Here is a 57,113-nt window from a genome sequence, read left to right on the forward strand (position 1 = left end):
ACGAACTCGCCGACCGCATCGCCGTCCTCAACGGCGGAAAGATCGTCGCCGAAGGCACCGCCGACCAGCTCAAACGACAGATCCCCGGCGGCCACATCCGGCTCCGCTTCACCGGCCCCGACGCCTACCGGGCCGCCGTCACGACCATCCAGGTCGCCACGCGCGACGACGAGGCCCTGGCCCTCCAGATCCCCAGCGGCGGCACCCAGCGCGAACTGCGGTCGATCCTCGACTGGCTGGACGCCGCCGGCATCGAGGCGGACGAACTCACCGTCCACACCCCGGACCTGGACGACGTCTTCTTCGCCCTCACCGGCTCCGGCCACGCCCCCGCCGCCGCCCCGACGACCCAGAACCAGGAGTCCGCCCGATGAGCGCCTTCTCCCTCGCCGCCCGCGACTCGTCCACGATGCTGCGGCGGAACCTCCTGCACGCCCGCCGCTACCCCTCCCTCACCCTCAACCTCCTCCTCACTCCGGTGATGATGCTGCTGCTCTTCGTCTACGTCTTCGGTGACGTGATGAGCGCCGGCATGGGCGGCGGCGCGGACCGTGCCGCTTACATCGCCTACGTGGTCCCCGGCATCCTGATGATGACCGTCGGCGGCACGGTCGTGGGGACGGCGGTCTCCGTCTCCAACGACATGACCGAGGGCATCATCGCCCGCTTCCGCACGATGGCCATCCACCGGCCGTCGATCCTGGTCGGACACGTCGTCGGCAGCGTCCTCCAGTGCGTGATGAGCGTGCTCCTCGTCGGGGCCGTCGCCGTGGCCATCGGCTTCCGCGCCACCGACGCCACCGCCCTCGAATGGCTCGCCGCCTTCGGCATGACGATCCTGATCGCCTTCGCCCTGACGTGGATCGCCGTCGGCATGGGCCTGATCTCCCCCAACGCCGAGGCCGCCTCCAACAACGCCCTCCCGCTGGTCGTCCTCCCCCTGATCTCCAGCGCGTTCGTCCCGATCGACTCGATGCCGGGCTGGTTCCGGCCCATCGCCGAGTACCAGCCCTTCACCCCCGCCATCGAGACGCTCCGCGGCCTCCTCCTCGGCACCGAGATCGGCAACAGCGCCTGGATCGCCCTCGCCTGGTGCGCCGGCCTCACCGTCCTCGGCTACGTCTGGTCGAAGTCCACCTTCGACCGCGGCGCCGAGTAGCCCTCCACCAGCACCTTCGCGCCCCCAGGGCGGCGTACCCCGACACCCGTCGGCGTACGCCGCCCCTTCGCGCGCCCTGACGTCACCCCGCGTCCGCGATCCGCGCCAGCAGCGCCTCGTACGCGGCCCGTCGGTCGGGGCGGGCACGGGCGGCGGCCCTCCGCAGCGGCGGCACCGCTTCCGGACCCGCGCGCAGCACGGCCGCCTCGGCGGTGCGCCGCACGGTCTCCCGGCCGTGGTCGAGCAGGGTGACGAAGGCGGGAACCGCCGCCCGCCGCCGTGCCTGCGACAGCACGCGGATCGCGCCGCGCACCACGTCGGGCTGGGCGTCGCCGAGCAGCACCTCGGTCAGCCGCAGATACGCGTCCCGGTCGAGCAGCGCCCGCGCGACCCGGTGCGCGTGGAGGCGTACGCCCGCCTCGCGGTGGGTCAGCAGTGCGCGCAACTCCCCTTCCAGCAAAACTGGTTCGGTCTCTCCCGGGCGCTCCGTCAGAGCGGCCAGGGCGCGACGCACCCGCCGGGGCTCCGGCGACCGCAGCAGGGCGACCAGCTCCCCGTACGCGAGGGAGGACGCGTCCGGTACGGGAGCGGGGGCGCGGGCGCGCAGTGCGCGGAGCGCCGCCGCCTGCCGCTCGGCGGCCTCCGGGCCGTACGGCGGTCCGTCGGCGAGGACGATCCCGGCCTCGGGGTGCCGTTCGGCCAGCCGCGCGAGGAGGGGCGTGGACCGGAGGCGACGGCCGGTGAGCAGGTGGAGCAGACCCTCCTCGCCCGCGACGACCCGGCCCTCCAGGTACGCCGCGAGGTCATCGGCGTTCAGCCCGCGCAGCGCCGTGTACGCGTCGGACCGCGCCGTCACCGGCCCGTGCTGCCACAGGTCGAGGAGGAGGGGCAGCAGGGGCGCGAGCCGCCGTTCGTCGCGGACCGCGGCGGCGAGCCCGGCGACCCGGTCGGGCCGGAGCCCCGGGTCGCGCAGGGCCTCGGGGTCCGCCTCCGTCAGGGCGCCCGCCAGGGCGGTGTACGCGGCGTGGGCCGCCGGCGCGTCGACCCGGCCGCGCAGGTACGCGGCCAGTACGGCGGCGCGCGGCGCCGGTTCGGGCCAGGCGAGGAGGGCACCGGCCGCGGCGTTCCGCCGCTTCGGGTCGGCGGAGGCCAGCAGCGCGTACAGCCGGTCCCGTCGCGCGGCGGAACGCGTCTCGTCCCCGTCCACGGGGAGCGCCGCCTCCACCGGCCCGGGCTCCGCCGGGTTCCAGGGCGGGGCGTCGAGCGGCTGAAGGTCCGTCATCCAGTCGACGAGCGCCGTCCGTACGTCCTCCGCCGCCCCGGCCCACGCCTCCACGAGGGCGGCGAGCAGCTCGCGCGACGCCGCCGGACGCGCCCGCTGCCGGTAGGCGGCCAGGGCTCGCGTGCTCCTCGCGGCGGCGGCGAGGCCGGCGTACCGGGCCGATCGGGCGACCTCTCCGGTCTCCACTCCGGTCTCCACTCCGAACGCCTCCCGCAGCACCCGCGCCCCCGCGGCCGAAGGCTCGGCGGCGCGGGCGGCGCAGGCGAGTTCGCGGTCCAGATCGGCGCGGACGACGACCGCGCCGGCGCGCCGGAGCAGCGGCAGCGCCGAACGCCGACCCGGTCGGCGCACGGGCAACGCCCTTACGGTCGTGAGGACTTCGCCACGGACGGCGAGGCGGTCCGCGACGGACTCCAGGAGGGCCAGAAGTCCGTCCCGCACCTCTCCCTCCGCCTCCGCGAGGCCGTGGAGGAGGACCGTGGCGTGACGGGCGATCGCCGTGCGCTCGTGGACCGGCCACGGAGCCGGGCAGACCTCCGTCGGCAACACGGCCAGGACGGCCCCGCGCGCCTCGGCCGTGGTGGCGGCGAGTTCCAGCCAGTCGGAGAGGTACGGGCGCGTCGCGCCGAGCCGTACCGCGCGCGGCCGGGACTCGGCGAGGCGCAGGGCGGCGGCCGGGTCCCAGCCCTCCTCCGCGAGGTGGCGCAGGTCGGCGTCGTCCTGATCCGGGTCCGGTGCGGTGGCGAGCCCGGCGAGCAGGCGGGTCCGGGCGGGCGCCTCGGTGGCGCGGGCGGCCGCCTCGGTGACCGTGGCGGTGAGGGTGTCGCCGAGGAGGGCGCGCAGGGCGTCGAGGAGGTGGGCGCGCAGACCGGGGTTGTCGTCGCGGGCCAGGCGGTCGAGGAGCGCGGGGACGGCCCGGGGCGTTCCCGCGGTGGCGAGGGCGCGGGCGGCGGTCTTGCGGACGTTCATGGTGGGGTGGGCGAGGCAGTCGGCGATCGCGTCCGACGCCCAGCGGGCCCCGGCGTCGCCGAGGGCGCTCAGGGTCTGGCGCACGGTCTGCGGATCACGGTCGGGGCCCGTGAGGGCGAGGAGCGTCGCCGACACGGCCGCGACGCCGTCGCCCGTGGTGTCACGGGCGAGGAGGGCGACGACGTGCTTGCGCACATGCCGGTCGGGGTGGCGCAGGAGGTGGTGGACGCGGCGCCGGACCGTCCGGTGCGGGGCCCGTGGAAGCTCGAGCAACACCCGCAGCAGGACCGCCTGTTCGCCCGGAGTGAGTCCGGGCCGGTCGAGCAGTCCGAGGACGACGTCCGTGACGAGCGCCGGGCCGGCCTCGTCCCGGGACACGTCCAGGAGGCACACCGGCCGGATCCGGCCGCGCTCCCGCATCCGGCGCCCGAGGGGAATCAGCGCGTTCACGGCCGCCTCCGGCACCACCGGCTCCGCCTCGGGCACGGGTCCCGTGCCGCCTGCCTCCCAGGCGGCGGCCGCCTCCCCGGCGATGCGGAGCAGCAGGTCGGCGAGGACGGGCAGGAGGCCGGGACCGGCGTGCGCGGCGAGGCGCTGGAGGGCGGCGACGGGGCGATCGGGGTCCAGGTGGGCGGCGAGGAGCGAGAGTTCGCGCTCGTCGGGCCCGCCGAGGCCGGCGGCCATCCGGGCGGGCAGCTCGGCCGCGTCGACGCGCGCGAGCAGCTCCCGCCGGACCCCGGCGTCGTCGTTCAGCAGCCAGACGAGTTCCAGGGCGCGCTTGCGATGACCGCCCAACGCCCGTTCGACATGGGCGGGTTCAGGGGTCGGAGCGCCATCCGGGGCGACCGCGCCGAGGCCGAGGCCCGCGCCCAGGACGCGTACCGTACGCGCGCCGCCCACGGCCTCCAGCGCGTCGAGCGCGTCGGCCGGGGCGTGCGGGAGGGCGTCGAGGACGGCGTCCTCGGTGCCGGGGTCGCGCAGGACGCGCAGGGCGCTCAGGAACGGCCCCGGCGCCTGCGCGAGCGGCAGCAGGCGCGCGATCTCCCCCGCGACGGGCAGGCCCCCGACCCCCTGCCCGTCAAGGGCGACGAGCAGGTCGAGCCGGCGCGGCCACGCCGGATCGTCCGGGGGCGCGTCGACGAGCAGGCGCAGCACCGCGTGCCGCGCGGTGAAGAGCACCGTCGCCACGGCCTCGGCCGGGACGGTGTGGTCGGCGAGCGCGAGGGCCAGCACGGCCGGCACGTCCGCGTCGGCGGCGAAGTGGCCGCGCCGGTGCATCGCCCGCAGGCACTCCACCGCCGGTCCGGCGAAGAGCAGCGGGTCCTCACCGGCCAGGTCCAGGACCGCGGTCACGTCCTCCCGCCGCGCCCGCTCCCCGTACAGCTCCAGCGCCCGCCTCCGCGTCCCCGGCGGCGTCCGGTCCGCGTCCGCGGCGACCCACCACAGCAGATCCCCGTGCCCATGAGCGGCGGCGACGGTGAGCACGGCCCCGACGACCGCCGGCGACACGGACCGCTCGGACGGCACGGACGACACCGACGGCACAGACCGCACGGACGGCATGAGCAGATCGGCCAGCCGGGCGCGCGGCAGCGGCTCGGACGCGGCCCAGGGCTCGGCGAGTTCGGCCGACGCGCCCCGCACCACGGCCTCGGCGGTCGAGTCCAGCAGTCCGCTCAGAATCTCGCGGACGAAGCCGGGCGCGAGCCCACCCGTCCGGAGCCCTTCCCGGGCCAGCCGCAGCGCCTCACCCTCCAGCACGGCGTCCCCGGCGCCCGCCAGTCCGCCGACGAGCTCCGCCACGCCGGCGGGCTCCGCCCCGCGCGTGTGCACGCCCCGGACCGCCTGGTACAGCGCCTCCCCGCGTTCCTCGTGCCCGAGCACCGCCGCGGGCTCCCGCACGAGTTCCGCCCGCAGCAGCGCCGCCCGTACGGACGGCGCGAGCACGTCGTCGGGCCACTGCCGCCACCCCGGCGGAACCGTGCCGGCGGCGGCCCGGGCGAGCGCCGCCTCCGGGCTCGCCGGGACGGGCTCCGGAGGCCGCGGGGGCTGCGGACGCGGGTCGGCCTGGGGGTTCGACGTGGGGCGCACCCAGGGATCGTACGGTCCGCAAATCCGGATGAGGGGACGGCGGCCGGTCTGGCACACTCACCCCCGCAGGCAGAAAGGCTCGAACGTGCACCCGAAGGACCAGGCCCCCGAGAGCGGCGAACCCGCCGACGACCAGGGGGCGTACGAGACGCACGTGACCCTGCGCTGCGCGACCCGGACCGAACGGGCCCGCCTGGAGGCGTGGGCGGCGCGCCGGGGCCTGAAGCTCACCACCATCGTGCTCGCCCGGGGCCGGACGCCCGTCCAGCCGATGCTCACCCTCCCCGACCGGACGGGCCACCCGGCGCTGGTGGCCGCGCTGCGGGCGGACGGCTTCGAGCCGGTGCGGGTCAAGGTGGAGACCGTGCCGTGGAGCACCGAGCCGGTGGGGCCGGGCGGCGGCTACCACGAGCACCACCTCAAGCTGGCGCTGCCGTCGCCGTACGACCGCGCCGCGCTCGAAGCGCTCGTCGTCCCCCACGGGGCCCATGTCTCCTGGAACGCCCGCCGGGCCCTGCCCGGCCCGGGGGGCCGCCACGAACGCTTCGTGACGCAGCGCCACCCCGGCCCGGCGCCCGAGGCGCTCCGCGCCTGCGACGCCCTGCTCGCGGACCTGCTCTCCGCCGGATACGACGTGGTCGGCGAGGAGCGCGAACGGGTCCTCCACGACAGCGGCCTCACGGTGGACGCGGGCTGGCTGGAACCCGACACCCCTGGAGAGAAGACATGAGCGGCGACGGCACGGCCTGGACGGATCCCATCCCGGACGGCCCCGGCACGGCCGGGGAACCGGCCGCCGAGTACCGGCGGCGCAACGGCGGGCACCCCGGCACGCTGACCGCCGGCGTCGGGGCGGCGGCCGTCCGGCACCGCGCCTTCGACCCCGCCCTGAAGCACTTCCGGGACGCCTTCCGTCCCACGGACGACGTCATCGAGGACCCGGAGCTGCGCGCCCGCTGGCAGGCGGCCCGCCGTTCCGCCCTGGACCTGGTGCTCGCGGCGGTCGCCGGCTCGGCGTGGGCGGACTCGCTGGTGCTGCGGGGCAGCATGCTGATGTCGGCGTGGTTCGGGGAGGCCGCCCGGCCGCCCAAGGACATCGACTTCGTCGTCGTCCCCGAGACGTGGCGCATCGAGGAGCCCCGCACCCGGGTCATGCTCGACGACATCGCCCGGTCCGCCGACCGGCTCGCCCGGGCGCTCGACCTGGACCTGGTGATCGACGACGCCGGCGCCGTGACCGAGTACATCTGGACGTACGAACGGGTCCCCGGCCACCGTCTCGTGCTGCCGTGGAGCGCGCCGGGCCTGCCCGGCGGGCAGGTCCAGCTCGACTTCGTCTTCCACGAGCGCCTGCCGGCCCCGCCGCGGCCGGCGGACGTCGCCGGGGTGCGCGTGCGGGCGGCGGACCGCGAACTGTCCCTGGCGTGGAAGCTGCTCTGGCTGAGCTGCGACATGTATCCGCAGGCCAAGGACCTGTACGACGCCGTCCTCCTCGCCGAGAGCTGCACCCTGCCCCTGCCGCTCCTGGAGACCGTCCTGAACGAGGCCGACGAATGGCCGCTGGGCGTCGGCGTGCCGCTCGACCTCGCCGTGTTCGAGCGGGCCGCCCGGGAGGTCGACTGGTCGGCCTTCCCCGACGACCACGGGGCCGCGGGGAACAACGGGAACGGCGCACACGGCACGACCGCTTCGGGCCCGTCCCTCCGGGAGGAGCTGGTGACCCGTCTGGTGACCGCGCTGGCCCCGACGTTCGCCTCCTGAACGGCCCCGGCCGGGCGCCGGAGGGGCGTTGTCAGACCCTCACGACACCATGGGTCCATGACCGCGATTCCCGCCGCTGAGGCGCACCTTGTCCTGTCCAGCTCCGCCGCCTACGAGGACGCGCTCGACCGGCTGCGCGCCGCGTCCGGCGCCTACTACGCGGGCGAGAACAGCCCGCTGGACGACGCCTCGTACGACGCGCTGCGCCTGGCCGTGCTGGCGTGGGAGGCGGCGCACCCGGGCGAGGCGCCCGGTTCGCCGACGGGGCTCGTCGCCGACGGGGCCGCCCCGGAGGGCGACGTCGCGCACACCACCCGGCTGCTGAGCCTGGACAACGTGTTCGGGCCCGAGCAGCTGGTCGCGTGGGACGCCTCGCTCCAGCGGCGGCTCGGGCGGCCGGCGGAGGGCGGGTTCACCGTCGAGCCGAAGCTGGACGGCGCGGCGATCGCCGCGCGGTACCGGGACGGCCGGCTGGTGCGGGTCGTCACGCGCGGCGACGGCACGCACGGCGAGGACGTCAGCCACGTGGTGGGCTCGGTCGTCGGGCTGCCCGAGCGGCTGGCGGAGCCGGTGACCTTCGAGGTGCGGGGCGAGGTCCTGTTCACGCACGAGCAGTTCGAGACGGCTCAGCGGGTCCGCGCGGCACACGGCGGCGCGCCGTTCGCGAACCCGCGGAACGCGGTCGCGGGGACCCTGCGGGCCAAGGACCGGCCGTACCGCCTGGAGATGTCGTTCTGGGCGTACGGCGCCGTGGACCTGGACGGCGGATCGTTTCTTCCGGTGGGGGCGACGCACGCCGAGACGCTGGCGGCGGTCGCCGCGGCCGGCGTCCGGACGACGGCGGACACGCCCGCCGGGCTGCGCGTGGTCGCCACCGTCGCCGAGGCGCAGGCCGGGGTGGAGGAGATCGGCGCGCTGCGCGCCGGGCTCCCCTTCGGCATCGACGGCGTCGTCGTGAAGGCGAACAGCGCGGCCGAGCAGGCCGAGGCGGGGCTCGGCAGCCGCTTCCCGTACTGGGCCATCGCGTACAAGCTGTCGGCGGTCGAGCGGCAGACGGTGCTGCGGGACGTCGTGTGGGAGGTGGGACGCACGGGCGTGCTCGCGCCGACCGCCGTCCTCGACCCGGTCGAGATCGACGGCTCCACGGTCTCCCGCGCCACCCTGCACAACCCCGCGGACATCGCCCGCCGCGACCTCCACCTCGGCGACACCGTGACCGTGTACAAGGCCGGCGACATCATCCCGCGCGTCCAGGCGCCCGTGGTCGAGCTGCGCCCCGAGGACGCGGTGCCGGTCCCGCTGCCGGCCGCGTGCCCGAACTGCGGCGGCGAGATCGACAAGAGCCAGGAGCGCTGGCGGTGCGCCAAGGGCGCCGGCTGCGCGCTCGCCCGGCTCGTCGAGTACGCGGCCGGGCGCGACGTCCTCGACATCGACGGCCTCGGCAGGACCTACGTCAAGGCACTGATCGACTCCGGCCTGGTCACCGACGTGGCCGACCTGTTCACCCTCACCGAGGAGCAGCTGACGGTCGCCTCCGGCAGCGCCCGGCGCGGCGCGAAGCTGGCCGAGCAGTTCGAGCTGGCCCGCAGCCGCCCGCTGAGCCGGGTCTTCTGCGCCCTCGGCATCCGGGGCACGGGCCGCCGCATGTCGCGGCGGTTCGCCGCCCACTTCGGCACGATGGAGGCGATCCGCGCCGCGAGCGCCGAGGACCTGCTGGCCGTGGAGGGCATCGGCCCGGAGAAGGCCCCGGTGGTCGTCGCCGAACTGGCGGCGCTCGCCCCCGTCGTCGACAAACTGATCGCGGCGGGCGTGAACATGACGGAGCCCCGGCAGCCCGGACGCCCGGCCGGAGAGGCCGCCGGCGAGACCGAAGCGGCCGGCGCGGACGGCGCGGACGGCTCCGCGCCCGCCGAGGGCCCGCTCACCGGCAGGACGGTCGTCGTCACCGGGAAGATGACCGGCCGGCTCGACGGCTTCGGCCGCTCGCAGATGAACGAGCTCATCGAACGGGCCGGCGGCCGGGCGGGCAGCGGCGTCAACGGAAAGACGAGCTACCTCGTCGCCGCCGCCTCCCCCACGGGCAAGCCGAGCTCGAAGGCGGTCGCCGCCGAGAAGCTCGGCGTCGAGGTCCTCACCCCGGAGGCCTTCGCCGACCTCGTCGCCGACTACCTCGTCTGACCGCCCATGGCTCCGGGAGGGAGCGGGCTACGCCGCTCCGCCGCCCTGCGCGGACGTGCGCCGGCGCGGCCGCCGCTCGCCACCCCGCGCCGCGGGCTTGGCGGGGGCGTCCGCCTTGGCGGCACCCGCCCCGCCGGAGCCCGTACGGCGAGCGGTTCCCCGCCCGCCGGCGACGGAGCCCCGTCCACCGGCCTTGGCACCACCGGCGCCGCCACGGGCACCCGCGCCCACACCGGCCTTCGCGTCACCGCCGCCACCGGTGCCACGGGTACCGCCGGTACCACGGGCGCCACCGTCCCCGCGGGCTCCGGCACCACCACCGGCGCCGGCGCCGGCTCCCCCGCCCCCGCCGCGGCGCCGCCGCGGCGGACGGGTGCCGGCCTCGCCCGCCGGCTTGCGAGCCGGACGGGAGGCCGCAGGGGCGGCCTGCTGGGGCACCTCGATGGTGACGGCGACACCGGACGGCTCACGGGCGCCGGTGAGGGTGGTCAGCTCCTCGTCGCTCGACTTCAGGCGGGTCGTGCGGGGCTGGATGCCCGCGTCCCGCATCAGCTTGGTGACCTCGTGCTTCTGCTCGGGCAGGACCAGCGTGACGACGCTGCCGGAGCCGCCGGCGCGGGCGGTGCGGCCGCCGCGGTGCAGGTAGTCCTTGTGGTCGCCCGGCGGGTCGACGTTCACGACCAGGTCGAGGTCGTCGACGTGGATGCCGCGCGCCGCGACGTTCGTCGCCACCAGCGCGGTGACCTGGCCGTTCTTGAACTGCTCCAGGGTCCGGTTGCGCTGCGGCTGGGTGCGGCCGCCGTGCAGCGCCGCCGCCCGGACGCCGACGGACAGCAGCCGCTTGGCGAGCCGGTCCGCCGACCGCTTGGTGTCGAGGAAGAGGATGACCCGGCCGTCACGGGCCGCGATGCGGGTGGTGACGGCCTTCTTGTCGGTGGCGTCCAGCACGTGGAGCACGTGGTGCTCCATCGTGGTGACCGCGCCCGCGGACGGGTCCACGGAGTGCACCACGGGGTCCGTCAGGAACCGCTTCACCAGCTGGTCGATGTTCCGGTCCAGGGTGGCGGAGAAGAGCATCCGCTGCCCGTCGTCCCGCACCTGCTTGATCAGCTTGGTGATCTGCGGCAGGAAGCCCATGTCGGTCATCTGGTCGGCCTCGTCCAGGACCGTGATGCGCACGTCGTCCAGGACGCAGTCGCCGCGCTCGACGAGGTCGTTGAGCCGGCCGGGGCTCGCCACGACCACCTCGACGCCGCGCCGCAGCGTGGCGGCCTGCTTGGTGATCGAGAGGCCGCCGACGATGGTGGCCATCCGGACGTTCACCGCGGTCGCGTACGGGGCCAGGGAGTCCGTCACCTGCTGGGCCAGCTCGCGGGTGGGCACCAGGACCAGCGCGAGCGGCGCCCGGGACTCGGCGCGCAGCCCGGCCGTGCGGGCCAGCAGCGCGAGCCCGAAGGCGAGGGTCTTGCCGGAGCCGGTCCGCCCCCGCGCCAGCACGTCACGGCCGGCGAGCGAGTCGGGCAGGGTGGCGCCCTGGATCGGGAAGGGCGTGGTCACGCCCTGTGCGGTGAGGGTCGCGAGCAGTCCCGCCGGCATGTCCAGTGCGGCGAAGTCGTCCACGGCGGGGAGGGCGGGCGTCGCGCTCTCCGGCATGCGGAACTCGCCGCCCGAGGCCGAGGACGGAGCCGAGGAGGGAACCGAGACGGGAGAGGAGCCTCGCTTGCTCGACTTCCGGGGCCTGCGGGACATAAACGTTCTGCCTTTCTTCGAACAGCACAAACCGGGGTCCGCACCACGAAGGTGCGGACCCCGGCGGGCGACGGACGGACGTCCGGCGATCAGGCGGGGACGATGTTCTCCGCCTGGGGGCCCTTCTGGCCCTGCGTGACGTCGAACGTGACGCGCTGGCCTTCCTGGAGCTCACGGAAGCCGGAGGCGTTGATGTTCGAGTAGTGGGCGAACACGTCCGGACCGCCGCCGTCCTGCTCGATGAAGCCGAAGCCCTTTTCCGCGTTGAACCACTTCACGGTTCCCTGTGCCATGACCTTCTCCTTCTGTAGGCAGAGGCCCCATCCGGAGATGCCGGTAAAACGAATAATGCGCCTGCGGAAAAGCATTCCGGTCAGGCGCACATAGGTTCATGGGTACCACAACTGCAACAAGCCCACCGTAGCACGATCCGGCTGGCAAGGCCGGAGGGGGCGCGCGGCGTGTCACCGCGCGCCCCCTCCGGCTTCTTCCGCCGTCGCGGCTCAGGCGGTGACGGCCGCCAGCAGGTTCGCCACGATCATCAGGACGACCCCGAGCCGGTGCACGGCGAAGCCGGTACGGCGGGCCCTCATGATGTCGCCGGACCGGAAGCCGAGCAGGTACTGGCGCAGCCGCAGCAGCGAGGCCGGCAGCATCACCAGGACGAACCACCAGGGGGCGACGCCCACGAGGCTCGCGACGGCGATCGTCAGGAACTCGGCGAGGGAGAGGGCGCCGATGAACCGGGCGTTCCCGCGCTCCGAGGCCAGGGCGGCGACGGTGGGCCTGCCCACCGCGCGGTCGCCGTCCACGTCGTTGGTGTTCGAGTAGACGCCGAACATCAGCGGGCCGAAGCCGAAGAGCACGGCCTGGACGAGGAGGAAGCCGGTGGCCTGCCCGGTGACCATGCCGTACGGGAGAATCACCAGGGCGAAGCCGAGGGCGACCAGGTAGAGCTCCTGGAAGCCGTGGTAGCTGAGCTTGACCCCGTACGAGTACTGGAGCGTCACCACCCACAGCACGACGAGCCCGATCGTGGTCCAGGCCGGGCGGTGCGGGGCGAGGACGGCGGTCACCCCGAACAGCAGGGCGGCCAGGACGGCGCTCGCCCAGGCGAAGCGCAGCGCCTCGGGCACCGTGAGCGCCCCCGCCACCAGCGGCTTGCGCCGGACGTTGCGCAGCGGGTGGTCGGGGCCGTAGTTGGTGATGTCGCTGCCGTCGCGGAAGCCCGTGACGTCGTCGAAGGCGGTCATCGCCATGAGCAGGAAGACCTGCCCGACGAGGAAGACGCCGAAGAGCGCGGCCGTCCGCCCGGTGAGCGCGCCGGCGGGCAGCAGGACGGCGGAGAGGGCGATGAAGGTGCCCAGGTAGTAGTCGTAGACGTCCAGCTTGCCGAGCCGCGCGTAGGTCCGGAGCCTGCTGTCGGCGGCGGGGGCGGCGGCCGGGCCGTCGGGGGCGGCGGTGTCGGGCGCGGTGGTCGTCGTGAGCGTGGAGTCTGTCATGTCGCCTCGGAGCGTGGGGTGGAGAGGGGGGTACGGGCGGGGCGGCGGCCCTGCACGGAGTAGAGGACGCCGGTCGCGGCGGCGAACCCCGGGTCGCGCATCAGCGCGCCGAGCCGGTCCAGCTCGGCGGGGGTGAAGCCCGCGTCGAGGAGCCGGGGCGCGAGATGGGCGAGGTGGTGGAGCTGGAGGCCGAGCGCGGGCGTGCCGGGGGCGCGCACCAGGACGTGCGGCCGGATGCGCAGGCCGGTGAGGCCCGCCTCGCGCAGCGCGGCGGGTGCCCGGCGGCCCCAGGTGGGGTCGCCGCCCGCCGCGCGCATCAGGTCGGTCCTGGCCGTGGTGAAGCGCTCGTAGAGCCGGGCGTCCTCCGGGGAGGGCGCGAGGAGGCACGGTTCGTGTCCGGCGTCGAACTCGTCGACCTGGAGGAGTCCGCCGGGCCGGAGCGCGCGGACCAGCCGGGCCAGGACGGCCTGTCGTTCGGGCAGGTGCTGGAGGACGAGGCGGGCGACGACGAGGTCGTACGCCTCCTCGGGGAGCGGGTCGGTGACGACGTCGTGGCCGAGGACGGTCAGTCCGGGTGCCGGTGCGATCCGGCCCGGTTTGATGTCGGTGGCGGTGACGGTGCCGCCGGGCGTGACCAGCCGGAGCAGGGCGTACGAGACGCTGCCGGCGCCCGCCCCGATCTCCAGGCAGTCCATGCCGGGCGTCACCCCGGCCTCCCGGAGGTGGCCGAGGGTGAGCGGGTCGAGGGCGCCTTCGAGGGAGGCGTGGTGGCGGGCGCTGTGCGGGCTGTCGTTGTCGAAGACGTAGCCGCCGGGCGCGGGGGGCGGGGGCGCGGTCATGTCCAGCGGCCGGTGCCGCAGGTCTCGGCGCTGCCGGTGAGCTGTTCGAGGAGGACGGCGCGGCGGACCTTCCCGGTGGCGGTGCGCGGGACCTCGTCCCAGGCGACGACGGCGGGTTCGGCGAGCGGCGGGAGGCCGTCCGCGGCGCGCTTCCAGCTCGCGGGGTCGAGGGCGCCGTCCTCGGTGACGACGACGGGCAGCGGTGCGGCGCCGCCGGTCCGGGCGAGGACGACGCACTCCAGGGCCTCGGGAAGCAGGTCCTCCAGCATGTCCTCGGCCTGGAGGCAGCTGAAGCCGGGGAGGTGGTCGACCTCGCGGTCGAGGAGCCGGACGCTGCCGTCGCGGGCGATCGTCCCGATGTCGCCGGTGTTCCACCAGTCGCCGTGCGCCTTGGCCGCCCAGCGCTCCGACTCGCCGGGGTAGTCGGGGGCGAGGGCCTTGGTGCGGCACAGGATGAGCCCGGGGGTGCCGGCGGGCACGGGGAGGAAGGTGTCGGGGTCGACGGCCTTGAGGCGGGTCTTCAGGGGGACGGGGCGCCCGAGGTCGCGCGCGGTCGTCGCGGTGCCGTCGGCGGCCCGGGCGACGGAGCGGCGGGTGTGGAAGGCGAAGGTCAGCGGCCCGGTCTCGCTCTGTCCCCAGCCCTGCATCCACAGCGGCCGGCGCCGGGTGCTGGCCTGGAGGTAGGAGCGGATGACGGGCGGGTGCACGGCGTCGTAGGTGCTGATGTAGGTGCGGACGTCCCGGAAGGGCTGGTCCAGGCGGCGGGTGAGCGGGCGGAGCCGTACGTAGTGGGAGGGCAGCGCCTCGACGACGGTCGGCGGGTGGGCGCGCAGCAGCAGGTCGGCGGTGTCGGGCAGGCCCCGGGAGTCGAGGGAGATGTGCCGGGGTCCGCGGACGGGGGCGACGGCGGTCCAGCAGATGGTGCGGCCGTGGGCGTAGGAGCTGGCGTTGAAGAGGCTGTCGTCCCGGCGCAGGCCGATGCGGGGCGTCGGCAGGGTCTCGAAGCGGGCGAGGTGGTGGATGAGGGTGCGGGTGGTGTGGGCGACGAGCTTCGGTACGCCGGTGGTGCCGCTGGTGTGGACGACGACCAGGGGGGCGTCGTCGTCGCGGGGGTGCGGTCCGGGGTCGGTCGCGCCGGCGAGCTCGTCGAGGTGGACGGTGCCGTCGGGGAGGGCGTCGCGGGGGCCGACGACGACGGTGGTGCGGGCGGTTCCCGCGAGGTCGACGGCGGGGTCGCGGCGCAGGACGTCGGCGTCGGTGACGAGGACGGTGGGGGCGCAGCGGTCCAGGAGGACCCGCAGGACCCCGGGCGCGAGCCGGTCGGAGAGCTTCACGGGGACGGCGCCGACGCGGACGGCGGCGCAGGCGATCAGGTCGTAGTCCCAGTGGTTGGCCTTGACGATGGCGACGCGGTCGCCGGGGCCGGCTCCGGCGGCGGCGAGGGCGCCGGCGGTCTCCCGGACGAGCAGGGCGAGTTCCGGGACGGTCCATTCGGTGGCGCCGTTGCCGGTGGGCGAGGGGGCCAGGTCGAAGGGGCGGTCGAGGTGGATGCGGGTGGGGGTGCCGGCGTCGGCGAGTTCGTCGAAGAGGGTGCCGAGGTCGTGCGGGGTCATGCGGCGGTCTCCTGCCGGGTGGTACGGCCCCGGTGCGGGGCGAGGTGGGCGAGGACGCGGGCGGCGGCGAGGGCGCCGGAGCGGGCGGCGCCCTCGCTGGAGGGCCGGGCGGCGACCCAGTCGCCGGCGTACTCGACGGCGCGGGCCGGGCGGCGCAGGAAGGCGGCGCGGACGGCGAGGGCGCGGGGGGTGAGTTCGGGCATGGCCTCGGGCCAGTGGTGGACGTGGGTCGCGGTGAGGGCGGCGCCGAGGCCGGGGACGTACCGTTCGGCGGCGGCGGTGAGCCGGCGGGCGGCTTCGTCCTCGGTGGCCCCGGCGAGTTCGGGGATGTGACGCGGCGAGGCGAGCAGGCTGATGAGACCGGCGCCGGCGGGGGCCCGGTCGGCGCATTTGAGGTGGTCGGCGATGACGCAGGAGAGGAGGGGCTCCTCGACGGCGGGGGTGAGCAGGGCGTAGCCGCCGCCGCGCGGGGCGAGGGGCCGGTCGAGGGCGCAGCTGACCTTGAACATGGGCCGGAAGGTGGAGGCGGCGACGTATCCGGCGTCGGCCGGGTGGGGGCCGCCGGTGAGCCTGACGGCGACCGGGGCGGGCACGGCGAGGACGACGGCGCGGGCGGTGAGGGTGGTGCCGTCGACGGTGAGCCGGGCGTGGTCGCCGTGGTCGGTGACCTCGTCGACCCGGTGGCCGTAGCGGGTGGTGAGTCCGGCGGCGAGGCGGGTGGCGAGGAGGTCCATGCCGCCCCGGTAGGTGCGCCAGGCGGAGACGGGTCCGACGGCGAGGAGCAGTCCGACGAGGGGTGCGGCGGCGCTGCGTCCGGCGTCCCAGCCGAAGAAGGCGGCGGAGAGCGGCTGGAGCAGGTGGTCGTGGAGGTCGGGGTGGTAGGCGCGGGCGGCGTCGGCGATGGTGTCGGAGCCGAGCGGGGTGGTCTCGGGGTGGTCGTGGTCGATCTCGGCGCGGCGGCGTCCGCTCCAGGAGAGGAAGCGGGCCAGGGAGGGCCGGGCGCCGGGCACGAGGCCGGCACCGGTGAGGACGGCCCGGGGTTCGCCGACGCCGTTGTGGGGCCGGCCGCCGCGCCACACGGCCATGGGGCGGCCGATGCGGGGCACGTCGTCGGGGGTGAGTCCGGCGCGGCGGATCAGCTGCCAGGTGGCGCGGTAGCCCTGGGCGGAGATCTGTTCGGCCCCGGTGTCGATGAGGTAGCCGTCGCGGCGGACGCTGCGCATCCGGCCGCCGGGGGCGTCGGCGGCCTCGAAGACGCACACCTCGTGGCCGTTGCGGCGCAGTTCGTGGGCGGCGGCGAGTCCGGCGAGTCCGGAGCCGATGACGGCGATGTCGAGGTCAGGGGTCATGCGGGGCTACTCCGTGCGGGGCGGGGGCGGGGGACGCGGCCCGTCCGGGGCCGTGCGGTCACCGGCGGGCGCGCGGGACGTGGGCGCGGACGGCGTCGGTGACGCGTTCGACCTGGGCGTCGGTGAGCCGGTGGTGGACGGGCAGGGAGAGGTGCCGGCGGGCGGCGTCGCGGGCGTGCGGCAGGCCGGGGCCCGGCTGGGCGGCGGCGACGGGGGCGAAGGCGGTCTGTTCGGGGAGGGTCCTCGGGTAGTAGACGTGGGTGTCGACGCCGGCGGCGGAGAGGTGGTCGCGCAGGGCGTCCCGGTCGTCGGCGAGCAGGGTGTAGACGTAGTAGCAGCGGCCGTCGGTGCCGGGCGGCGGGGTGGTGATGCCGGGCAGTCCCGCGAGGTGTTCGGTGTAGTGGGCGGCGATGCGGGCGCGGCGCTCCAGGCGGGCGTCGAGGCCGGCGAGCCGGTGGAGCTGGAAGGCGGCCTGGATCTCGTCGAAGCGGCTGTTGACGCCGATCTGGTGGTGGAGGAAGCGGTTGACCCCGTCCTGGCCGTGGTTGCGGAGCATGCGGACGGCGCGGCCGGTCTCCTCGTCGCGGGTGACGACGGCGCCGCCCTCGCCGGGCATGCCGAAGGACTTGACCTGGACGAAGGAGTAGAGCCCGGCGTCGCCCCAGAGTCCGGCGGGGGTGCCGTCGAGGACGGCGCCCTGGGCGACGGCGGAGTCCTCGACGAGCCGCAGGCCGTGCTCGGCGGCGAGGGCGGTGAAGCGGGGCATGTCGGCCATGACGGAGAACATGTGGGCCGGCAGCAGGGCCTTGGTCCGTGCGGTGACGCGGGTCTCGGCGTCGGCGGGGTCGAGGGTGAGGGTGACGGGGTCGATGTCGCCGAAGACGGGGACGGCGCCGGTGTGGAGGACGGCGGCGGCGAGCGGGGCGCAGCCGAAGGCGGGGACGACGACCTCGTCGCCGGCGCCGATGCCGAGGGCGGTGAGGATCAGCTGGAGGGCGGAGGTGCCGCTGGAGCAGGCGACGACGTCGGCGGCGCCGAGCCGCTCGCGCAGGGCGTCCTCGAAGCGGCGGGTGCGGTCGCCGAGGATGAACTTCTGGTCGGCGCCGGTGCCGATCTCGTACAGGAGCCGCAGCAGGGTGTCGCGGTCCTCGTGGAACAGGTCGGGCGGGAAGAAGGGGACGCGGTCGCCGGGGGCGGCGGTCGGCTCGGTGGCCCGGTCGCTGGTGGTGGTCATGCGGGCACCTTCCCGGTGTGGAACGCGCGGACGGCGGCGCAGACCCGGTCCACCTCGTCCTCGGTGAGATCGGCGTGGAGGGGCAGGGCGACGGCGGCGCGGGAGGCGGCCTCGGCGACGGGGAAGTCACCGGGCCGGTGGCCGAGTTCGGCGAAGCAGGGCTGGAGGTGGAGCGGGCGCGGGTAGTACGTCTCGGTGCCGATGCCCTGGTCCTGGAGGTGGTCGACGAGCGCGTCGCGGCGTTCGGTCTCGATCAGGTAGACGTAGAAGACCTCGTCGGGGGCGCCGGTGACGGCGGGCAGCCGGGTGATGCCGGGCGTGCCGCGCAGGCCTTCGTCGTAGCGGCGGGCGAGGGCGGCGCGGTGGCGGACGTCCTCGTCGAGGACGGTGAGCTTGGCGAGCAGGACGGCGGCCTGGAGGTCGTCCATCTTGCTGTTGTGGCCGATGTGCACGGTCTCGTTGGAGATGCCGGGGAAGTGGGCGAGGGTGCGTCCGGTGCGGCCGTGGTGGCGGAGGGCGGCGACGTGTTCGGCGAGCTCCGGGTCGTCGGTGAGGACGGCGCCGGCGTCGCCGAGCGCGCCGAGCGTCTTGCTGGGGAAGAAGGAGAGCACGCCGCCGCGTCCGTGCAGCCCGGCGTGGACGCCGTCCTGCCGCATGCCGATGCCTTCGGCGCTGTCCTCCAGGAGCGTGAGGCCCCGGTCGGCGGCGTAGGCGGAGAGCGCCGCCATGTCGGCCATCCGGGAGAAGAGGTGCACGGGCATCAGGAACCGTGCCCCGTCCGCGTCCTCGTCCCGGATGGTGTCGGGGCTCATGGCGTACGTGTCCGGTTCCACGTCCGTGAAGACGGGCCGGCCGCCGGCCAGGACGACGGCGCTGGCGGTGGCCACGAAGGAGTACGTGGGGACGAGGACCCGGTCCCCCGGGCGCAGTCCGCACGCCTGGAGGAGGAGCACCAGGGCGTCGGTGCCGCTGTTCACGCCGATGACGTGGCGGGCGCCGGTGTACCGCGCGAGGGCGTTTTCCAGGAGGCCGACCCGGCGGGAATGCGAGAACTTGCCGTCGGCGAAAATCTCGTCCACTCCGGCCCGCAGTTCCGGCCAGATCTTTTCGAACGTCTTTGCCTGGGAGAAAAAGGGAATACTGGATCGCGTCACGCGGAAACAATTCTTCTCGGCCGACGGGACGCCGGCGTCAACTGGGGCCAGGGAGAAGGCCCGAGAGGGATGGAGGGCCGGTCTCTGCCTGCCCTGGAAGCCTGCCGAGCGAGCGTAACAGTACGAAGATCGACGTCACGAATCCCTCATGTAAATTCATACTTCTCGGTGATCATGTCTCCGATTTCCTTGACCGATGTCGCGCGCGACGGCGAGATTCTTCGCTGCGTCCCGCCCGAATCATCGAAATGGAACAACTGTATGAGGCAGCCCCTGATCATCGGACTGGGCCGGGCCGGCGCCGGGCTGCACCTGCGGGCCCTGCGCACCGCCCTGGACCGCTCGCCCGGGCTCTGGCACGGTCCGGTCGTCGCCGTCGACCCCCGGCCCGGCGAGCGGGCCCCGGTCCCCGACGGCGTCACCGTGACGGCCACGCTCGACGAGGCGCGCGCCCTGCTGCCCCCCGAGCGCGCCGTGGTCCACGTCTGTACCCCGCCGTCCGCCCGGCTCGCCGTCCTCGCCGAACTGGCCGCCGCCGGCTACCGCGACCTGATCGTGGAGAAGCCGCTCGCCGCCGACGCCGCGGAACTGGCCGCCGTCACCGAGCTGGTGACCCGGCACGCCCTGCGGGTCGCGGTGGTGGCGCACTGGCCCTCCTCCGGCCTCGCCGACCGGCTGCGCGCCCCCCTCGCCTCGGGGGAGCGGGGGCGGCTGCTGCGCATCGACGTCGTCCAGCACAAGCCGCGCTTCACCCGCTCGCTGCGCCCCGACGACGGCCACCCCACGGCGTTCGACGTGGAGTTGCCGCACTCCCTGGGCCTGGTCCTGTCGCTCGCGGGCCCCGCCGAGACGACCGGCGCCCGGCTGACCGACCTGCGGATCGGGGAGACGGTCCGCCCCGGCCTGGGCTCGGCGGTGCTCGACCTCCTCCACGGATGCGGGGCGCGCACCCGCATCCACTCCGACCTCACCGCCCCGGTGCGCGAGCGGCGGGTCGCCCTCACCTTCGAACGCGGCACCGTCGTCGGCCACTTCGCGCCGAGCGACGCCGACGACCACGTCCAGCTGGAGACCGACGGGCACCGCGAGGTGTTCCGCGACGACGCCCTGTCCGCCTTCCTCGGCCGGACCTACACCCGTTTCGCCACCGTCCCCGCCGAAGAGCCCTCCTGGGGCGCGGACTTCGCCCTGCACGCCGACGTGGTCCGCATCCTCGACGCGGCCAAGCGGCGCTGCGCGGCGGACGCGGCCGGCGAGCGCCACGAGGAGGACCGCCGTGCCGTGGCCCGTTGACCTGACCGGCCGGATCACCGGCATCGGCGACGAAGCCGCCCCCGGCCTCACCGAACAGATCGCCGTCGCGCGGGAGTTGGGCTGGTCCGCACTGGAGCTGCGCAGCCTCGACGGCACCGCCCTGGCCGACCTGCCGGCGAAGACCGTACGGGAGGCGGCGGCGCGGCTGCACGCGGCCGGGCTCGGCGTGGTCTGCCTCGACTCCCGGATCGGCAACTGGGCCCGCCCGGTCACCGGCCCCTTCTCCGCCGACCTGGACGAGCTGGACCGGCTCGCCGAGCACGGCTCGGTGCTGGGCTGCCGCAGCCTGCGCGTCATGTCGTGGACGGACGGCGGGCTGCCCGAGGCGGAGTGGGCGGCCGAGGCGATCGACCGCATGCGCCGGCTCGCCCGCCGGGCGGAGCGGCTCGGCGTCGAACTGCTCCACGAGAACTGCGCGGGCTGGGCCGGCTCCGACGCCGACCGCACGCTCCGGCTCCTCGCCGAGGTGGACAGCCCGGCGCTGCGCGTCCTCTTCGACATCGGCAACGGCGTCCCGTACGGCTACGACGGCCACGCCCTCCTCGAACGGCTCCTGCCGCACGTCGCCCACGTCCACGTCAAGGACGCCCTGCCCGGCGACCGCCCCGGCGAAGCCGTGTACACGCTGCCCGGCGAGGGCGTCGCCCGGGTCGCCGACTGCGTACGGCTCCTGGAGGAGCACGGCTACCGGGGCGCGTACTCCCTCGAACCCCATCTCGCGGTGGTCCCGCACGAAGGCCGCCGCGGCGAGGGCACCGACACGGCCGGCCCCTTCGTCCGGGCGGCCCGCAGCCTGGCTGCCCTCCCGATCCCCTCCCCCACCGTCCCCGCCCCGGCGCCCGCCCCCGACCGGCCCCGGAACCACTCCGGCGTCGACACGGGCCTGCTGCTGCACCTCCTCCACACGCCCACCGCCGGCCCCCTGGAGACCGGCCCCGACGCGCCCCACCACCTGACGGCCGCCCTGCACGCCTACGCCACGGCGGCGGCCCGGATCGGTTTCACGACGGTGCGCCTCGGCCCCCCGGCCCCCGAGGTGGTGCTGCGCGAGGACACCCCCCGGCCGGTACGCCGCGCGGTCGCCGCCGACCCCACGTTCCTGGAGCGCCAGCCGAGCCTCGTGCTGCGCCTCGGCCCCGAAGTGCCCCGCGAGCGCACCGTGATGTTCAACGCCCACCTGGACACCGTCGCCGGCGGCGCGCCCCCGGCCTTCGACGGAGCCAGGTTCCACGGCCGGGGCGCCGTCGACGCGAAGGGCCCCGCGGTCGCGCTGCTCGCCGGCATCGCGGCCGCCGCCGCGCGCCGCCCGGCGATCGGGCGGGACGTCGCGGTCCTCGTGCAGGCGGTGGCCGGCGAGGAGGGCGGGGCCCTCGGCACCTTCGGCACCCGGCCGCTGGTGGAGGCGGGCCACGTGGGCCGGCTCAACGTGTTCTGCGAACCGACCGGGCTGCGCCATCTGCCCCGCGCCACGGCCGCCGCCACCGCCCGCGTCACCGTCGACGGCGAGGACGCCGTCGACGACCGTCCCGGCGCCGGGCACAACGCCACCGTCCTCCTCGGCTTCCTCGCCCAGCACCTCGCCGCCGCGCTCGGCCCGGCCCCCTCCGGCGGGCCCTCCCCCACGGTCTGCGTGGCGGGGCTGCACACCGGCACCCTGCACAACAAGGTGCACGGCACCGGCACTCTGCTGCTGAACCTCGCCTACGCCACCGCCGAGGCGGGCGCCGCCGCCGAGCGCGCGCTCGCCCGCGCCCTCGACGAAGGGCTGCGGGAGTTCACCGCCCGCTTCTGCGACCTCCCCCTCTTCGCGCGGACGGCCGCCGACGCGGCCCGGATCACCCGCCTCGACTGGGACAAGCGCGGCCTGCCCGCGCTCGGTCCCCAACCCGCCTGGGGCGAAAAGCTGTTGGCGCGCGCGGGCATCCCCCGGTGGCCCGACGACGAGCCCGCCTTCACCTGTGACGCGATCTGGCTGGACGGCACGGAGGCCACCTACACCACGGTGTTCGGCCCCGGCTCCCTGGACGCCAACGGGGCCCACGCGCCGGGCGAGTTCGTCGACCTCGCCGACCTGGAGACCTTCGCGGACCACGTCGCCGCGCTGCTGACCGCCTTCGCCGACGACCTCCGGCACGACGCGGACCACCGCGTCGTGCCGTCCCCTACCGAGAAAGCAGGAACCGCATGACGTCCACGCTGCCCGACGGCGCCGTACCCCGGAGCGCCGGCCCGGCACCCGGAGAGAGCCGGGAGGTGACGGTCGCGTACGAGACGCTGCTCGACGAGACCGCCGCCTGCTTCGTCCGGCTCGGCCTCCCCGAGGGCCGGGCCCGGCTCGCCGCCGAGGCGCTCTGCTACGGCGACCTGACCGGCATGGACTCGCACGGCGTGTTCAACCTGGCGCGCCTCTACGGGCCGCTCCTGCGCTCCGGCGGCGCCGACCCCGCCGCCGAACCGCTGGTCCTGCGCGACCTCGGCCCCTGCGTGGCCGTCGACCACCGGCGGGCACTCGGCCTGTGGGCCGCGTCGGAGGCGATGGACCTCGCCGTGGAACGCGCCGCCCGCTGCGGCATCGGCCTCGTGTCGGTGCGCGGCGCCACCCACTTCGGCTGCGCGGGCGTGCACGCCAAGCGGGCCGCCGACCGGGGCATGATCGGTGTCGTCGCCTCGAACTGCGGCGGCCAGCGCATCGCCCGCCCGCCGCTCGGCGCCGCCGCCCTCCTGGGGACCAACCCGCTGAGCGTGGCGGCCCCCGCCCTCGAAGGCCGCCCGTTCGTCCTGGACATGAGCACCACCGTCGTCCCCACCGGCCGGATCCGCACGGCCGCCCGCGACGGCCGGGAGGCGCCCGAGGGCTGGCTCACCGACGACGCCGGACGGCCGGTGCGGGACGCCGCCGCCTACGACCGGGGCGAGGCCTGGCTGGGCTGGCTCGGCGGCACCCCCGCGACCGGCGCCTTCAAGGGCTTCGGCCTCGGCCTCGCCGTGGAGCTCCTCGCCGCCGTGCTGCCCGGCGCCGCCACCGGCCCCTCCCCCGCCGCCCTGGAGGGCGACGGCAGGCCGGGCGGCGACGACGACGACATCGGCTTCCTCGTCCTCGCCATCGCGCCGCACGTGCTCCGCGACGGCTTCGACGACGACGCCCGGGAGATGTTCGGCACGATCGTCGACTGCCCGCCGCTGCCCGGCCAGGGACCGGTCCGCTACCCGGGCCACCCGGAGGCCGAGCGGGCCGAGCGGCGACGCGCCTCGGGCGTCCCGCTCTCCGCCGCGCTGCACGCCGAACTGACCGCCCTCGGCCTCCGCCTCCCGCTCACCCCGGAGGAGAACCGATGACACCCTCCGCGGACCGCCCCCTCCGCCTGGGGATCGCCGGACTCGGCGTCATCTCCCGCTTCTACGTTGCCGCCGCCGAGGCGATGCCCGCTTGGGAGGTCGCCGCGGTCTGCGACCTGCGCGAGGAGGCCCTGGCCCCCTTCCGCGGCCGGGTCGCCTGCCACACCGACCACCGGGAGCTGCTCGCCGCCGGCCCGCTGGACGCCCTGGTCGTCGCCGTGCCCAACCACGCGCACGCCGAGGTGTGCGCGGACGCGCTGCGGGCCGGCGTCCCGGTCTGCGTGGAGAAGCCCCTCGCCCTGGACCCCGCGGACGGCCACCGCCTCGCCGCGCTCTCCAAGGAGCACGGCGTCCCGCTCCTCACCGCCTTCCACCGCCGCTACAACGACCGGGTCCTCGCGCTGCTCGACCGGCTGCCCGCACCGGACGCGCCGGTGCGGGTGGAGTCCGTACGGGTGCGGTACCTGGAGCGGATCGAGGAGCACATCGGCACCGACACCTGGTATCTGGACCCGGCCCGCTGCGGCGGCGGCTGCGTCGCCGACAACGGCCCCAACGCCTTCGACCTCGTCCGTCTGCTGCTGGGCGAGACGCCGCTGGAGGTGGTCGGGGCGAAGGTGACCCGGGACGGGGCCGGCATCGACCGGCAGGCCGTGATCGAGCTCGCCGGTCCGGGCGGCCGCGGCCTCGTGGAGCTGGACTGGTCGTACCCCGGGGAGGTCAAGGACGTCGTGGTGCGGCTCAGCGACGGCACCGAGCTCACCGCGGACATGCTGGGCGGCCGGCCGGGGTTCAAGGAGTCGCTGTGGCACGAGTACGAGGGCGTGCTCAGGGACGTCGCCGGGCTCCGCGGTCTGCCCGACCCGTCCCGGGCCGTCGAGGGCGGCCTGGCCGCGCTCGGACTGGTCGCCGACGTCTACGCCATGGAGGCCGCCCGATGACCGCGTCCCCCGTGCTGCCGTCCGCCTCCCTGGACGCCGGACGGCACGAGAACGGCGCCAAGCGCGCGGTGACCGGGACGCTGGTGAAGGTGCTGCTGCACGAGCGCACGGACCGGGGCATGACCCTGGAGCCGTTCGCGGCCCGCTGCGTCCGCCGGGGCGAGGTCCACGAGCTGCTGACGACCGACCGGTGGACGGACGAGCCGGGCGCGCGGGTGGACCGGGTCGGCTTCCTCGGCTTCGTGGAGCTGGAGGCCGGCGGGGTCGTCGACCGGGGTGACACGGTGCTGATCGGCGGGGAGCCGGTCGGCACCGTGCTCGGTTTCGACGGCTGCCACCTGCCCAACCACTACAACATCGTGATCCACGCGCCCCGGCTGCTCACCGGCCGGACCCTGGCCCTCGCACCCGAGACGCCCGTGGTCTTCGCTCCGGCCGACTGAGCCGCGACGGACCAGGAGAAAGACAGCCGGCCGGCACCCCCCGAGAGGGTGCCGGCCGGCTGCCGTCGGCAAGGTGGAGCTCAGCCGAGCAGCTCTACGTCGAGCTCACCGGTGTGGAACTGACGCACGGCGTCGAGCAGCTCGTCCTCGGAGAGCGTGCCGCTCTTGTCGGCGTCGATCTGCTGGAAGGCGGCGCGGCCGGCCTGCTCGTCCAGGCCGATGGCACCGAGCCACGCGGCGAACTCGGCCTCGTCGATGACGCCGTCGTTGTTCTTGTCGGCGAGGGCGACGATGCCCTTCGTGACCGGGCCGAGGACCGGGTTGAAGGTGGCGGGGCCACCCTCGACGACGTCACCGGCGGCCTGGAGGAACTGCGCGCGGTTGATCTGACCGGACGCACCCGCCTTGTCGGCGAGCTTCTCGAACATCTCGGTGAAGCCGTTGCGGAGCTGGACGCCCTTCGCCGACTCCGGGGTCTCACCGAAGGCACGGGCAATGTTGGCGGCCTCGGTGGTGAAGTCCGAGAGCTCCAGCACACCGTCGCCGTTCACGTCCCACTTCTCGAAACGCTTCTCGAGACGCTCCTGGGCGATGGTCATGATTTTCTCCTTAGATTTTCTTCAAGGTGCCGTTCGGACGGGCGTCCGGACGGCCTTTCCTCGGTCCGGCCACGCGCGCGCGTGGCCGGACCGGAGGTCTGTGGGGCGTGGGGCGGCGTCAGAGCCGCACCACGCGTCTGCCCTCCGCCGTCCCCCGGGTGTCCAGGACGGGGCAGACCGCGCCGTCCCAGTCGGTGGACCGGTACTCGGCGTGCTCCTGGAGCAGCACCACCAGGTCGCTGTCGGCGAGGGCGTGTTCGCGCGAGCGCTGTCGGGGCACGGCGACGCCGTCCACCTCGAAGCGTCCGACGTACGGATCGTGGTAGGAGAGCCGGGCGCCGAGCGCGCCCAGCGCCCGGGCCACAGGGTAGGCGGGCGACTCCCTGGTGTCGGAGATGTCGGCCTTGTAGGCGACCCCGAGCAGGGTCACCCTGGCGCCGGCGGGGTCCTTCCCGGCCGCGAGGAGCAGGTCGCGGGCCCGGCCCGCGACGTGCTCCGGCATGGCGTCGAGGACGGCGCGGGCGGCGCCCAGGGTGTGGAAGGTGAAGCCCTGTTCGGCCGCGTGGGTCATCAGATAGCGGGGGTCGACGGGGATGCAGTGGCCGCCGACGCCGGGGCCCGGCCGGAAGGCGGTGAAGCCGAAGGGCTTGGTGTCCGCGCAGCGCAGCACGTCCCAGATGTCGATGCCGACCCGGTCGCAGTAGAGGGCGACCTCGTCGACCAGGGCGATGTTGACGTACCGGTAGGCGTTCTCCAGGAGCTTGGCCATCTCCGCCTCCCGCGTCCCGGCGGCGACGACGACCTCGTCGACGAGCCGCTCGTAGAAGGCGGTGGCGTGCTTGGCGCAGAGCTTGGTGCAGCCGCTGACGACCTTGGGCGTGGTGCGCAGCCCGTAGTGGCGGTTGCCGGGGTCGATGCGCTCGGGGGAGTACGCGAGGTGGAAGTCCTCGCCGACGCGCAGTCCGTGCGCTTCGAGGAGGGGCCGGACGATCTCCTCCGTGGTGCCCGGGTGGCTGGTGGACTCGACGCAGACGAGCACGCCGGGTTCCAGGTGGCGGGCGACCGTGCGGACGGCCGTCGTCAGCGGTAACAGGTCGGGCTCGCCGGTCTCGGTGAGGCCGGTGGGCACGCAGATGACGACGGTGTGGGCGCCGGCGAGGACGGCGGGGTCCGTGGAGGCCCGGAAGCCGGCGGCGCGCATCGCCTCGACGTCCTCGTCCGGGATGTCCTCGATGTGCGAGCGTCCCCGGCCCAGCCCTTCGACGACCTCGGTGTCGACGTCGAAGCCGACGGTCGCGAGCCCTGCTTCGCAGGCCCGGCGTGCCAGCGGAAGACCGACGTAGCCGAGACCGACCACGGCGACTTCTGTGAACATTCGTCCCCCCGCGATTCACTTCCCGGCAAAGGAAGTTGAATCAAAGATTCCGTTTGCAGTAACAGGATTGCATGCAATTCCGGGCTGTTGCGCAATCAATGCACGAGTTCGCCCGCATGAGTGAAATCCTCTGCCTCCGGGTCGACGCGGACCGTCGCGCCGGCCGGTGTGGCGCCGCTCAGGGCCTCCACGACCCAGGCCGTGACGGTGCGTCGGCAGACCTTGCCGGTGGGCCGCAGCGGCATCCGGTCGAGCACCAGGAGGTACTCGGGGAACTTGCGGCGCTCCAGGCCCCGGGCCGCGAGATGCGCGGTCACGGCCCCCAGGACCGGCGTGGGCGCCCCTGGAGCCGGGCGTACGGCGGCGCACAGGCGCTCGCCGAACTCCTCGTCGGGCACGGGCACGCAGACCGCCTCCGCGAGCAGGGGGTCGGTGCCCAGTTCCCGTTCCACCTCGGCGGGGCTGATCGTGTAACCGCCCCTGATCACCACGTTCTTGAGCCGGCCGAGGACGCACAGCCGCCCCGCCCCGTCGAGCGCCCCGAGGTCCCCGGAGCGGACCCAGCCCGTCGCGGTGCGGTAGCGGGCGTCGAGTTCGGGCGCGGCCACGTAACACAGCGGTGTCATCGGCCCCTTGGCCTGGATCTCCCCCGGCTCGCCCACGGCGGCGGGCGTGCCGTCCGGCCGGACGATCCTGAGCTCGGCCACGGCCGGGTCGGGGGTGCCGGCGGTGTCCCCGGACGGGGTCACGGTGTGACAGTTGACGCCGTCGGACGAGCCGTAGACGGTGACGACCGGCACGCCGAAGCGTTCCCGGCAGGCGGTCGCGGTGGAGGCGGGCAGCGCCGCGCCGCTGGAGACGAAGGCCCGCAGCCCCGCGGCCGACTCCCCCGGCAGACGGGGCAGATCCGCCATCCGCCGCAGCATGGTCGGCACCCCGAAGACATGGGTGGGCCGGTGGTCGACGACCGCCCGGAGCGCCTCGCGGGCGTCGAACCGCTCGCGGACGATCAGGGTCGCCCCGAGCGCGGCGAGCGCCACCGGCACGCCGAGCGAGCCGTACGAGGAGGCCAGCGGGACGAGGACGAGGAAGCGGGGCGGCTCCGCCGGGAAGCCCGCGAGCGCCCGGACGTAGGCGGCCCGGCCCCCGGCCAGCGCCTGATGGCTGTAGGCCACCAGCTTCGGCTCGGCCTCGGAGCCGGAGGAGACGAGGATCCGCGCCGGCGCGCCGGCCTCGGCGGGCCGGTCCGCCGGCCGGAAGGCCGTACGCGGCACGGCGCGGTCCAGACCGTCCGCGCCGGAGGAGGTGCGGAACACCGCGCGCGTCCAGGGCAGTTCGGCCGCCGCCTCGGCGTCCTGCGCTTCACCGAGGACGGCTCCGCCCGCCCGGGAGCGGGCCAGGAGCACACGGGTGTCGCGGACCCCGCCGCCGAGCGGATACGGCAGGGCGACCGCGCCGAGGGCGTAGACGGCGAGTTCCGCCGCCGCGGCGAGCCGCCCGTTGGGCAGCCGCAGCGCGATCACGTCCCGGGAGCCGAGCCCCTTCTCCGCGAACAGGCCCGCGACGCGCAGCACTTCGGCGTACAGCTCGCCGTAGGTGAGGGTGCCCCGGTCGTCCACGACCGCCTCGCGGTCGGGGAAGGCGAGGGCGTTGCGGCGGAAGAGGGTGAAGAGGTCGGCGTCGGGGCACAGCCCCCGGGCCGCCCACGCCTCGCGGTCGGCGCGCGGCACCCGGTCGGGCAGTTCCAGGCCGTTGCGGGAACGCCAGGGGGTCTCCCGCACGGCGGTCGTCGCGGTCATCGGTTTTCTGCCTTCCGGGGTGGTTCGGGTCGGGCGTGGGCGTGGTGTCAGCGCGTACGGGCGGGGCCGGGTGCCGGCCCGCCGGGTGCCGGGCGGCGGCGGCTCACGCGGAGGTGTCCTCGGTGAACGTCCAGGGCGCGGCCGGGCGGGCGTACGGGAGGTGCTCGTCCGGCGGGAGGACGGCGCGGGCGAAGGCCGGGTCGGCGGCGAGGGCGGTGAGGTCGGTGCGGACGGCGACGGACGGCAGTCCGGCCGCACGGAGCTGGGCCAGCCAGGACTCGGTCGTACGGCTCCGCAGCCGCTCCCCGACCGTGTCGGCGCCGGTGGCGCCCAGGGCCCGGGCGAGCTCCGCGGGCCTGGAGCGGGCCCGGGCGCCCAGGTAGAGCAGTCCGTCGGCGGTGGGCAGCGGGTGGTCGAGCGGGGAGAGGGCGACCCGGTGGCCGGCCCGGGGCACCAGCGCGGCGGCGGAGAGCAGCGAGGAGTGGACGCGGGCGCCGCGGTGGGTCCGCTCGCGGGCGAGGAGGCCGGCGAGGACGCCCTGGGCCAGGACCAGGCCGCCGAGGACGTCGGTGACGGTCATCAGGGAGGGGGCCGGGGGCTCCGCCGAGGGGCGCAGGGCGGCGGCGAGGCCGCCGTGGACCTGGGCGAGGTAGTCGGTGCCGATCGGCGGGACGGGTCCGAGGGCGGTGCCGAATCCGGAGGCGGAGGCGTACACCAGGCGGGGGTGGCGGGCGTGCAGCGCGTCGGCGTCCAGGCCGAGGGCGCGGTCCTTGCCGGGGGCCCAGTTGTGGAGGAAGACATCGGCGTCGGCGGCGAGTTCGGCGACGGTGTCCCGGCCGCGGCGGGTGGTGAGGTCGGCCTCGACGACGGCCTTGCCGTGGTTGAGCGCGGAGAACCTGACCGAGCAGCCGGCGGCGACCGGCGGCAGGTGGCGCAGGGGGTCGCCGCCCGGCGGTTCCACGCGGAGGACCTCGGCGCCGAGCATCCGCAGGACGTGACCGGCCATGGGGCCCTGGACGCGGCGGGCCGACTCGACGACCCGGACGCCGGTCAGCGGCGGGGAGTCGCCGTCGGGCGGGGTGGCGGCCGGGGGGCGGAGCGGAGCGTGGGGGGCGGGTTCCAGCGTCCAGGGGGCGAGGCCCGGCGGGGGTGTCGTGGACTCGCCCACCTCGGCGACGGACACGCCGTGCGCGGCGCCCGCGTGGCGCACGGCCTCCAGGGGCAGGGCCAGGACGGCGGCGCGGAGCTCCGGGGGGAGGGGGCAGACCGCCGTCCCGAAGCGGGACTGGAAGGGGAGCCAGCCGCGGCCCGCCGTGCGCGGGGGAACGCCTAACCGGCTCCAGAATCCGGCCCAGGCGTCGGGGTCGAGCGTCTCGATCTCGACGCGCGCGCCGTCGGCGGTGACGAGGGTGGCGAGTCCGGACGGGCCGCCGGGCGGCGGGGCGTCGTCGGGCGCCGTGGCGGCGGCGAGGTACTGGGTGACCGTGAGGAGCGCCCCCTGGGCGAGGGAGGTGCCGGTGCGCAGTGGCGGGCGGCCCTGGGCGCGGGCGAACAGGGCGGCCGTGACGCCCTGCGCGGCGAGCACGCCGGTGACGGCGGAGACGTACTCCGCGGTGAGGGGCGCGGGGGCGCCGGTGGCCCGGCCGTGCACGTGCATGAGGCCGCAGGCGGCCTGGGCGGCCCGCTCGTCGCCGGCGTCGATGCCGACGGGTCCGGCGCCGCCGACGGTCCAGGCGGGGCGGTCCCGGTCGTCGCCCGGCAGGGCGCCGAGGGTGCGGTCGAGCAGCGCCCCGGCCACGGCGCGGGCGGTGCGGGCGGTGTCGGCGGGCGCGGACGGCGCCCTCGTACCGGCCTCCTCGGACAGGCTCACCTACGCCGACCGCCTTCCCCGTCCCGCAGCATGCGCCGTCCCTCTCCCACCTCGAAACGATCTTTGATCTCCGGGTGAGAACAGCCGACGGACGGGGAGGGCACGGCCACCTCTGCGGCTTCCGCCCGACGGGCGAGCGCTCGCACGGCCGTCCGGGAGCAGTACCGGCCACTCCGGGGGCGGCGGGCGCGCGGTCAGGCGCGGGAGACGGCCGAGGAGAGGGCGTGCAGGCGGAGCGCCAGCTGTATCTCCAGGGCGCGGGAGGGCGCCTGCCAGTCCGCGCCGAGGAGCCGGCCCACCCGCTCCAGGCGCTGGGCCACGGTGTTCACGTGGACGTGCAGGTCGTCCTTGGTGCGGGCCGGGCTCATGCCGCTGGCGAAGTAGGCGTCGAGGGTGCGCACCAGGTCGGTGCCGCGCCGCCGGTCGTAGGCGACGACCTGGCCGATCGTGCGCTCCACGAAGCCGCCGATGTCACGGCCGTCGGCGAGCAGCAGGCCGAGGAAGCCGAGGTCCTCCGCGGCGGCGCCCTCGCCCGCGCGGTGCAGGAGTCCGAGGGCGTCGAGGCAGCGGCGGGCCTCCTGGTACGCGCCGGCCACCCGGTCCGGGTGGTCGAGGAGGTGCCGGACGGGGGCGGAGGCGCCGACGGTGACGGGTTCGCGGAGGGTGCCGCCGAGGTGGCGGGCGGTCTGGCGGGCCAGTTCGGCGGCGTCCTCGCCGGGGCCCAGCGGCAGCAGGAGGACCGTACCGCCGTCCCGGGCGGAGGCGAGGCCGCCGCGGGTGGCGGCGAGGTGGGAGGCGGCGGACCACAGCCGCTGCCGGTCGGCGCTCTCGCGGCCGGGCCGTCCGGTGTCGTCGGCGGGCCCGGTGCGGTCGATGCGGGCGGCGAGGACCACGTGCGGGGCGGCGCCGTCGGTGCGGAGGCGGGCGGCGCGCTCGCGCAGCAGGCGGCGGTCGCGGTCGGGGGCGTCGAGGAGGTCGTCGAGCAGTTCGCCCCGCACCCGCTGTTCGGCCTCGCCGGCCGAGCGGCGGGCGAGCAGGAGCAGGGAGGTGACGAGCGCGGCCCGCTCCAGGGTGCGCAGGTCGACGGGGTCGAGGTCGGGCCTGCCGCGCAGGACGAGGGCGCCGAGGTGCTCGCCTCCGGCGGAGACGGCGGCGACCCAGTCGTCGCCCTCGCGGACCGCGTGCCCGCCGGAGCGGCGGGCGGCGTCGCCGGCGGGGGTCTCGGTGAAGTCGACGGTGCCGCCGAGGACCTCGGAGACGGCCTCTGCGACGTCGTGGACGCCACCGCCGCGCAGCACCAGCTCGGAGAGGCGGTCGTGGACCTCGGAGGCGCGCTCGATGACGGCGCTGTGCTCGCGGATGATGTCGTTGGCCCGCTCCAGCTCGGCGAGGGCGGAGCGGGTCTCGGCGAGCAGGTTGGCGGTGTCGATGGCGACGGCCGCGTGGGCGGCGAAGGAGCCGAGGAGGGCGACCTGCTCGCGTTCGAAGACCCTGGCGCGGCGGTCGGCGGCGAAGAGCACCCCGATGACCTGGCTGCCGAGGCTGAGCGGCACGCCGAGGATGGCGACGAGGCCCTCGTCGCGGACGGCGGAGTCGATCGTGCGGGTGTGCTGGAAGCGCTCGTCGTCGAAGTAGTCGGCGGTGACGTAGGGGCGCGCGGTCTGCGCGACCAGGCCGCCGAGCCCCTCGCCCATGCCGAGGCGGAGCTGCTGGAAGCGGGCGGAGACGGAGCCCTCGGTGACCCGCATGTAGGTGTCGCCGGCCGCGGGGTCGTTGAGGCTCAGGTAGGCGACCTCGGTGCCGAGCAGGGCGCGGGCGCGCTGGACGATCGCGCGCAGCACGGCGTCGAGGTCACGGAGTCCCGCGAGGTCGTGGGCGGTGGCGAAGAGCGCGGACAGCTCCGCCTCGCGCCGCCGGCGGCCCTCCAGGTCGGCGCGGACCCGCAGGGCGAGCTGCTTCGCCTCTTCGAGCCCGGCCAGCATCTCGGCCCCCGCGCCGCTCGCGCGGGCGAGGAGCACGGGCCGGTCGTATGCCTCCGTGGCGGCTCCCCGGGCGAGGAGTTCCAGATAGGAGACGTGTTCGTGGGACATGGACACAGGAATACCCGGCGCACGTGTGCCCGCACCACCCCTGTGGACGGCTCCTGTGGACGACTCCCGCCGGGGTTCCGGGCGCCGCCGGGCCCTGCCTCAGGTGCCGGACGCGGCGCGGAACCAGGTGGGTTCGTCGGCGAGCGCCTTCTCGATCCGGCGCAGGGAGAAACGCTTCATCTCGGGGAGGGCGTCGATCTCGAACCAGCCGACGTCGAGCGACTCGTCGTCGTTGACCCGGGCCTCGCCGCCGACGGCCCGGCAGGCGAAGGCCACGTCCATGTACTGGCAGATGTCGCCGTTGGGGTAGACGACGGGCTTGCGGAGGGTCTCGACCAGGAGCACCCGCTCGGGCACGCAGCGCACCCCGGTCTCCTCCTCGACCTCGCGGACCGCGCAGTCCGCGGGCTGCTCGCCGGGCTCGACGATGCCGCCGACCACGGCCCAGGCGCCGGTGTCGGCGCGGCGGCCCAGCAGGACCCGGCCCCGGTCGTCGAGAACGACGGCGCTGACCCCGGGCAGGAAGAGCAGCTGGTGCCCGGCGGTCTTGCGCAGTTCACGGATGAAGTCAGGGGTAGCCATGGGCCGACCCTAGATCATCTTCCGGGACGGGTCCGGGTCTCAGGCGCGCGGGCGACGGGCCCGTACCCCCCGGGCGACGGCCCAGCCCAGGCCGGCGGCCGCGACGGCGGCGAGCAGGGCCTCGGGAAGGGTGCCGAGCCGGGTCGCGGGGGTCTGCGTGGAGCGCAGGGGGACCTCCTCGACCAGGTAGTCCGGGGTGAACATCGCGGTCTGCGAGACGATTTCGCCGTCGGGACGGATGACGGCGCTGACGCCGCTGGTGACCGGGACGACGACGGCGCGGCTGTGCTCCACGGCCCGGACGCGGGACATGGCGAGCTGCTGGTAGGTCATCTCGCTGCGGCCGAAGGTGGCGTTGTTGCTGGGGACGGTGAGCAGCTGCGCCCCGTGGGTGACGGTGTCGCGGACGGCCCAGTCGAAGGCGGCCTCGTAGCAGGTGGCGAGGCCGACCTTGGTGCCGGCGAGGTCGAAGACGCCGATCTCGCTGCCGGGGCCGAAGTCGCGGGCGACGCGGTCGACGTCGCTGTTGAAGAGCCGGACGACCGACCGCATGGGGATGTACTCGCCGAAGGGCTGGACGTGCCGCTTGTCGTAGGTGGCGACGGGTCCCTTGCCGGGCTCCCACTGGATGAGCGTGTTGCGGAGCTTGCCGGTGGGCGGGGCGATCACGGCGCCGATGACCGTGGGGGCCTTGACGGCGTCGACGGCGCCCTCGATGACGGCGGCGGCGTCGGGGTTGGCGTAGGGGTCGATGTCGGAGGAGTTCTCCGGCCACAGGACGAAGTCCGGCTGCGGCTCGGTCCCTGCCTTCACCTCGGCGGCGAGCTCGCGGGTGCGTGCGGCGTGGTTGTCGAGGACCTGGCGGCGCTGGGAGTTGAAGTCGAGGCCGAGGCGGGGCACGTTGCCCTGGATGGCGGCGACGGTGGCGGTGCCGTCCTCGGGGGCGTCGCTGACGAGCGGCAGGGCGGCGACGGCGCCGGTGACGGGGACGAGGACGGAGAGCGCGGCGGCGGCGAGCGGTCCGCGCGGGACGGCGCCGGTGGCGCGGTGGAGGCGGATCAGGCGGACGGCCTCGTAGAGGCCGAAGCCGCAGAGGGCGACGGCGAAGCCGAGCACCGGTGTGCCGCCGACGGCGGCGAGGGGCAGGAAGATCCCGTCGGCCTGGCCGAAGGCGATCTTGCCCCAGGGGAAGCCGCCGAAGGGCACACGCGCGCGTGCCGCCTCGCCGAGGATCCACACCCCGGCGGCGAAGACCGGCCACCAGGGCAGCCGGGAGACGGCGGCGACGCCGAGACCGACGAAGGCGACGAACAGCGCCTCGATGGCGGCGAGGGCGAGCCACGGCACCGGGCCGACCTCCTCACCGGTCCATACGAGGAGCGGCAGCAGGAAGCCGAGCCCGGCGAGGTAGCCGAGGCCGAAGCCGGCGCGCAGGCGGCGCCCGTACAGGCTCCAGCCGAGGAGCGCGAAGGCGGGCAGCGCGAGCCACCAGAGGGGGCGCGGCGGGAAGCTCAGGTAGAGCAGGACGCCGGAGAGCAGGGCCGTTCCGGGGCGGACGAACCGCTGGAGCCGGGCGAGACGGCGCGGCCGGTCGTCGGTCGCGGACGGGTCGTCGGCGGCTCCGGCCGCCTCGGGGGTGATGGTGGTGCTCACCTTGCGGAGTGTACGTGCCGTGCCTGTTGACGCCCGGTCCGGCACCGTACGGCTCCGGGCGCGGCGCCGGGCCCCGCGGGAGCGTGCCACGGGTACGCGCGCGTGCCCGTCAGGCGCCGGCGTGTGTCTGGGGCGGGGCCGGGTGGCCGAGGCGGCCCCGGATGGAGTCGACCGCTCCCTCGGCGCCGTCGACCGTGACGGTGAAGGTCCGTCCGTCGGCGAGGCGGAGCACCAGGCCCTCGCCCCGGCGGACGACGACGGCGGTGCCCCGGTCGGGGCGCCAGCGGTAGCCCCAGCCGCCCCAGTGGCGGGGGTTGACCCGGGGCGCGTAGTCGGCGTCGACGACCTCGCTGAGCGGGATGGTCCGGCGGGGGACGCCGATGTGGCCGCAGCGGACCTCCATGGCCCGCTCGTCGACGCGGACCTCGACGTGGACGAAGGCGAGGGTGCCGAAGAGGACGAGGAGTCCGGCGGCGACGCAGCCGACGACCGCCATGACGAGCGCGGCGATGCCGGAGGTCCAGGCGGACTCGACGGCGAGGGTGATCCCGAGCGCCATGAAGGCGGCGCCGGCGACGGCGGCGATCCACTGGAAGCGGTTGGTCGCGCGGCCGGTCCAGACGGCGGGCGGACGCCCGCCGGCACGCACCTGGCCGGATTCCTTCCTCATACCGGGAAGACTACCCAGTCGCGTCCGGTTCAGCGCGCCGGAGCGGAGCCGTCCGGTGACCCTGGGTGACACCCCGAAGGGGGCCCGGAACGGTCAGACGGTGGGGGCCGGGGCGGCGGCCAGGAGCCGGCCGGCGGCGTACTCGAGGGCGGCGGCCGGGAGGGTGCCGGGGCGGCCGCTGAGCAGGACGGAGAGGGTGCCGCTCGGCTCGGCGTCCGGAGCCGGTGCGGCACCGACGCGGCGCAGGGCTTGGGCGGCGACGGCGTCGGCGGAGCCGTGGAAGACGATCGGCGGCAGCCCGGGGCGGCGGCCGGGGGCCAGGGCCGCGAGGATGCGGTCCTCGACGAGTTCGTAGTGGGTGCAGCCGAGGACGAGCGCCCGGATGTCCGGCGGGGTGAGCGCGGCGGCCGCGGCGACGGCCCGGTCGACGGCCTCGGGGTCGGCGTGCTCGACGGCGTCGGCGAGGCCGGGGCAGGGCACCTCGGTGACCTCGGCGCCCCCGGCGAACTCGCGGATGAGTCCGCGCTGGTAGGCGCTGCCGGTGGTGGCGGGCGTCGCCCAGATGGCGACCTTGCCTCCGGCCGCGGCGGCCGGCTTGATCGCGGGGACGGTGCCGACCACCGGGACGGCCGGTTCGAGGGCGGCGCGCAGCGCGGGCAGGGCGTGGACGGTCGCGGTGTTGCAGGCCACGATCAGGGCGTCGGGCCGGTGGGCGGCGGCGGCGCGGGCGACGGCGAGGGCGCGTCCGGTGAGGTCCTCGGGGGTACGCGGTCCCCACGGCATGCCGTCGGGGTCGTTGGAGAGCAGCAACTCGGCGTCCGGGCGGAGCCGGCGCACCGCGGCGGCCGCCGGGAGGAGGCCGATTCCGGAGTCCATGAGCGCGATCTTCACCCGGTCACCCTAGCCGATGGGCCCGCTGCGCCCGGCGTTCTGGGGCAGACTGCGGCAAATGAGCCCTCTTGCCTGGTTCGCCGCCGTCTCCCTGGCCGTCTGGGTCTGGCTCCTGCTCGGACAGGGCTTCTTCTGGCGCACCGACCAGCGCCTGCCGAAGACCGGTCGCGGCGGGGGCCACGCGCGCGTGCGGGCGGAGGGGAAGGAGGAGGCGTGGCCCGGCGTCGTGGCGGTGGTGCCCGCGCGGGACGAGGCCGGGGTGCTGCCGCTGAGCCTGCCCTCGCTGCTGGCCCAGGACTATCCGGGCCGGGCCGAGGTGATCCTGGTGGACGACGGCAGCACGGACGGGACGGGCCGGCTGGCCGCCGAGCTGGCGGCCGAGCTCGCCGCGCGGCACGACGCGCTGCCCCTCACGGTGGTGTCGCCGGGCGAGCCCGGGCCGGGATGGACGGGGAAGCTGTGGGCGCTGCGGCACGGGATGGCGCTGGCACGCGCGCGTGGGCCGGAGTTCCTGCTCCTCACGGACGCGGACATCGCCCATGAACCCGACAGCCTGCGGCGGCTTGTGGCCGCGGCGCGGGACGACGGCCGGGACCTGGTCTCGCAGATGGCCCGGCTGCGGGTGACGAGTTTCTGGGAGCGTCTCGTGGTCCCGGCCTTCGTCTACTTCTTCGCCCAGCTCTACCCCTTCCGATGGATCAACGCGGACCGGGCCAGGGCGACGGCGGCGGCCGGGGGGTGCGTGTTGCTGCGGACGGAGACGGCGGTGGCGGCCGGGGTTCCGGACGCGATCCGTACGGCGGTGATCGACGACGTGTCGCTGGCACGGGCGGTGCGGGCGGCCGGGGGCAGGATCTGGCTGGGGCTCGCCGAGCGGGTCGACTCGGTGCGCCCCTACCCGGGGCTCGGGGAGCTGTGGCGGATGGTGGCGCGGAGCGCGTACGCCCAGCTGCGCTACAGCCCGCCGCTGCTGCTCGGGACGGTCGCCGGGCTCGTGCTCGTCTATCTGGTCCCGCCGGCCGCGTGCGTGGCGGGGCTGGTGTCGGGGGACGCGCCGGCGGCGTGGGCGGGCGGGGCGGCCTGGGCGGTGATGACGGGGACGTACCTGCCGATGCTCCGCTACTACCGTCAGCCGGTGTGGACGGCGCCGCTGCTGCCGATCACCGCCTTCCTCTATCTGCTGATGACGGTGGATTCGGCGGTGCGGCACTACCGGGGGCGGGGCGGGGCGTGGAAGGGCCGGGTCTACTCCGGGGGCCGGACGGCGACGGAGGGCGGGGAATTCGCTCCCCGCCACGGGGAGTAACGCGGCGAATTCGGCGTGTGCGCGTCTCGCCGTTCGGCATCGGATTGACGTTTCGACTTACCCAAGATCACTTCTCCCACTCCTTCCGGCCGCCTTTTCTTTATCCGTTCTTCATACCGGACGGAGTCCTCTGCGCCGTGGGGTCCGACCCGGCGGTAACCCCCTCTCAACTCGGGTTTTACGCGATCATGGGACAGCGGGGTGCCCGTTTTCTGCGCGTTCGCTCTGGTTGGGGATCCACGGCCGCCAGAAGCCCGTCAAAGAAGCCGTTGAGCAGGCTCCCCAATCGGCAGATCGTGGGCTTAACTTATGTGCCATGACCTCCCCCCGCTCCAGCTATGGAGGCGGTTACCACACCGCGCCGTCCTTCCCGGACACCCCTATCTACGACTCCCTGGTCGCGGAGCGGGGCACGCCTCAGATCGCCCCGATCCGAGTGCCCGCCGCGTACGAGGCCCCCGTCGGCTATCCGGCGCCCGCGCCGACCGGCTCCTACCTGCCGGCGCTCCCGGCGGCCCTGCCCGCCCTCCCGTCGGCGCCGTCCCCCCAGCCGGCGCCCGGCTACTTCGGCGGCGGCGGTTACGGATATCCGCAGCCGGCCCCGCAGATGACGGCGCCCGCGCCGCTCCAGCCGGCGCCGACGCCGTACATCCCGCAGCAGCCCATGCCGCCGCGCGGCTACCCGGGCGGACCGGTCCCGCAGCCGGCCCGGCCCGTCGCGCCCGGCTACGAGGCGATGCGCCCCGCCGCCCCGCGCCCCGCACCGGCGCCGGTCCCGGCCCCCGCGCAGTACCACGACCCGTACAACCGCCCCTACCAGGGCGGCGGTTACTGACGGCACGCGCGGCTCCCGTCACGGCGGGGGCGGAGCGGCTGGCAGGATGAGCCCATGGCTGATCCCGTCCTCCGCTCCGTCCACGTCCATCCGGTGAAGGCCCTGCGCGCGCTCGACCGCGCGGAGGCGGAGGTGCAGCCCTGGGGCCTCGCGCACGACCGCCGCTGGGCGGTCGTCGACGCCACCGGCACCGTCATGACCCAGCGCCGTCACCCCCGGCTCGCCCTCGCCGCCGCCGAGCCCCTCCCGGACGGCGGCCTGCGGCTCACCGCGCCGGGACGCGAGCCGCTGGTGGTCCCGGTGCCGGAGCCCTCGGCCACGCTGACGACGAACCTCTTCGACAAGGACGTGGAGACGGTGCCCGCCGGCGAACCGGCCGCCGCCTGGTTCTCCGCCTACCTGGAGACCGACGCGCGCCTGGTGCACCTGGACGCGCCCGAGCACCGGCGCCCGATCGACCCGGCGTACGCGCTCCCCGGCGAGACCGTCAGCCTCGCCGACGGCTACCCGCTCCTCGTCACCTCCAGCGCCTCCCTCGACGCCCTCAACACGCTGATCGCCGAGGGCGACCACGCCCACGAGGGCCCGCTGCCCATGAGCCGCTTCCGGCCCAACCTCGTCGTCGACGGAACCGAGCCGTGGGCGGAGGACGGCTGGAGCCGGCTCGCCGTGGGCGAGGTGACCTTCCGGGTCGCCAAGCCGTGCGGACGGTGCGTGGTGACCACCACCGACCAGACGACCGCCGCGCGCGGCAAGGAACCGCTGCGGACCCTCGGCCGGCACCGCAAGCTGAACGGCAAGCTCGTCTTCGGCCAGAACCTCGTCCCCGAACAGCGCGGCACCGTCCGCGTCGGCGACGCGGTGAAGATCCTCGACTGACCCCCTCCACCCTCCCCCTCCGCTCGACAGGCGAACCGCGCGCCCCGAGGGCAGACTCGTCGGAGGACCGACGAACGAGGGGGTTCCGGCACATGCGCGCAGTCACCGGACTCTGGCGCTGGCGGCACAATCCCCTGCGCCGCACGACGGACCTGGTCGAGGCGTGGGTGGCGCTCGTGGCCGCCCTCGCGCTGTGCCTGGCCGTGCCCGTGGCCGGCTGGACGGCCGGTGCCGCCGCGCAGCACTCCCTCCAGCGCGCGGTCCACGCCCAGCAGCAAGGGCGCGTGGAGACCACGGCCCATGTGCTCCGGCCCGCCCCGAAGCCGCCGGGCGCCGCCGCGTCGAGCGACCAGTCCGCCGAGCAGCGCTTCCGGCGCGCCGTCGTGGCCCGGTGGACCGCCCCCGACGGCACCTCCCGCACCGGCACCGTCACCACCTCCCGGGCCAGCTCCGCGCCCGGCGACGCCTTCTCCCTCTGGACCGACCGGGACGGCCGGCCCGTCGCCGCGCCCCTGGCCCGCGACACGGCCCGCGCCCACGCGGTCCTCGTCGGCCTGATGGCGGCCGTCCTCGCCGGAGCCGGCGTCGAGCTGGTCCGGCGGCTGGTCATGCGCCGGCTGCGCTGCCGTCGGTACGCGCGTCTGGACCGCGCCTGGGCGGCGGTCGGCCCCGACTGGGGACGTACCGGCACCGGCAGTTGACCCCACCCTGGAACCACGGGTTCCGTGCCCCGTAAGGGTGCGGCTCGACGACCCGTCAACCCCGCGCCGCCGCGCGCGCTACGGTGGGGCATCGGGTCCACGATCCCGGATATCGGATCCACCGCATGGGATCCACCACATTGGATCCAATGCACCGGATCCCGAGCACACCGGATCCTGTACATCGGATCCCGTAGGTCGGATCCAGGATCCGATGCATGGGATCCAGGATGCGTTGCGTCGGATCCCGTGTATCGGATCCTGGATCCGGTTCAGCGTCGACGGCACGAGGCGGGGGCAGAGCACACCCATGGCACAGGGCACGGTCCAGGTGACGCACACCGGCACGTCGCGGTGGCGGCGCCGCACGGGCGAGTACGCCTCCCTCGCCGCCGCGCTGGAGGCGGCCGGTGACGGCGATGTCCTCACCGTCGCGCCGGGCACGTACCGCGAGAACCTCGTGGTGACCCGGGCGGTGACGCTGCGGGGGCCGGAGGACGGGTCAGGGCCGGTGCGGATCGCGCCCCCGGACGGGGTGCCGCTGACTCTGCGCGCCTCGGCGATCGTGCAGGACCTGCACATCGAGGGGCAGGACGTGGCGGCGCCGGCGCTGCTCGTCGAGGACGGCACGCCCGAGCTGCTCGACCTGCGGATCATGACCCGCTCGGCCGCCGGGATCGAGGTGCGCGGGCAGGCCAGGCCGACGGTCCGGCGCTGCACGGTGGACAACCCGGCGGGCGTCGGCATCGCGGCGGTCGACGGCGCCGGCGGGGTCTTCGAGGAGTGCGAGGTCGTCGCGGCCGGGCAGGCCGGGGTGGCCGTGCGCGGCGGGGCGCACCCCCGGCTCGAACGGTGCCGGGTGCACCACGCCTCCGGCGCCGGCATCGCCGTCACCGGCGAGGGCAGCGGCCTGGAAGGCGTCGGCTGCGAGGTGTACGAGATCAAGGGCGCCGGGCTCCAGATCGCCGGCCGCGCCACCGCGCACCTCGTGGACTCCTCCGTGCACCGCACCTCGGCCGACGGCGTCACCCTGGACACCGACGCCGTGCTCACGCTCTCCGACTGCGACATCCACGACGTGCCGGAGAACGCCGTGGACCTGCGGTCGCGTTCGGTGCTGACGCTCACCCGGTCGACCGTGCGCCGCTTCGGGCGCAACGGTCTGTCGGTGTGGGACCCGGGCACGCGCGTGGACGCCCACCAGTGCGAGATCCACGACAGCACCGGCGACTATCCGGCGGTGTGGGTGAGCGACGGGGCGAGCGCCGTGCTCGACGCGTGCCGGGTGCACGACGTGCCGGACGCACTGTTCGTGCTCGACCGGGGTTCCCGGGTGGACGTGGTGGACAGCGACCTCACGCAGGTGCGGAACACCGCCGTGTCGGTGAGCGACGGCGCCACCGCCCAGTTGGACGACTGCCGGATCAAGGAGGCGTCCACCGGGGCGTGGTTCCGCGACCACGGCAGCGGCGGCACCCTGGCCAACTGCACCGTGGACACCGTGCAGACGGGCGTCATCGTCACCAAGGGAGCGGACCCCACGGTCGAGCGCTGTGTCGTCACCTCCCCCGCCGAGGCCGGTTTCTACGTGTCGGCGGAGGGCCGGGGCACCTTCCTGGGCTGCCGGGTCACGGGCAGCGGCGGCTACGGCTTCCACGTGATGGACGGCTGCCGGACGGTGCTGCGCCGCTGCCGGACCGAGCGGTGCGCGCGGGGCGGGTACGAGTTCCCCGAGGACGGGCCCGTCGTGGAGGACTGCACCGGCGACGAGAGCGCCGTTCGGACCCCGCCGGCGGCCGCCGCCGTGGCTGCGGCCCCGGTCATGACGGCCGCCCAGCACTCCCCCGGCCTGCTCGGCGCCTATCCCCCGGCGCGTACCGCAGCCGCGCCCGCGCCGGTGGCCGCGGCCACCGTTCCGGTCCCGGCGCCGCGCTCCTCGGACGACGTGCTCGGGGCGCTGGACGCGTTGGTCGGCCTGGACAGCGTGAAGCACGAGGTGCGGACGCTCACCAACATGATCGAGGTGGGCCGCAAGCGGCAGGAGGCGGGCCTGAAGGCCGCCTCGGTCCGCCGCCACCTCGTCTTCACCGGCAATCCTGGTACCGGCAAGACCACCGTCGCCCGCCTCTACGGCGAGATCCTCGCCTCGCTCGGCGTCCTGGAGCGCGGTCATCTCGTGGAGGTCTCCCGGGTCGACCTGGTCGGCGAGCACATCGGGTCGACCGCGATCCGCACCCAGGAGGCGTTCGACCGGGCGCGCGGCGGGGTGCTGTTCGTGGACGAGGCGTACGCGCTGTCGCCGGAGGACTCGGGGCGGGACTTCGGGCGCGAGGCGATCGACACGCTGGTGAAGCTGATGGAGGACCACCGGGACGCGGTGGTGGTGATCGTCGCCGGGTACACCGCCGAGATGGAGCGGTTCCTCACGGTCAACCCCGGTGTGGCGTCCCGCTTCTCACGGACCATCAGCTTCGGCGACTACACGCCGGAGGAGCTGCTGCGGATCGTGCGGCAGCAGACGGACGAGCACGAGTACCGGCTCGCGGAGGGCGCGGACGACGCCCTCCTGACGTACTTCGAGAAGCTGCCGAAGGGGCCGGCGTTCGGCAACGGGCGGACCGCGCGGCAGACGTTCGAGTCGATGGTGGAGCGGCACGCGGGCCGGGTCGCGGTGCTCGCGGAGGCGAGCACCGACGACCTGACCCTGCTCTATCCGGAGGACCTGCCCGAACTCCCCTGATCCTGGGCCCCCTCACCCGCGAGGTCGTCGGTGCGCTGGCGGGGCAGCGCGGGCGGCAGCCGGTCGAGGAGGTCGGACCGGCAGACCGCGAAGGCCGGGTCGGCCTGGTAGTCGGAGTGGCCGAGGACCGGTTCGGGCAGCGGGTGGGCGCGGGTGCGTCCGTACGCGACCGGGTCGAGGAGCACCGGCGCGTCGACGGCCGGACGGCCGTCCTCGGCGGGGACGCGGACGGGGCCGCCGATGGGGTCGGTGGCGCGGTGCAGATTGGTCCAGCAGTGCACGGCGCGGTGCAGTCCGCGCAGCGCCTCGGGGCCGAAGTAGGCGGGGAACCAGCGGCCGTAGAGCCGTTCCAGCGGGGAGCCGTACGTGAGGAGCGCGACGCGCGCGCGGGTCGCGGACGGCAGCTGCCAGACGGCCGCGGCGGCGAGGACGCTGCCCTGGGAGTGGCCGGAGATGACGAGCCGGCCGCCGGTGTGCCGGGTCCAGGAGCTCATCCGCCAGGTGAGGTCGGGCACGGCCCGCTCGGCGTAGCAGGGCGGCGCGAAGGGGTGGGCGGCGCGCGGCCAGAAGGTGCCGACGTCCCAGAGGATGCCGATGGTGCGGCGGGCGGAGGCGTCGCGGTAGGCGCGGCGGCCCCAGGTGACGAAGAGCAGGAAGCCGAAGCCGATCATCCAGGAGCCGAGCGCCTGCGTGGTGGAGGCGAGGGCGGCGATCGCCGGGTGGGCGCCGGAGAAGGCGCTGCCCGGGACCTGTCCGCTGGCCCAGGCCCCGGCGACGGAGGCGGCGCCGAGCAGCAGCGCGGTGCCGGAGACGACGCCGATCAGGACGGGCGCGGAGTCGGTGAGCGAGGCGCGGGCGCGGCTGGTGGCGATCTGGCCGGTGCGCACCGGGTCGGGGCGCTCGCCGGCGTAGTCAGCCTCGACCGCGGCCCGCAGCCGGCGGGTCGTGAGGGCGGTCCTGACGCCGAGGAGGGCGGCGGGCACGAGCAGCAGCAGGAGCAGCACCGGGATGACGGACGCCTGCCAGCTGAGGAGGACGGGCGGGCCGGCGAGGGGACCGGAGTCGCCGAGGCGGTCGGCGACCCACTGGGCGACGCCGCCGGACATGACCCCGCCCAGGGCGCAGGCCAGCATGGCGGTGGCCGGTCCGCCGAGTCCGGCGAGGGCGGTGCGGGGATCGCGACGGGGCCGCTGGAGCAGCAGGGCGACGGCGCCGAGGGCGACGACGAGCCCGCCCTGGGCGAGGGTGAGCGCCCCGAAGGCGGCGTTCCCGGGGAGGGTGCCGGCGGAGGTCCAGCCGGGCCGGTCCCAGGCGGTGTGCAGGGCGGTCAGCGCGAGGAGGACGAGCGCGGCGGCGGGCAGCCGGGTGAAGAGGGCGCTCTCGACGCGCTGGTCGAGCCGGCGTTCGCTGCGGCCGCGGGCGCAGACCGACCACAGGACGACGGCGGCGACCGTCAGGAGGGCGGCCCGCAGGGCGAGTCCGGTCGCGGCGAGGGCGCCGGTGTCGTGGCGGGCCGGCGCGGCGGCGAGGGCGCCGGCGACGGTGAGGAGGCCGGCGGCGGTGTGCGCGGCGCGCAGCCGGGCGACGAGCCGCCGCCCGTACCAGAATCCGGGCCGTCCGAGCGCGGGCCGCGGGTCCTCGGGTACCGGCCCGGGGGTCGCGGATCCGGGCGGTACGGGCCCGGGCGGGGCCTCGTCGGTGGGCGGGCGCTGGGCCTCGTACGCGCTCCAGGTGCGGTGGGAGAGGTACCAGAGGAGGCCGACGAGGGCGGCCGGGAGGGCGGCGGCGAGGGCGAGCCGGCGGCCGGGCCCCGACCACCGGCCGCCCCGGTCGGCGGCGAGGAAGCCGAGCCAGGCGCGCCCGTCGGCGCAGCCGGCGGTCCCGGCGCACTGCCAGGCCGTCAGGTCGAGGGCGACCTCGCAGGCGGCGGCGGTGAGCAGCACGGTGAGCGTGAGGGCGAGGAGGCGGACGAGGACGCCGTAGAGCCGGACGAGTCCGGGGCGGCCGGCGGCGGGCGGCCGCATCCAGTGCGCGAGGTTGACCACCATGAACGGCAGGAGCAGCAGCCAGAGGGCGCGGGCGCCGTCGCCGGAGGTGAGGTTGGACCAGACGTACGCCTCCGGCACCGGCCGGGCGGCGTACCGCCCGGGGTGGTCCTCGGCGTCGAGGTCCTCGGCGCGCCGGTGCACGGCGGCGGTCTCGTCGCCGGTGAGCCGTACGGTCCTGGGGTCGTCCAGCATCGACTGGGGAGTGGCGCCGCCGACTCCGTGGACGAGGAGTTCGAGCGCCGCGCCCCTGTGCTCCGGGGCGGGTGTGGCAGGGGACACTTAGGAGTCCTCCTCTCGGGAGTGGGAGGATGCGACGTCGGCTCCAGGATCGCGGACGACCGTGTGCCCGCGCACGGTCTCTCACCGAATCCGACAGCCATCCCCTCGTCTCCTGCGGAAGGACCGGCCCCGGCGGTGACTGACAATCAGAACCTCCTAGCGGAGCAGCGGCGCGCCCTGATCCTCGACGAGGTGCGGCGGCGCGGCGGCGTTCGGGTGAACGAACTGACCCGTCGGCTCGGTGTCTCGGACATGACGATCCGCCGCGACCTGGACGCGCTGGCCCGGCAGGGCCTGGTCGCGAAGGTGCACGGCGGGGCCGTGCCGGTGACGGAGCCGAGCACGCACGAGCCGGGGTTCGAGGCGAAGTCGGTGCTGGAACCGAGCGCGAAGGACGAGATCGCGCGGGAGGCGGCGGCGCTGGTGCTGCCGGGTTCGGCGATCGCGCTGTCGGGCGGGACGACGACGTACGCGCTGGCGCGGCAGCTCCTCGACGTGCCGGACCTGACCGTGGTGACGAACTCGGTCCGGGTGGCGGACGTCTTCCACGAGGCGCGCCAGACGGCCGGCGAGGGCCGGCGGGCGGCGACGGTGGTGCTGACGGGCGGGGTGCGGACGCCGTCGGACGCGCTGGTGGGGCCGGTGGCGGACCGGGCGGTCCGCTCGCTCCACTTCGACCTGCTCTTCCTGGGTGTGCACGGCCTTTCGGTGGAGGCGGGCCTGTCGACGCCGAACCTCGCGGAGGCGGAGACGAACGGCTGCCTGATCCGGTCGGCGCGCCGGGTGGTCGTGGTCGCCGACCACACCAAGTGGGGGACGGTGGGCCTGAGTTCCTTCGGGTCCCTCGACGAGGTGGACACCTGGGTGACCGACCGGGGCATGGCCGCGGAGGTGCGGGCCGAGGTCGCCGAGCACGTGCCGGGGCTGCTGGTGGCCGGCGAGACGGCGGCGTGAGCCGCTTCCGGGTGGCGCGGACGGTGCCGCTGGCTCCGGCGGAGGCATGGCGGCGGCTGACGGACTGGCCGGCGCACGGCCGGCAGGTGCCGCTGACGCGGACGACGGTCCTGACGTCCGGCCCGAGCCGGGCCGGGACCCGTTTCACGGCGCGCACCGGGCTCGGCCCGCTGGGCTTCGACGATCCGATGGAGGTGGTCCGCTGGGAGCCGCCGCACGCGGACCGGCCCGGGCTGTGCCGACTGGAGAAGTACGGGCGGCTTGTGCGGGGCTGGGCCGAGATCGAGGTGGCTCCGGAGGCCGGCGGGACCCGCGTGGTGTGGACCGAGGACCTGGCGGTGCGCGGGCTGCCGCGCGTCTTCGACGGTGTGCTGGCACGGGCGGGGCGGGTGGTGTTCGGCCGGGCGCTGGACGCGCTGTTGGGTGTGGACCCCGAGGGCGGGCGGTGAAGGTGCCGTAGCCGTCCGGAGGGGGCGCGTCCCCGGCCGTGCCGTCGCCGTCCGGAAGGGGCGCCTCCCCGGCCGTGCCGTCGCCGTCCGGAAGGGGCGCCTCCCCGGACGGTGGCGCCCCGCGCCTCCGACGGCGTTTCCCCGACAGCCGTTCCTCGAACGGGCTTTCGCGCTGACGAGCTGTCAGTTAGGGTGCTTCTTCCACTCATCCGGGAGGTCCGGTCCATGCCACGCCGACTGCGGCCGGTGGAGCTCGGCTTCACCGCCACCGCGCCCGTCCGTCTCGCCTTCGAGGCCGCCCTCCAGGCGCCGCCGTCGGCGGTCTACCGCTCGATCGCGGTGGAAGTGGGCAGCCTGCCCGCCTGGTTCGCTCCGGTCGCCTCGGCCTTCCCGCTCGACGACGGGGCGCGCCGGACGATCCGGCTGCGCGGCGGGATACGGTTCGAGGAGACCATCCTCGCCTCCGAGCCGGACCTGCGCTACGCCTACCGGGTGGACGTCACCAACGCGCCCGCGGTCTCCGCGCTGGCCGAGGAGTGGGCCCTGGCGGCGGACGGCACCGGGACCCGGCTGCGCTGGACGATGGCCGCCGACGGCCCCGCGCCGTTCCGCGCGGGGCTGCGGGTCGCCTCCCCTGGCCTGGGCCTCTCCTTCCGGCGCGCCGCCGCCGCGCTGGACCGGCGGCTCACTCCGGCCAGACGCCCGTCGCCAGGAAGCGCTCGATAGCGGCGGCGTACGGGGCGATGTCGAGGCCCTGCTCCGCGAGCCAGGCGTCCGAGTAGTACTTGTCGAGGTAGCGGTCGCCCGGGTCGCACAGGAGGGTGACGACGCTGCCGGTGCGCTCCTCGGCGACCATCTCCGCGACGATCTTGAGCGCGCTCCACAGGCCGGTGCCGGTGGAGCCGCCCGCCTTCCGCCCGATCGCGCCCTCCAGGGCGCGGACGGCGGCCACGCTCGCCGCGTCCGGGACCCTCATCATGCGGTCGATGGCGCCTGGCACGAAGCTGGGCTCCATCCGGGGCCGGCCGATGCCCTCGATGCGGGAGCCGCAGTCGGAGGTGGCGTCGGGGTCGTGGTGCACCCAGCCGTCGAAGAAGCAGGAGTTCTCCGGGTCGGCGACGCAGATCCGGGTGTTCTGCTGGGTGTAGTGGACGTAGCGGGCGATGGTGGCGGAGGTGCCGCCGGTGCCGGCGGTGGCGACGATCCAGGCCGGCTCGGGGTACCGCTCCAGGCGGAGCTGCTGGTAGATCGACTCGGCGATGTTGTTGTTGCCGCGCCAGTCGGTGGCGCGCTCGGCGTAGGTGAACTGGTCCATGTAGTGGCCGCCGGTGCGCGCCGCGAGCGCCGCCGCCTCCTCGTACATGGTGCGCGAGTCGTCGACGAAGTGGCACTGGCCGCCGTGGAATTCGATGAGCCGGCACTTCTCGGGGCTGGTGGTGCGGGGCATCACGGCGACGAAGGGGACGCCGATGAGCTTCGCGAAGTACGCCTCCGAGACGGCGGTCGAGCCGCTGGACGCCTCGATGACGGGCTTGCCGGGCCGGATCCAGCCGTTGCAGAGCGCGTACAGGAAGAGCGAGCGGGCGAGGCGGTGCTTGAGGCTGCCGGTCGGGTGGGTGGACTCGTCCTTGAGGTAGAGGTCGATTCCCCACTTCTCGGGGAGCGGGAAGCGCAGGAGGTGGGTGTCGGCGGAGCGGTTGGCGTCGGCCTGGACCTTGCGGACGGCCTCCTTCAGCCAGGTGCGGTACGCCGGGTCGGTGCGGTCGACGTCCACGGTGGCCATCGCCTCGCCGCCGTGGGGGGTGGTCCCTGGAGCGGTGCTCAACGGTTCTCTCCTCGCTGTCCCGCCGGGTCGGAACCCGGCTTCCCGCTGCCGACGATACCGCTCCGACCTGGGCAAACGTTCACTTTGACGCTCCATAGGAACGCCTTGGGGAACACCTGCGCGGGCTCCCTGGCGTCCGCGCCGACGGCCCGGCACACTGGGAGGGACGGGCAGTCGGAAGGGGTGGATCGGCATGGTGGAGCCGGAGTTCAGCGCCAGGGGCGTACGGATCGCGCGGTGGCCACGCTCACTGACCCGGGCCGGGGAGGTCCGCATCGAGGACGGCCGGCTCGCGCTGCTCACGAGTTACGGCTCCGAGATCGACAGCGCGCCCGTCAAGGCGGTGCGGGCGGGCCGCCCGTGGTTCGCGAAGGGTGACGAGACCGTGGCGACGGTGAACGGCACCCGCTACCGGCTGACCATGGACGCCGCCGGTGAGGACGACGCCCGGGACGCCGAGCAGGCGGGCCGCTTCCTCGCCGCGCTCAGGCGGGCGGGCGGCGGCGGGTGACCCGCTCGGCGGGGCGCTGACCTGGGCAAGCTCGCGGCGGGTTGCGGCGCGGTGACGGGTGGTTCACGCTGGAACCACCTCACTGAGGGTTCAACGGTGGTGACACTGTGCTCAGTGCGCCGCCCCTGATGTACCGCATGACAGATCCGAATCTCCGTTCCTCAGGACTACTTCGGGGAGTCGCAGCCGTGATCAGCGAGCCGAGCAGGTTTTACGCGGTGGAGCTCCAGGCCCTGCCGTCGCGGATCGGTCAGATCCGCAGGATCGTCGCCGCCCATCTGCGCCATTGGCGCCTCGACGCCCTGGTCGATCCCGTCCAACTGGGAGTGACCGAGCTGTTGAGCAACGTGCACCGCCATGCGCAGCCCGACAAGGAGTGCACCGTCGAGCTGGAACTCCTGCTCGACCGGCTGACCGTCTCGGTCCGGGACAACGATCCCCGGATACCGGTGGCGACGGAGTCGGCCTTCCTCGACCCCTGGGACGAGCCGGAGGCGCTCGCCACCTCGGGGCGCGGCCTCGCCATCGTCGGGGCGCTCAGCGACAGCTGGGGCGTCCGCCCGCGGGGCGCGAGCGGCAAGGTCGTCTGGTTCACCCTGACGGCGCCGCCGTCCGCCGACGGACCGGCCGAGGCCGGCGCCGAGGCGGGGTTCGGCTTCGGGCTCGGGTTCGACGCGGTGCCGCTCGCCCCGATCGTCTCGTACAGCCGGCTCGCGGGCGTCCCCCTGGGCACGCCCGCGGAGACCCCGGCGCTCGCCGCGAGCGGCGCCCGCGCCTGAGCCCGGGCGCCGGGTGTCAGGCGCCCGGTGTCAGCGGCCGGGTGTCAGGCGCCGGGTGTCAGGCGGTGGCGACCAGGGTCAGGTACGCGATGCCGAGGACGTTCCGGTAGCCGTTCAGCCAGCCGGAGCGCTGCCGGTCGACCCGCTCGCGGGTCTCGGCGGCCAGCGGGTGGTCCGGGTGGGCGGCGAGCCAGAGCTCGGTGTCGTACCGGTAGCCGGACTCGAAGTGCTCCCACTCCTCGCGGCTCGCCGTCTCGATCCACGCCGGGCGGAACCCCGCCGCGATCGCCAGGTCGACGAGCTCCCCCAGCGGAAGGTGGTCGCCGGTGCTCGCGCCGGGCCACATCCCGGCGAGCTCCGCCTCGGTCGGGGTGCGCTCCCAGAAGCCCTCGCCGAGCACGACCACGCCGCCGGGCCGCACCAGGCGGCGCAGCTCGCGCAGCGCCTCCGCCGGGTCGAGCGGCAGCTCCGGGTCGCACAGCGCCTGGCTGGAGCCGAGACAGAGGATCGCGTCGACGGGGCCGCGCTCGCTGCCGCGGGCGGACTCCTCGACGAACGTGGTGCGGTCGGCGAGCCCGCGTTCCTCCGCGAGCCGCCGGCCGCGGGCGAGGTCCTCGGCGTTGATGTCGATGCCGACGCCCTTGGCACCGGGGGCGGCGTCGAGGATCCGCAACAGCAACTCGCCCCAGCCGCAGCCGATGTCGAGGACGTCGGCCGGACCGGAGTCGGCGATGCGGCGGACCAGCCGCCCGGCCCGCTCCTCGGAGAGCGGGCCGTGGAAGGTGAGGCTGCCCAGGCGGGGCGGGAGCGGGGCGTCGGAAGTGATCATGGACGGGGACGTTACCCGCCCCCGCCCCGGACGCCCACCCCTTTTCCGCGGGGTCACCCGGGTCAGGCGGGGGCGCCGGCCAGGGCGGTCAGGGGGTCGTCCAGGACCGGCTGCCAGGCCAGTTCGGCCGCGCCCACCAGGCTGTTGTGGTCCAGGGTGCAGGGGAGGATCGGGACGCCGCCGCTGCGGCCCCACAGGCTCCGGTCGGCGACGACCGCGCGCAGCCGCTCCGGGTCGGCGTCGAGCAGCTCGCGGTGGAGACCGCCGAGGATGATCCGGTCCGGGTTGAGGATGTTCACCAGGCCCGCGAGGCCCAGGCCGAGACGGTCGATCAGCTCCGCCACCGCCGCCCGCACGCCTGGGTCGTCCGGTGCGGTCCGCAGCAGGTCGCGGGCCTGCTGGAGCAGGGACACCTCGGGACCCGGCGCCCGGCCGGCCACCGTGAGGAAGGCGAGCGGGTCGGTCTCCACGTCCAGGCAGCCGCGGCCGCCGCAGTGGCAGGGGCGGCCCTCCGGATGGACCGTCAGATGGCCCACCTCCAGGGCGAGCCCCGAACTGCCGGTGTGCAGGCGCCCGTCGAGGACGAGCGCCCCGCCGACGCCCCGGTGACCGGTCGCCACGCACAGCAGGTCGCGGGCGCCGCGCCCGGCGCCGTGCCGGTGTTCGGCGAGCGCGGCGAGGTTGACGTCGTTGGCGGTGAAGGCGGGGCCCTCGATGCCGGCGGCCCGGATCCGCTCGGCGAAGATCTCCCGGACCGGCGCCCCGGCCGGCCAGGCCAGGTGGAGCGGGTTGAGCGCGGTGCCCTCGGGCTCGGCGACCGCGGACGGCACGGCGAGGCCGGCGCCGACGCAGCGCCGTCCGCTCTCGCGGAGCAGCGCCGCCCCCGCGTCCACGACGGCGCCGAGGACCTGCGCCGGGTCGGCCGAGACCGTCACCGAGCCGGGGACGGTGGCGACGAGGGTGCCGCCGAGGCCGATCAGCGCGGCCCGGAACCCGTCCGCGTGGACCTGGGCGGCGAGCGCCACGGGCCCCTTCTCGTCGACGGCGAGCCGGTGCGAGGGCCGGCCCTGGGAACCGGCGGCGGCCCCGGGGTTGGAGTCGACCCGGATGAGCCCGAGGGCCTCCAGCTCGGCGGCGACGGCACCGGCGGTGGCCCGGGTGACGCCCAGCTCGGCGGTGAGGACGGCCCGCGTCGGCGCCCGGCCCGTGTGCACCAGCTCCAGCGCGGGGCCGAGCGCGCTGCGCCCCCTGTCCAGCCGAGTACGCGTCGTCGTCGCCTTGCCGTTCATGCGCCCGAGTCTGCCATGATCGGGGCCGCCCGCCGGACACGGCCGGACCGGCGCTCTCCCCCCTGACGCACCAACCGCGCGCACCGGCCGGACGGGCCGCCGTGACCGACCCCGGTGGCCGGCCCCGGTGGCCGTCCGCCGCCGGCGGTCAGGGCCGCGGGAGCAGGCCCACCTCGCGGCCGAGGCGTTCGGCGGCGACGGCGAAGAAGGCGTCCCGGTCCTCGACGACCCGGTTGAACTGGCCGAAGACCTCGAACGAGACCAGGCCGAAGAGCTGCGCCCACGCGGAGGCGAGGGCGACGGCGAGCGCGGGCGGCAGGTCGGGGGCCACATCGGCGGCGAGCCGCGCCGCCTCCGGCGCGAGGACGTCCGGGAGCGGCGGAAGCGCGACGCCCTCGGCCTCGTGCGCTGCGCGCGCGGTCCCCACCAGGAGCAGGGCGACGCGGGCGGCCGGGACGACGGTGTCCCGGGGGGCGGTGTACCCGGGGACCGGGGAGCCGTAGATCAGGGCGTACTCGTGGGGGTGGGCGAGGGCCCAGACGCGGACGGCGCGGCAGACGGCGGTCCACTGCGCGAGGTGGTCGGCGGGGGCCGTGCGGACGGCCGCGGCGTGGGCCTGCTCGGCGGCGGCGCCGACGGAGTCGTACGCGTCGATGATGAGCGCCGTCAGCAGCTCGTCGCGGCTGGGGAAGTAGCGGTAGAGCGCCGAGGAGACCATGCCGAGCTCGCGGGCGACGGCGCGCAGCGAGAGCTTGGCGGCGCCCTCGGCGGCGAGCTGTCGGCGGGCCTCGTCCTTGATGGCGGCGGTGATCTCGACCCGGGCTCGGGCGCGGGCTCCTTGAACGGTGGTCATGGGAGCAGTCTGCCACGTTTTGGAGCGGCGCACTGAAATGAGAGCACTGCTCTTGCTTGCGAGCGACGATCCGTGCAGACTGTTCTCAAGCGAGAGCAGTGCTCACGATTCAGGGAATCGGTACGAATCGAGAGCACCGCTCACTCAACAGCACCCGCCCGCCCCGTCCCGCCCCGCCGGCCCCACTCCCTCCAGGAGGATCCGATGTCCGCCGAGACCACCGCCCACGTCATGAAGCCCGGCTGGTTCACCGTCCACGTCGTCAACCGCTCCGTCGCCTGGCTGACCCGCCGCGGCGTCAGCGTCTGGGGCTCGCGGATCCTCGCCGTCCGGGGCCGCAAGAGCGGCGCCTGGCGGACCACCCCGGTGAACGTGCTCACGCTCGACGGCGAGCGCTACCTGGTCGCCCCGCGGGGCCACGTCCAGTGGACCCGCAACATGCGGGCGGTCGGCGGCGGCGAGCTGCACCTCGGCAAGCAGGTCGAGCCGTTCACCGCGGCCGAGGTCGGCGACGACGACGCCAAGGTGGCGGTGCTGCGCGCCTACCTCAAGCGCTGGAAGGCCGAGGTCGGCGTCTTCTTCGGCGGTGTCGGCCCGGACTCCACCGACGACGAGCTGCGGGCCATCGCGCACAAGCACCCCGTGTTCCGCATCACGGGCGCCACGAACGCGTGAGGGTGGGCGCGGCCCACCGGGCCCGCACCCACCCTCGTACCCCGGCGACGCCCGGTCGTCAGAGCGTCCCGGCCGCCTCTTCCGGAGCGGTGGCGTCCTCCGCGTCCTTCCGGGTCACGCCTCGGCCCGCCGGGCCGACGCCGGACTCCGTGTCCATGCGCTTGTCGAGGACTTCGAGGGCCCGCCGGGCCAGGCCGTTCGAGCGGACCATGCCGCCGAGCGTGGCCGAGCCCCGGGTGATGTCCGCGAACGCCTTCCAGGCCGGCCGCACGCCCGTGATCACCGCGTGCAGCAGCCCCGGGCGGCGCTCGAAGACGGCGAGCATCCGCCGCCCGACCGCCATCTCCACCCCGAGCCCCGCCTTGATCGCGAAGGCGTAGTTCAGCGCCTGGCGCCGGGCGTCCACCGCGTCGCTCGCCTCGGCGACCCGGACCGCCCACTCGCCGGCGAGCCGGCCGGAGCGGAGGGCGTACGAGATGCCCTCGCGGGTCCACGGTTCGAGCAGGCCCGCCGCGTCGCCGCAGACCAGGACCCGGCCGCGGGAGAGCGGGGAGTCGTCGGTGCGGCAGCGGGTGAGGTGGCCGGAGGAGATCGACGGCTCGAAGCCGGCGAGGCCGAGCCGGGCGACGAAGTCCTCCAGGTACCGCTTGGTCGCCGCGCCCTCGCCGCGCGCCGAGATGACGCCGACCGTGAGGGTGTCGCCCTTCGGGAACACCCAGCCGTAACTGCCGGGCATCGGGCCCCAGTCGATGAGGATCCGGCCCTTCCAGTCCTCCGCCACCGACGGCGGCACCGGGATCTCCGCCTCCAGGCCCAGGTCCACCTGGCCGAGCTTCACCCCGACGTGCGCCCCTATCCGGCTGGCGCTGCCGTCCGCGCCGACCACGGCCCGCGCGAGCACCGTCTCGCCGTCGGCGAGGACCACCGCGACGGTCCGCCGGTCCGGCACGGAGGGGCCGTGCTGCTCCACCCGGGTTACGGTCGCGCCGGTGCGCAGCTGGGCGCCGGCCTTCTGCGCGTGCTCGACGAGCTGGGCGTCGAACTCGGGCCGGTTGACGAGCCCGAAGAGCATCCGGCGCGAGCGGCGGGTGCGGGCGAAGCGGCCGTCGAGGGAGAAGGTGACCGCGTGCACCCGGTCCAGGAAGGGGAGTTCGAAGCCGGGCGGCAGGGAGTCGCGGGAGGGGCCGATGATGCCGCCGCCGCAGGTCTTGTACCGGGGCAGCTCGGCCTTCTCCAGGAGCAGCACCCGGCGGCCCGCGACCGCCGCCGCGTACGCCGCCGAGGCACCGGCCGGGCCGGCGCCGACGACCACGACGTCCCATACCTCGGGCCGGTCCCGGTCGTCCGCGGAAGCCGGCTCCACACCGGCCTCGACACCGGGCTGCTCACCGGCCTCCGCACCAGGCTCCTCACCGGCCTCCGCATCCGTCGTCGCATCCGCCGAGACGTCCGTCGCCGCGTCGGCCGACGGGGCGGACGGCTCGGCCGCCGGGGCGGAATCGCCGGGCGCGAGCGGCTCGATGGGCTCCGGACCGGCGTTCTCTGCGTTCTCGCTGCTCACGATGTGCTTCTGCTCCTGATCCGACCGGCGTCTGCTTCCCGCATCCTACGGCTCGGTAGGCCGGAGCCCGGTCGTAGGATCGACGGTGCGAACGCCGTACCACCCGATACGCCGTTCGCTCCCCTGACTCTCAACGTCGCACCCACGAGGAGCGTGCCCATGTCCCCGAATCCGATCGCCGAGACCGTCCGGTCCCTGATGCCTCGCGCGAAGGCCGAGCTGACGGAGCTGGTCGCCTTCGAGTCGGTCGCGGACGAGGCCGTGGCGCCCCGCAGCGAGTGCGAGGGCGCCGCGCGCTGGGTCGCCGACGCCCTGCGGGCGGAGGAGTTCCAGGACGTGGCGCTGCTCGACACCCCGGACGGTTCGCAGTCGGTGTACGGCGTTCTGCCGGGCCCGGCGGACGCGCCGACGGTACTCCTCTACGCCCACTACGACGTGCAGCCGAAGCTCGACGAGTCGGCGTGGCTGACCCCGCCGTTCCGGCTGACGGAGCGCGAGGACGGCCGCTGGTACGGCCGCGGCGCCGCCGACTGCAAGGGCGGCTTCATCCTGCACCTGCTGGCGCTGCGGGCCCTCAAGGCCAACGGCGGCGTGCCGGTGACGGTCAAGATGATCGTCGAGGGCTCGGAGGAGCAGGGCACCGGCGGTCTGGAGCGGTACGCAGAGCGGCACCCCGAGCTGCTCGCCGCCGACACCATCGTGATCGGCGACGCGGGCAACTTCCGCGTCGGCCTGCCGACGGTGACCGCGACCCTGCGCGGCATGACGATGATCCGGGTGCAGATCGACACCCTGGAGGGCAACCTCCACTCGGGCCAGTTCGGCGGGGCCGCGCCGGACGCGCTCGCCGCGCTCATCAGAGTCCTGGACTCGCTGCGGGCGGAGGACGGCTCGACGGTGATCGACGGCCTGCCGGCGGACGCCGTGTGGGAGGGCCTCCAGTACCCGGAGGAGCAGTTCCGGGCCGACGCGAAGGTGCTGCCGGGCGTGGAGCTGCCGGGCTCCGGGTCGGTGGCCGACCGCATCTGGGCGCGTCCGGCCGTCACCGTCATCGGCATCGACTGCCACCCGGTGGCGGGCGCCACCCCGTCGATCCCGCGCACCGCCCGCGCCCAGATGAGCCTGCGGGTGGGGCCCGGCCAGGACGCGGCCAAGGCCACCGAGCTGCTCTTCGCCCACATCGAGAAGCACACGCCGTGGAACGCGCGGGTGACCCTGGAGCAGGTCGGCCAGGGCCAGCCGTTCCAGGCGGACACCTCCAGCCCGGCGTACGCGTCGATGGCCGAGGCGATGCGGGTGGCGTACCCGGGCCAGGAGATGCAGGCGTCCGGCATGGGCGGCTCGATCCCGCTGTGCAACACGCTCGCCACGCTCTACCCGGAGGCGGAGATCCTGCTCATCGGCCTGAGCGAGCCGGAGGCGCAGATCCACGCGGTGAACGAGTCCGTGTCCCCGGAGGAGCTGGAGCGGCTCTCCGTCGCCGAGGCGCTGTTCCTGGTGAACTACGCGGCCGCGCGCCGGGCCTGACGCTCCGAAGCCGCCGGGGCCGGTCCGCCGCGACCGGCCCCGGCGGCCTTCCGTTTCCGCGCTGGGCGAAGCTCGCCGAGAGCGTAGAACGCCCCGGCGGGCGGGCCTCCTTGCGTACGTTCGGCGTATGGAAGCCCTCACGGTCACGCCCCGGCTGCACCTGCTCGACCACGGAATCGGGCAGGCGTACCTGTGGCGCGACGACAGCGAACTGACCCTGGTGGACGCCGGCTGGGCCGGCTCCGCCGACACCACGGCCGAGGCGATACGGGGCGCGGGCCTCGACCCTGACCGGCTGGCCCGGATCGTCCTCACCCACGGCCACCGCGACCACGTGGGCGCGGCGCAGGAGCTGGCCGACCGGCACGGCGCCGAGATCCTCGCCCACCGGCTCGACGCGCCGTACGTGCGGGGCGAGCTGCCGATGCCCCTGCCCGACCTCCTGGAGTGGGAGCGGCCGATCTGGGACCACGGCCTCACCTGCCCGGAGGCGCCGCCGACCCGGGTGGACCGCGAGGTCGAGGACGGCGAGGAGCTCGGCTTCGGGGACGGGGCGGTCGCGGTCCACGTCCCCGGGCACACCCCCGGTTCGATGGCGGTCCATCTCCCCCGCCACGGCGTGCTCTTCGC

46 protein-coding genes and 1 pseudogene (1 of these 47 running past the window's edge) are annotated in these 57,113 nt (G+C 75.4%); 23 read left to right on the plus strand and 24 right to left on the minus strand.

Features of this window, described 5'->3' with window-relative positions; all coding sequences use genetic code 11:
- A pseudogene (locus tag ABZ621_RS33490) lies at window positions 1-374 on the plus strand (ABC transporter); the annotation flags it as partial.
- Window positions 371-1,159 (plus strand): ABC transporter permease, encoded by a 789-nt coding sequence (locus tag ABZ621_RS33495; protein WP_360610325.1) that lies wholly within the window; start codon window positions 371-373, stop codon window positions 1,157-1,159. The pseudogene ABZ621_RS33490 and the gene ABZ621_RS33495, both read left to right, overlap by 4 nt.
- An 82-nt stretch (window positions 1,160-1,241) precedes the next feature.
- On the opposite strand, the gene ABZ621_RS33500 is transcribed toward ABZ621_RS33495, so the two are convergent.
- The gene (locus tag ABZ621_RS33500) at window positions 1,242-5,501 is read right to left on the minus strand and encodes a HEAT repeat domain-containing protein (RefSeq protein ID WP_360610327.1); all 4,260 of its coding nucleotides are present in this window, start codon (window positions 5,499-5,501) and stop codon (window positions 1,242-1,244) included.
- Window positions 5,502-5,586: 85 nt separating this feature from the next.
- Here ABZ621_RS33500 and ABZ621_RS33505 point away from each other — a divergent pair, with 85 nt between their 5' ends.
- From ABZ621_RS33505 to ligA, 3 genes are read left to right on the plus strand one after another with little or no spacing between them, the layout of a single operon-like run.
- The gene (locus ABZ621_RS33505) at window positions 5,587-6,231 is read left to right on the plus strand and encodes a hypothetical protein (protein WP_360610329.1); all 645 of its coding nucleotides are present in this window, start codon (window positions 5,587-5,589) and stop codon (window positions 6,229-6,231) included.
- Entirely contained in the window at window positions 6,228-7,262 is a 1,035-nt protein-coding gene (locus ABZ621_RS33510) for a nucleotidyl transferase AbiEii/AbiGii toxin family protein (RefSeq protein ID WP_360610331.1), read from the plus strand. The genes ABZ621_RS33505 and ABZ621_RS33510 overlap by 4 nt, the downstream gene beginning before the upstream one ends.
- A gap of 57 nt (window positions 7,263-7,319) precedes the next feature.
- A complete protein-coding gene (gene ligA, locus ABZ621_RS33515; protein ID WP_360610333.1) occupies window positions 7,320-9,440 on the plus strand; it encodes an NAD-dependent DNA ligase LigA in 2,121 nt (706 codons plus the stop codon).
- A 27-nt stretch (window positions 9,441-9,467) separates the two neighbouring features.
- On the opposite strand, the gene ABZ621_RS33520 is transcribed toward ligA, so the two are convergent.
- The 8 genes from ABZ621_RS33520 to ABZ621_RS33555 form a co-directional block, all read right to left on the minus strand.
- On the minus strand, window positions 9,468-11,093 hold the full coding sequence (locus tag ABZ621_RS33520) for a DEAD/DEAH box helicase (RefSeq protein ID WP_360610334.1): 1,626 nt from the start codon (window positions 11,091-11,093) through the stop codon (window positions 9,468-9,470).
- A gap of 185 nt (window positions 11,094-11,278) precedes the next feature.
- Complete coding sequence (locus ABZ621_RS33525; protein ID WP_169093332.1) at window positions 11,279-11,482, minus strand: cold-shock protein; 204 nt, start codon at window positions 11,480-11,482, stop codon at window positions 11,279-11,281.
- Between the two features lie 210 nt (window positions 11,483-11,692).
- The gene (locus ABZ621_RS33530) at window positions 11,693-12,691 is read right to left on the minus strand and encodes a UbiA family prenyltransferase (protein WP_360610337.1); all 999 of its coding nucleotides are present in this window, start codon (window positions 12,689-12,691) and stop codon (window positions 11,693-11,695) included.
- Window positions 12,688-13,530, minus strand: a complete 843-nt coding sequence (locus tag ABZ621_RS33535) for a methyltransferase (RefSeq protein ID WP_360610339.1) — start codon at window positions 13,528-13,530, stop codon at window positions 12,688-12,690. Before ABZ621_RS33535 ends, ABZ621_RS33530 begins: the two co-directional genes overlap by 4 nt.
- Window positions 13,527-15,143 (minus strand): class I adenylate-forming enzyme family protein, encoded by a 1,617-nt coding sequence (locus ABZ621_RS33540; protein ID WP_360610341.1) that lies wholly within the window; start codon window positions 15,141-15,143, stop codon window positions 13,527-13,529. The genes ABZ621_RS33535 and ABZ621_RS33540 overlap by 4 nt, the downstream gene beginning before the upstream one ends.
- On the minus strand, window positions 15,140-16,492 hold the full coding sequence (locus ABZ621_RS33545) for an NAD(P)/FAD-dependent oxidoreductase (RefSeq protein ID WP_360610343.1): 1,353 nt from the start codon (window positions 16,490-16,492) through the stop codon (window positions 15,140-15,142). Before ABZ621_RS33545 ends, ABZ621_RS33540 begins: the two co-directional genes overlap by 4 nt.
- 58 nt (window positions 16,493-16,550) lie before the next feature.
- On the minus strand, window positions 16,551-17,726 hold the full coding sequence (locus ABZ621_RS33550) for a DegT/DnrJ/EryC1/StrS family aminotransferase (RefSeq protein WP_360610345.1): 1,176 nt from the start codon (window positions 17,724-17,726) through the stop codon (window positions 16,551-16,553).
- Complete coding sequence (locus ABZ621_RS33555) at window positions 17,723-18,805, minus strand: DegT/DnrJ/EryC1/StrS family aminotransferase (protein ID WP_360610347.1); 1,083 nt, start codon at window positions 18,803-18,805, stop codon at window positions 17,723-17,725. The genes ABZ621_RS33550 and ABZ621_RS33555 overlap by 4 nt, the downstream gene beginning before the upstream one ends.
- 336 nt (window positions 18,806-19,141) lie before the next feature.
- Between ABZ621_RS33555 and ABZ621_RS33560 the strand changes: the two genes are divergently transcribed.
- Genes ABZ621_RS33560 through ABZ621_RS33580 form a run of 5 tightly spaced genes read left to right on the plus strand, consistent with a single transcriptional unit; the run spans window position 19,142 to window position 24,914 of the window.
- On the plus strand, window positions 19,142-20,173 hold the full coding sequence (locus ABZ621_RS33560; protein WP_360610349.1) for a Gfo/Idh/MocA family oxidoreductase: 1,032 nt from the start codon (window positions 19,142-19,144) through the stop codon (window positions 20,171-20,173).
- On the plus strand, window positions 20,157-22,382 hold the full coding sequence (locus ABZ621_RS33565; protein WP_360610351.1) for a M20/M25/M40 family metallo-hydrolase: 2,226 nt from the start codon (window positions 20,157-20,159) through the stop codon (window positions 22,380-22,382). Before ABZ621_RS33560 ends, ABZ621_RS33565 begins: the two co-directional genes overlap by 17 nt.
- Window positions 22,379-23,530, plus strand: a complete 1,152-nt coding sequence (locus ABZ621_RS33570) for an Ldh family oxidoreductase (RefSeq protein WP_360610353.1) — start codon at window positions 22,379-22,381, stop codon at window positions 23,528-23,530. Before ABZ621_RS33565 ends, ABZ621_RS33570 begins: the two co-directional genes overlap by 4 nt.
- Entirely contained in the window at window positions 23,527-24,471 is a 945-nt protein-coding gene (locus tag ABZ621_RS33575; RefSeq protein ID WP_360610355.1) for a Gfo/Idh/MocA family oxidoreductase, read from the plus strand. The genes ABZ621_RS33570 and ABZ621_RS33575 overlap by 4 nt, the downstream gene beginning before the upstream one ends.
- Window positions 24,468-24,914, plus strand: coding sequence for a hypothetical protein (locus ABZ621_RS33580; RefSeq protein WP_360610357.1), 447 nt, complete (start codon window positions 24,468-24,470; stop codon window positions 24,912-24,914). The genes ABZ621_RS33575 and ABZ621_RS33580 overlap by 4 nt, the downstream gene beginning before the upstream one ends.
- 80 nt (window positions 24,915-24,994) lie before the next feature.
- Here the strand turns inward: ABZ621_RS33580 and ABZ621_RS33585 are convergent, their stop codons facing one another.
- The 9 genes from ABZ621_RS33585 to ABZ621_RS33625 form a co-directional block, all read right to left on the minus strand.
- Window positions 24,995-25,513 carry an EF-hand domain-containing protein gene (locus tag ABZ621_RS33585; RefSeq protein ID WP_360610359.1) on the minus strand — a complete coding sequence of 173 codons (519 nt, stop codon included), beginning with the start codon at window positions 25,511-25,513 and terminating at the stop codon, window positions 24,995-24,997.
- A 118-nt stretch (window positions 25,514-25,631) separates the two neighbouring features.
- Entirely contained in the window at window positions 25,632-26,888 is a 1,257-nt protein-coding gene (locus ABZ621_RS33590) for a nucleotide sugar dehydrogenase (protein ID WP_360610361.1), read from the minus strand.
- A 95-nt stretch (window positions 26,889-26,983) separates the two neighbouring features.
- Window positions 26,984-28,687, minus strand: coding sequence for a class I adenylate-forming enzyme family protein (locus ABZ621_RS33595; protein ID WP_360610363.1), 1,704 nt, complete (start codon window positions 28,685-28,687; stop codon window positions 26,984-26,986).
- Between the two features lie 103 nt (window positions 28,688-28,790).
- Complete coding sequence (locus ABZ621_RS33600) at window positions 28,791-30,557, minus strand: CoA transferase (RefSeq protein WP_360610365.1); 1,767 nt, start codon at window positions 30,555-30,557, stop codon at window positions 28,791-28,793.
- Window positions 30,558-30,751: 194 nt separating this feature from the next.
- Entirely contained in the window at window positions 30,752-32,647 is a 1,896-nt protein-coding gene (locus ABZ621_RS33605) for a GAF domain-containing protein (protein ID WP_360610367.1), read from the minus strand.
- Window positions 32,648-32,746: 99 nt separating this feature from the next.
- Window positions 32,747-33,229 (minus strand): NUDIX domain-containing protein, encoded by a 483-nt coding sequence (locus ABZ621_RS33610; protein WP_360610369.1) that lies wholly within the window; start codon window positions 33,227-33,229, stop codon window positions 32,747-32,749.
- 39 nt (window positions 33,230-33,268) lie between these two features.
- Window positions 33,269-34,882 (minus strand): apolipoprotein N-acyltransferase, encoded by a 1,614-nt coding sequence (gene lnt, locus ABZ621_RS33615; protein ID WP_360610371.1) that lies wholly within the window; start codon window positions 34,880-34,882, stop codon window positions 33,269-33,271.
- A gap of 109 nt (window positions 34,883-34,991) precedes the next feature.
- Complete coding sequence (locus tag ABZ621_RS33620; protein ID WP_360610373.1) at window positions 34,992-35,552, minus strand: hypothetical protein; 561 nt, start codon at window positions 35,550-35,552, stop codon at window positions 34,992-34,994.
- Window positions 35,553-35,645: 93 nt separating this feature from the next.
- A complete protein-coding gene (locus ABZ621_RS33625; RefSeq protein ID WP_360610375.1) occupies window positions 35,646-36,443 on the minus strand; it encodes an aspartate/glutamate racemase family protein in 798 nt (265 codons plus the stop codon).
- Window positions 36,444-36,501: 58 nt separating this feature from the next.
- Here ABZ621_RS33625 and ABZ621_RS33630 point away from each other — a divergent pair, with 58 nt between their 5' ends.
- From ABZ621_RS33630 to ABZ621_RS33650, 5 genes are all read left to right on the plus strand, one after another.
- Window positions 36,502-37,749: a glycosyltransferase gene (locus ABZ621_RS33630; RefSeq protein WP_360610377.1), complete on the plus strand. Its 1,248-nt coding sequence runs from the start codon at window positions 36,502-36,504 to the stop codon at window positions 37,747-37,749.
- 316 nt (window positions 37,750-38,065) lie between these two features.
- Window positions 38,066-38,584: a DUF6643 family protein gene (locus ABZ621_RS33635; RefSeq protein ID WP_360610379.1), complete on the plus strand. Its 519-nt coding sequence runs from the start codon at window positions 38,066-38,068 to the stop codon at window positions 38,582-38,584.
- 54 nt (window positions 38,585-38,638) lie between these two features.
- A complete protein-coding gene (locus ABZ621_RS33640; protein WP_360610381.1) occupies window positions 38,639-39,463 on the plus strand; it encodes an MOSC N-terminal beta barrel domain-containing protein in 825 nt (274 codons plus the stop codon).
- Window positions 39,464-39,555: 92 nt separating this feature from the next.
- Window positions 39,556-40,164, plus strand: coding sequence for a hypothetical protein (locus ABZ621_RS33645; protein ID WP_360610383.1), 609 nt, complete (start codon window positions 39,556-39,558; stop codon window positions 40,162-40,164).
- 310 nt (window positions 40,165-40,474) lie between these two features.
- Window positions 40,475-42,904, plus strand: coding sequence for a right-handed parallel beta-helix repeat-containing protein (locus tag ABZ621_RS33650; RefSeq protein WP_360610384.1), 2,430 nt, complete (start codon window positions 40,475-40,477; stop codon window positions 42,902-42,904).
- Here ABZ621_RS33650 and ABZ621_RS33655 read toward each other — a convergent pair.
- On the minus strand, window positions 42,874-45,231 hold the full coding sequence (locus tag ABZ621_RS33655) for a hypothetical protein (protein WP_360610386.1): 2,358 nt from the start codon (window positions 45,229-45,231) through the stop codon (window positions 42,874-42,876). The two genes, ABZ621_RS33650 and ABZ621_RS33655, sit on opposite strands and share 31 nt — an antisense overlap.
- Before the next feature lie 135 nt (window positions 45,232-45,366).
- Here ABZ621_RS33655 and ABZ621_RS33660 point away from each other — a divergent pair, with 135 nt between their 5' ends.
- The 3 genes from ABZ621_RS33660 to ABZ621_RS33670 all read left to right on the plus strand — a co-directional run bounded on the left by ABZ621_RS33660 (window position 45,367) and on the right by ABZ621_RS33670 (window position 47,360).
- A complete protein-coding gene (locus ABZ621_RS33660) occupies window positions 45,367-46,185 on the plus strand; it encodes a DeoR/GlpR family DNA-binding transcription regulator (protein WP_360610388.1) in 819 nt (272 codons plus the stop codon).
- A complete protein-coding gene (locus ABZ621_RS33665; protein WP_360610390.1) occupies window positions 46,182-46,634 on the plus strand; it encodes an SRPBCC family protein in 453 nt (150 codons plus the stop codon). Before ABZ621_RS33660 ends, ABZ621_RS33665 begins: the two co-directional genes overlap by 4 nt.
- 225 nt (window positions 46,635-46,859) lie before the next feature.
- Window positions 46,860-47,360 carry an SRPBCC family protein gene (locus ABZ621_RS33670; RefSeq protein WP_360610392.1) on the plus strand — a complete coding sequence of 167 codons (501 nt, stop codon included), beginning with the start codon at window positions 46,860-46,862 and terminating at the stop codon, window positions 47,358-47,360.
- Here ABZ621_RS33670 and ABZ621_RS33675 read toward each other — a convergent pair.
- On the minus strand, window positions 47,320-48,417 hold the full coding sequence (locus ABZ621_RS33675; RefSeq protein WP_360610453.1) for a PLP-dependent cysteine synthase family protein: 1,098 nt from the start codon (window positions 48,415-48,417) through the stop codon (window positions 47,320-47,322). The genes ABZ621_RS33670 and ABZ621_RS33675 overlap by 41 nt on opposite strands.
- A 235-nt stretch (window positions 48,418-48,652) precedes the next feature.
- On the opposite strand from ABZ621_RS33675, the gene ABZ621_RS33680 reads away from it, so the two are divergent.
- Window positions 48,653-48,970: a hypothetical protein gene (locus ABZ621_RS33680; protein WP_360610394.1), complete on the plus strand. Its 318-nt coding sequence runs from the start codon at window positions 48,653-48,655 to the stop codon at window positions 48,968-48,970.
- A gap of 188 nt (window positions 48,971-49,158) precedes the next feature.
- Complete coding sequence (locus ABZ621_RS33685; protein WP_360610396.1) at window positions 49,159-49,749, plus strand: ATP-binding protein; 591 nt, start codon at window positions 49,159-49,161, stop codon at window positions 49,747-49,749.
- A gap of 58 nt (window positions 49,750-49,807) precedes the next feature.
- On the opposite strand, the gene ABZ621_RS33690 is transcribed toward ABZ621_RS33685, so the two are convergent.
- From ABZ621_RS33690 to ABZ621_RS33700, 3 genes are all read right to left on the minus strand, one after another.
- Entirely contained in the window at window positions 49,808-50,578 is a 771-nt protein-coding gene (locus ABZ621_RS33690; protein ID WP_360610398.1) for a methyltransferase, read from the minus strand.
- A 62-nt stretch (window positions 50,579-50,640) separates the two neighbouring features.
- Window positions 50,641-51,867 (minus strand): ROK family protein, encoded by a 1,227-nt coding sequence (locus tag ABZ621_RS33695; protein WP_360610400.1) that lies wholly within the window; start codon window positions 51,865-51,867, stop codon window positions 50,641-50,643.
- Window positions 51,868-52,015: 148 nt separating this feature from the next.
- Entirely contained in the window at window positions 52,016-52,720 is a 705-nt protein-coding gene (locus ABZ621_RS33700; protein ID WP_360610401.1) for a TetR/AcrR family transcriptional regulator, read from the minus strand.
- Between the two features lie 204 nt (window positions 52,721-52,924).
- Here ABZ621_RS33700 and ABZ621_RS33705 point away from each other — a divergent pair, with 204 nt between their 5' ends.
- Window positions 52,925-53,395 (plus strand): nitroreductase/quinone reductase family protein, encoded by a 471-nt coding sequence (locus tag ABZ621_RS33705; RefSeq protein WP_360610403.1) that lies wholly within the window; start codon window positions 52,925-52,927, stop codon window positions 53,393-53,395.
- A gap of 58 nt (window positions 53,396-53,453) precedes the next feature.
- On the opposite strand, the gene ABZ621_RS33710 is transcribed toward ABZ621_RS33705, so the two are convergent.
- Window positions 53,454-54,758, minus strand: coding sequence for a geranylgeranyl reductase family protein (locus ABZ621_RS33710; protein ID WP_360610454.1), 1,305 nt, complete (start codon window positions 54,756-54,758; stop codon window positions 53,454-53,456).
- 357 nt (window positions 54,759-55,115) lie between these two features.
- Between ABZ621_RS33710 and ABZ621_RS33715 the strand changes: the two genes are divergently transcribed.
- Window positions 55,116-56,483: a dipeptidase gene (locus ABZ621_RS33715; protein ID WP_360610404.1), complete on the plus strand. Its 1,368-nt coding sequence runs from the start codon at window positions 55,116-55,118 to the stop codon at window positions 56,481-56,483.
- A gap of 127 nt (window positions 56,484-56,610) precedes the next feature.
- On the plus strand, window positions 56,611-57,113 hold the 5' portion of the coding sequence (locus ABZ621_RS33720; RefSeq protein WP_360610406.1) for an MBL fold metallo-hydrolase. Its footprint extends 196 nt past the window's final position; only the first 503 of its 699 coding nucleotides appear in the window; its start codon is at window positions 56,611-56,613; its stop codon lies off the right edge, out of view.

The sequence above is a fragment of the Streptomyces sp. NPDC007863 genome, from assembly GCF_040633895.1.
GTDB lineage: Bacteria > Actinomycetota > Actinomycetes > Streptomycetales > Streptomycetaceae > Streptomyces.

Coding starts and splice junctions, on each gene's coding strand:
- ABZ621_RS33575 (WP_360610355.1), top strand. CDS start 23,527: ATGACACCCTCCGCGGACCGCCCCCTCCGCCTGGGGATCGCCGGACTC.
- ABZ621_RS33715 (WP_360610404.1), top strand. CDS start 55,116: ATGTCCCCGAATCCGATCGCCGAGACCGTCCGGTCCCTGATGCCTCGC.
- ABZ621_RS33560 (WP_360610349.1), top strand. CDS start 19,142: ATGAGGCAGCCCCTGATCATCGGACTGGGCCGGGCCGGCGCCGGGCTG.
- ABZ621_RS33525 (WP_169093332.1), bottom strand. CDS start 11,482: ATGGCACAGGGAACCGTGAAGTGGTTCAACGCGGAAAAGGGCTTCGGC.
- ABZ621_RS33640 (WP_360610381.1), top strand. CDS start 38,639: ATGGCTGATCCCGTCCTCCGCTCCGTCCACGTCCATCCGGTGAAGGCC.
- ABZ621_RS33510 (WP_360610331.1), top strand. CDS start 6,228: ATGAGCGGCGACGGCACGGCCTGGACGGATCCCATCCCGGACGGCCCC.
- ABZ621_RS33590 (WP_360610361.1), bottom strand. CDS start 26,888: ATGTTCACAGAAGTCGCCGTGGTCGGTCTCGGCTACGTCGGTCTTCCG.
- ABZ621_RS33630 (WP_360610377.1), top strand. CDS start 36,502: ATGAGCCCTCTTGCCTGGTTCGCCGCCGTCTCCCTGGCCGTCTGGGTC.
- ABZ621_RS33620 (WP_360610373.1), bottom strand. CDS start 35,552: ATGAGGAAGGAATCCGGCCAGGTGCGTGCCGGCGGGCGTCCGCCCGCC.
- ABZ621_RS33695 (WP_360610400.1), bottom strand. CDS start 51,867: ATGAACGGCAAGGCGACGACGACGCGTACTCGGCTGGACAGGGGGCGC.
- ABZ621_RS33670 (WP_360610392.1), top strand. CDS start 46,860: ATGCCACGCCGACTGCGGCCGGTGGAGCTCGGCTTCACCGCCACCGCG.
- ABZ621_RS33705 (WP_360610403.1), top strand. CDS start 52,925: ATGTCCGCCGAGACCACCGCCCACGTCATGAAGCCCGGCTGGTTCACC.
- ABZ621_RS33650 (WP_360610384.1), top strand. CDS start 40,475: ATGGCACAGGGCACGGTCCAGGTGACGCACACCGGCACGTCGCGGTGG.
- ABZ621_RS33610 (WP_360610369.1), bottom strand. CDS start 33,229: ATGGCTACCCCTGACTTCATCCGTGAACTGCGCAAGACCGCCGGGCAC.
- ABZ621_RS33520 (WP_360610334.1), bottom strand. CDS start 11,093: ATGCCGGAGAGCGCGACGCCCGCCCTCCCCGCCGTGGACGACTTCGCC.
- ligA (WP_360610333.1), top strand. CDS start 7,320: ATGACCGCGATTCCCGCCGCTGAGGCGCACCTTGTCCTGTCCAGCTCC.
- ABZ621_RS33680 (WP_360610394.1), top strand. CDS start 48,653: ATGGTGGAGCCGGAGTTCAGCGCCAGGGGCGTACGGATCGCGCGGTGG.
- ABZ621_RS33595 (WP_360610363.1), bottom strand. CDS start 28,687: ATGACCGCGACGACCGCCGTGCGGGAGACCCCCTGGCGTTCCCGCAAC.
- ABZ621_RS33635 (WP_360610379.1), top strand. CDS start 38,066: ATGACCTCCCCCCGCTCCAGCTATGGAGGCGGTTACCACACCGCGCCG.
- ABZ621_RS33540 (WP_360610341.1), bottom strand. CDS start 15,143: ATGACCCCGCACGACCTCGGCACCCTCTTCGACGAACTCGCCGACGCC.
- ABZ621_RS33570 (WP_360610353.1), top strand. CDS start 22,379: ATGACGTCCACGCTGCCCGACGGCGCCGTACCCCGGAGCGCCGGCCCG.
- ABZ621_RS33585 (WP_360610359.1), bottom strand. CDS start 25,513: ATGACCATCGCCCAGGAGCGTCTCGAGAAGCGTTTCGAGAAGTGGGAC.
- ABZ621_RS33700 (WP_360610401.1), bottom strand. CDS start 52,720: ATGACCACCGTTCAAGGAGCCCGCGCCCGAGCCCGGGTCGAGATCACC.
- ABZ621_RS33545 (WP_360610343.1), bottom strand. CDS start 16,492: ATGACCCCTGACCTCGACATCGCCGTCATCGGCTCCGGACTCGCCGGA.
- ABZ621_RS33495 (WP_360610325.1), top strand. CDS start 371: ATGAGCGCCTTCTCCCTCGCCGCCCGCGACTCGTCCACGATGCTGCGG.
- ABZ621_RS33550 (WP_360610345.1), bottom strand. CDS start 17,726: ATGACCACCACCAGCGACCGGGCCACCGAGCCGACCGCCGCCCCCGGC.
- ABZ621_RS33605 (WP_360610367.1), bottom strand. CDS start 32,647: ATGTCCCACGAACACGTCTCCTATCTGGAACTCCTCGCCCGGGGAGCC.
- ABZ621_RS33690 (WP_360610398.1), bottom strand. CDS start 50,578: ATGATCACTTCCGACGCCCCGCTCCCGCCCCGCCTGGGCAGCCTCACC.
- ABZ621_RS33645 (WP_360610383.1), top strand. CDS start 39,556: ATGCGCGCAGTCACCGGACTCTGGCGCTGGCGGCACAATCCCCTGCGC.
- ABZ621_RS33530 (WP_360610337.1), bottom strand. CDS start 12,691: ATGACAGACTCCACGCTCACGACGACCACCGCGCCCGACACCGCCGCC.
- ABZ621_RS33580 (WP_360610357.1), top strand. CDS start 24,468: ATGACCGCGTCCCCCGTGCTGCCGTCCGCCTCCCTGGACGCCGGACGG.
- ABZ621_RS33535 (WP_360610339.1), bottom strand. CDS start 13,530: ATGACCGCGCCCCCGCCCCCCGCGCCCGGCGGCTACGTCTTCGACAAC.
- ABZ621_RS33675 (WP_360610453.1), bottom strand. CDS start 48,417: ATGGCCACCGTGGACGTCGACCGCACCGACCCGGCGTACCGCACCTGG.